Source organism: Microlunatus speluncae, assembly GCF_009299835.1.
GTDB classification, from domain to species: Bacteria; Actinomycetota; Actinomycetes; order Propionibacteriales; family Propionibacteriaceae; genus Microlunatus; species Microlunatus speluncae.
In genome coordinates, this window is the sequence record NZ_VKCZ01000020.1 from 793,426 (window position 1) to 848,137 (window position 54,712).

Consider the following 54,712-nt stretch of genomic DNA (forward strand, 5'->3'; position numbering starts at 1 on the left):
TGGGATGTGGTGCTGCTCGACGGCACCGAACCGGGCGTCGAGCCGCAGCTCGTTGGCCGGCCACTGCCAGCCCTCGGAATCGCCCGGCATCGGCACCCCGGCCTGATGATCGGCCCGGTCGCCGATGGCCTCGTTGAACCGGGCCCGGACCGCGGGATCGGTCAGCTCGAGCTCGCCGCCGAAGAAGGCGGCCGTGGCGCCGATCGGCAGGATCGCCGCGGTCCGGTCCCAGCGGGTCTCGGGATCGGTCCAATGGAACGCCGCCGCCGCGTACAGCAGCTGGACCCGGCCGGCCAGCTCCGGGATCGACAGGTCCTCGAAAGTGCCGACGATCGGGGTCACCGGCAGGCCGGCGGTCTGCTCCTGCAGCACCGCCAGCATCCGCTCGTCCGGCTCGCTGGCCAGCACCGTGATCTTGTGCGCCGCGATCAGCCGGGTCGCCTTGCCCGTGCCGGCGCCGACCTCGAGGGCGGTCCGGATCGGCAGCTCTGCGTAGTCGAGGATCCGTTCGATGATCGCCTCCGGGTAGCCGGGGCGGTGGAGGTCGTACCCCGCCGCGTTGGAACCGAAGGTCAGGGCGCGATTGGACATGATCCTCATCCTTCCCCACCGGTCAACGTGATTTCGAGGGTCGGTAGAATGAGCCGATCCCTGGCGGAGGTGATCATGATGAACGATTCCTGGATCGACGCTCAGATCCGTGAGGCCCAGGAGCGGGGGGACTTCGACAATCTCCCGGGCGCCGGCAAGCCCATTCAGGGCTTGGGCCGGCGACAGGATCCGAACTGGTGGCTGAAGGGCTATCTCAAACGCGAGAAGCTCGACCTGCCGCTGCCGGAGAGTCTGGCCCTGCGCAAGGAACTCGAGCAGTTGGCCGACACAGTGGCCACCGAACGCTCGGAGAAGGTCGTCCGCGAGCTCGTCACCGAACTCAACCGCCGGCTCGTCGACGCCCGCCGCCGCACCGACGGCCTCAAGATCACCATCAAGACCGTGGACGTCGACCAGGTCGTCGACGCTTGGCGCTCCCGGCGCGAGGCCGAAGGCCGCCCCATTCGCCCTTGAGGCTTGTTCGTTCCCTGAGCCTGTCGAAGGGCACGCCAGGTCCGTGCGCCTCTCACTCCCACCGGGGTATCGGCCTAACGGCCGGAAAGACGCGCCAAGGACGGGCGGGGTGACGCGGTTGGTTGGAATCGCGGCCGGCCACCGGTTACGCGCCGGGTTTGGAATTGCACCCTCGAGTGGCGCCCTTCGTCCGCAGATCTCTGCCTGGAAGCTGACCGAACAGTCCGAGCTCAGGGAACGAACCTCGAGTCAGCGAGGTGCGTGGCCGAGCTTGCGTCGAGAGTCGCCTTTTCCACCTGAGACCGTCGAATCCGGGTGGAAAAGGTCACACTCGATGACTGCCGGACCGGTAGCCGGTTGGACCCGGGTCCACCGCTGAGTTCGGCAGCATTCAGGGATCGAATCACGAGATCGCCCGCCGGCGGGCGTCGAGTGGACTGGTTGGCCAGCTTCCAGGCGGACACCTGCGGCCAAAGCGTCCATTCGAGGAGTGCAATTCGAAACCGGCGCCTAACCGTTGGTCGGCCGCGATCCCAACCAACCGCGTCACCCCGCCCGTCCTTGGCGCGTCTTTCTGGCCGTTATGCCGATATCCCGGTGGGGACAAGGTGCACGGAACTGGCTAGCCAAGCGGCCGCCTTCCCCGAGCCTGGACAGAGCCGAGGCTCCAAGATCATCGGGTGGATTCGGGCGCAGGGAACGAACGAGCCCTATTCCGTCTCGGCCGTCGCTGCCGCCTCGACCAGCTCGACCGCCCGGACGGCGCGCAGCCCGTCCTCACCGCTGACCTCGACCGGGGCACCGGTGGTCGCGGACCGGATGAACGACGCGAGCTCGCGTCGCAGGGACCCGCCGGAGACCAGCGGATCGTGGGTCCAGTTTCGGGTGTCGATCCGCACCGACCGATGATCGTCGTCGGTGATCAACTCCAACTCGTCGGTGGACAGATCGATCAGGGCCGATCCCTCGTCGCCGAAGACCTGCACGCCGGCCAGGCAACTGCGGGCCGACGACGGGTGCAGCAGCCAGTGGTTCTCCAGCACGGCGAGGGTGCCCGCGGACAGGTCGAGGGTGGCGACCGTCACGTCGGAGTAGGCGCCGAACACCCGGCGGCCGGCCGCCTTCGCGGACTCGATCTCCTCGCCGGTGAGCCACAGCAGCAGATCGAGATCATGAACGCCGAGGAAAGCGGTCACCGAGGCGCGGGCGGCGACCCGCTCGGCGGTGGCCCGGGTGTTGACCCGATGGATCCGGACGTAGCGGAGCTTTCCGAACACGCCGGCGTCGATCCGCCGCTTGAGCTCGCGCAGCCGTTCGTCGAAGCGCAGCACGTGACCCACCATCAGCCGGCCGGGCAGCGGCTGCGCGGCCAGGATCGCCTCGCAGTCCGCGGCGGTGGTCGCCAGCGGCTTCTCGACCAGGACATACTTGCCGGCGGCCAGGGCGAGCAGGGCGGCCGGCAGATGAAGATCATCGGGCAGCGTGATCGACACCGCGTCGACCTCCGGCAGCACCGACTCGAGATCGGGCCGGACCTCCAGGGCCAGCTCGGCCGAAACCTCCGCGGCCCGATCCGGATCGGTCTCGACCCCGATCACGGCCTCGACGCCGGGCTCGCTGAGGAGCACCCGACTGTGCAGCTGGCCCATCATCCCCAGGCCGACGACCGCAACCCTCATCCATCCTCCTCGATCTGCTTGACCTTGATCATGACCGATCCGTACCCTCGTTGCAATCGATTGCCGTCATGCCGGCAGCGCTCCGCGACCGAAGGAAGATGATCTTGAATCAGGACCAACGGATCGTCGCCGTCGGCATCATCGGCGCGGGCATCATGGGGCGGAGTCACGCGGCCTCGGCGGTCGGTGATCCGCGCGTGCGGCTGCGGGCGGTGGCCGGCGTCCCGGTCGGCACGGCGACCGAGCTGGCGGAGACGTACGGGATCGAGCGGGTGACCGACGACTACACCGAGCTGCTGGCCGATCCGGTGATCGATCTGGTGATCGTCGCGACGCCCGATCACCTGCATGCCGAAATCTGTCTGGCCGCCTTGCGCGCCGGAAAGCACGTCCTGGTGGAGAAACCGCTGACCACGTCGTTGGCCGAGGCGGACAAGATCATCGCCCTGGAACGCGAATCCTCCTCGACCCTGATGGTGTCCTTCAACCACCGCTGGATCCCCGCCTACGCCCAGGCGCACGCGGAGATCGTCGCGGGCCGGATCGGCCGGCCTAGGCTGGCGTACGCCCGCAAGAACGACCGGATCCACGTCCCGACGACGATGCTGTCCTGGTCGGAACGGACGACCTGCGCCTGGTTCCTGTCCAGCCACGACATGGATCTGGTCGGCTGGTTCCTCGGCGAACGGCCGGTCCGGGTCTATGCCAACGCGGTCTCCGGCGTGCTGCGGGAGCGCGGCATCGACACCCCCGACGCGATCCAGGCCCAGGTGACCTACGCCGGCGGCGCGGTCGCGACCTTCGAGTCGTGCTGGATCTATCCCGACACGTTCCCGACGATGACCGATTCGTTCATCGAGGTGATCGGCGAGCGCGGCGTGATCCAGCTGCCGCGGGTCGATGATCAACTTCAGCTGGCCACCACGGAGACGTACGAGTATCCCCGGATGTCGATCGGGGTCGATCTGCACGGCCGGCGGGGCGGTGCGGTGACGGCGGCGCAGCAGCACCTTGTCGACTGTATCCTCGCCGGCCGAGCGCCGTTGGTGGATCCCCAATCATCGAGGGACGTGATCGCGTTGCTCGAGGCCCTGCACCGCTCGCTGGAGACCGGTCAACCCGAATCGGTCGGCTAGCTAGCGCACGTCGCTGGCCGGCGCGCGGAACGTGTTGCACTGATAGATGTCGCGATACCGGTAACCCTGCGCGGTCCAGGCCAGATAGTGATCGGCGGAGCCATGGGTCTCGGAATCCTGACGCCCGTCGGACCACTGCAGCATCTCGGACTGCGACACCTTGCCGGACCGCTTCATCGCCATCCCGGCGAAGCAGTTGGCCTGCAGCTCGATCCGCCGCCTGATCAGCAGCGAGTCCTGGCGATCCTCCACCTGCTCGTGCCAGCCGGCCGCGTTGAGGACGCCGGTCCGGGCCTGAATGTGATGGCCGTACTCGTGGTCCATGGTGTGCAGATAGTCGCCCCAGACGTAGCCGCCGAGGTTGCGCGAGGCGCCGAGCCCCTTCGCCATGTAGATCTGCTGGTTGCCTGAGCAGTAGAAGCCGGCGGTGCCGTATCCGCCCGCCCGGCCGCACGGCGTCTTCAGCTCGCCGCGATAGGTGCGGAACTTGACCTTGGTCGCCTGAAAGCCGGCCTCGGCCATCGGCTTCTTCCACATCGCCGCGGCACAATCGGCCATGATCTGCAGCCCGCTGCGCAGCTTCTTCTCCGACAGCTGGGGATACGGATAGCTGTAGAGGTTGGGCATCTTCGAGCAGGTCGACTTCGACACCTTCTCGCCGTAGAGCGAGTTGTCCATGGCCACCCGCGCCGCCTGCTCCAGCGTCGACCCGTAGCCGGGCAACGGCACGTCGTCGTAGCCGCGCTGGGGCTGGAGGTGCGCCGGCCGGCTCCGCTGCGGCGGCTTCTTGGTCTTGGGCGGCGCCTTGGTCTTCGGCGGTGCCTTGGTCTTGGGTGGTGCCTTGGTCTTGGGCGGAGCGGTCGTGCGCGGGGGTGCGGTCGTCCGCGGCGGAGCGGTGGTCGCCGGTCGCGTGGTGCTCCGCGGCGGCGGCTTCGGCTTCGCACTGGCCGTGGCCGTCGGCCGCTCCGACGCGCTGGCGGGTGTGGCCCGACTGGTCGCCCCCGAGGACGCGGCACCGAACGTCCGGCCGGCCAGCCCGTTGACCAGCACCAGGCCGCCGATCACACCGACGATGATCACCGTACCCACGACGATGATCACGCCGACCCCGCCACCGGACCGTCGTGGCGGACGCGGCGGTGGCCGCATCGGCCGCGGTCCCTGCGACGGCCACGGGGGCTGCATCGGGCGCTGGCCGTGCATAGGGCGCGGCCCGTGCATCGGTCGCGGTGCCTGCCAACTCCACGGCTGCGGAGCCTGCTGCCAGCCAGGCTGCGGGCCGTTACGGGGCGGCGGCCCAGGCTGCTGCGGCCAAGCCATCGATCCCCCTCCCGCTCGCCGGCACGTCGGAGGCGATCGTAGCGGCCCGCGGTCCGACAATCGGTTGGGTCTTCCGTCCCGTCGCTGGGTACAGTACGTACGCGCAGCGGGCCTCTAGCTCAATTGGCAGAGCAGCGGACTTTTAATCCGCGGGTTGTGGGTTCGAGTCCCACGGGGCCCACTCCTCGAACCCATTCTGACTAGGTATCTAGCTCCGGGCGAGCTGTCTTCATCGAGTGCACCGTGTCTCGCTGTCAATGGCTCTGGCAAAGGCGCAAGCGGAAACGATGTTAGTTCCGATGCGTATGCGACCTGGCTGCCGCCAGAGTCTCGATGGATCGGTGTAGACGCTTCCCCGACGGGGTTGGCCCAAGCGGGCGCACGTCCAGTAGTCCAGGCCGACCCTCGGCATTACGCGTTTAGCGACGACACTCTGGGCACAGTGCTGTGCCGCAATATGCTCTACCACCTCGCGCAGTCCATGTCTTCGCAGGGGGCCAGTCTCAAGAGGCGGGTGGTCGGGCAGAGTGCCGGCCGTCGGGAGGATCACTGTCGGTCGAACGGGGCGGCGAAGTGGAACGGGCCCCGAAGACCCGGTTCGTACGCCGCGAGCGGCCGTGCCTGGAAGTGGTCGCCCCACTCCGGGTCTGGGGATTCGATCCCGAGCGAGGAGGCGGGCACGAACCCGAAGCGGCCGTAGAAGGCCGGTGAGCCGAGGAGCGCCACGACCGGCTCGCCCATAGCGTCGGCGGCGCCGAGCAACGCGTGCATCAGCGCCGAGCCGATCCCCTGGCGCTGACGTTCGGGGGAGACGCTCACCGGTCCAAGACCGAGCGCGGGCCGCCCGGCGAGGTCCCCGCGAGTGGCTACGAGATGACCGACGATCTCGCCGTCGATCTCGGCGACCAGCGAGAGCTCCGGGATCCAGCCCTGATCCTCGCGAAGTCGCCCCAGCAGCGTCGCCTCACCGGGCCGGGAGAAGGCTGCGGCGGTGACCGCATGGATGTCTGCCACGTCCTCGCGGCATTCACGTCGGATCAGCACGGTCCGACGCTAAACCGAACGACGACCCCGGCGCTCCTGGTTATCGTCGCGTCCATACCAGTGCGAGAGGCGACGACGGTGCACCTCGACGTTTCTGCACAGACCCTGCGCCCCTGCGCCAATCCCAAACGTCAGCGAAATCCGTTAGAGGGTTCCGACGCGTCGGTCTGCTGCGTTCATAGGGTGCGGCAGTTGCACAGGTCTCTGCGGAGGAGTGCCAGGGGTTGTCCTGCGGGTGCTAATCCGACGTCCCGGGAGGATTCGCCCATTCTTCAGTCCATTCGGGCCGTGGAAGTCATGATGTCTCATGGGCTGGAGCCGGGAGGTGCTTCGGGGGCTGCTGGGATCGGATGACCAGCAGTCGCGGCTCAACGCTGCGGTGCGGCTCGCCTATCTCGGCTGCGCGGACGGCCTCTCCGAGTTGGTGCAGGGACTCGCCCATCCCGAGGCTGCGATCAGGCTGGTCCAGGTTCCGGAGGCGCTAGCGCTGCTTGGTGATCTTGGTCTGGATCGAGTGCGCGCGATCGCCATGGAGCCGGGGCCAGCGCGCCTTGGGGCCGCCCGGACCTTGACGCGTGCCGGAGAGCTGTCCGGCGTCATTGCCGCGATTGTCGGTGCGCTCTCGGATTCCGATCCGGTCACTCGGGATGATGCTGCCTGTCTTGCCGGAGAACTTGGACCGGCTGCTGTCGATGCGTATGACGCCCTTACTCAATCTGATGCGCCTCACGCTCTGACAGCCTTGGTCGCGGTCGGCGGGGCTCGGGCTCTGGGGGCCGCGACACAGGCCCTGCGCTCTGAGGCCAGCCAGGTGACAGCGTTGCGGGCGCTCGCTGGCCTTGGACATCTCGCGCACGACAGCTGGCCGGCGGTTGTCGCGATCCTGCGGGATGCTTCGGCCCTTCTGCGTACGCGACTTGCGGCCGCACACGCCCTGATCCGGATCGTCGAAGACGGTGACGCGGTCGCCGAGCACCTTGCGGCTGAGATGGGCGAGGCCAATCGCTGGCTGCGTATTGGCCTCATCCGTGCGGTCGCCCAGTTGAGCCCGCGGTATCCGCGGCTGCCTGAACGGAGCGTCCTGTGGCCCGAGTGGGAAGATCGGCTGATCTGTTCTGTGCCTGTCGCGTCCGTGACGACCCGCGCGGATGCAATCTTGGCCACTGTCACAGAGCAGCTCGCACACCCCGATTCGGACGTCCGCCGGAACGCCGCGGTTCGCATTTGCCCTGCACTGTCGGGCGGCGCCAGACGACAGGCTCGAACCGGGCCTGAATCATGAGGTGGCGACTCTGGTAACGAGGGCACCACGCGTCGACCCCGACCCGGCCGAATGGCCCTGGGGATTCCACATGAGGCTGCCGGAGGTCGATCTCGACGCGATTGCGGACTTGTGCGACCGGCAGTGGGCTACCGCCAATGGCGGGGACCTCACCTACTCCATTGCCGTACCGAAGTGGCAGTTCTTGCACTATCTGGTGGAGCGGCGCGGCCTGCTGCTACACGGGTCCCAGACCCCCGGCATCGATCTGCTAGAGCCCCGAAGCCGAAGCTGGGGCGGCGGGCGGGTAGCCGGCCAGCCCGGCGTCTTCGCGGTAGATCACGCACTGTTCGCGATCTACTTCGGCATCATTGACAAATCGCGCGTCCCGAACATGTCGAACGAGATCTCCTGGCAGCGGCGACCCGACGGCCAGCGCGAACGTTGCTTCATTCTCTCGATCAACGGCATAGCCCTTGCAGACCGGCCGTTCTGCAACTCCACCATCTATGTCCTGCCACCGGACACCTTCAAGAAGAGCGGCGAGCTGACGAGTGTCGTGCCCGTACGGCCACTGGCGCGGCTCGCCATCAGCCCGTCGGACTTTCCGCTTCTTGATCGCCTGTGGGGCAGTGATCTAGGGCCCTTGAGCTTCCAGTTTGGTGACCGATTCCCCTTCCTTCGCGATGTCGGCTCCTGGCCGACCAAAACACTCGACGGCCGGGACGGCTGAGACTCAGACCTGCGGACAGTCCAGACAGCACACCCGGCCAACGACGGCCGGCATGATTGCAGCGCTCCACCGCACCACGTCACAGCGAAGTGGGGCAGCCGGAGGGGTGAATTCGCCGTCGTTGTCGGTGCTGGTGCGTATCTTCGGCCGGACACTGTTCTCGATGTGGATGGGTGACGACGTGGATCAGGCGGCTTCAGCGGCACCAGATGTAGTCAGTGACGCGGATCGCTGGTCACCGCCCGACCTCAGTGGTTTCGTGGCCGTGGTGACTGGGGCGAATCGAGGTGCTGGCCGAGGTGTCGCTCGAGTGCTCGGCAGGTGCGGCGCGACGGTGTACGTGACAGGCCGCAGCAGGGCGGGCCGCAGCTCAACGACTGCCGGCGAGGACGTGACTCTGTCTGAGACGGCCCGGATGGTGTCCGATCTCGGCGGGATCGGTATCGCGGTGGAGGTTGACCACGCTGTCGACGCCGAGGTCGAGGTGCTGTTCACGAAGGTGCAGCACGAACAGGGCAAACTCGACATCTTGGTCAACAACGCCTGGGGCGGATACAGCGTTACGGACGGCACGTTGGACGAGCCGTTCTGGTTGCAACCGATGCTCCGGTTCGATCGGATGTGGACGGTGGGCGTCCGGTCCAACCTGGTGGCGACTCGCTTGGGCCTTCCGCTACTACTTGCGGCAGGGCGCGGGCTGGTGGTCAATACGACACTGATGTTCGCCGACCTGGCACACGACATCGGTGCACTCGTCGGTGAAGCTCCCGCCGATTTGGAGAAGCCGGCTTCCGAAGGGCATGCGGGATGCGCGCTCTTCTACCGAACGGCGAAATTGGCCATCAACCAAATGACGTTATACATGGCCAAGGACCTCGCCTGGAATGGGCACCGAGTGGCCATGGTCGCGCTCTCGCCGGGCTTCATGCGCACTGAGGCGATCATGGACGAGGTTGGCAGCGACGCGGGGCACTGGTACACCGAGCCGATCCTTGACGGAACTGAATCAACCGAGCTGACCGGCCGAGGGGTTGTTGCGCTCGCGACAGACAACGAGATCCTCGCCAAGTCTGGCCAGACCCTCAGCACTCGCCAACTGGCGCGGGACTACGGGTATTCCGACGTCGATGGACGATCACCGGTCTAACAGTCCAGGCTCAAGGAACAGCAAGAAAGATGCACGAGTCTTCGAAGTCGATGTTTATCACGTCCAGCCCTGGGTGGGTACTGAGAGTCTGTCGCGCGCGGCACGCGGAGGCGGATCCGGGTTCGAGCGCCGTGATCTTGAGACCCTTTTGCGCGATCGGCAAGGTGGCGTTTCCGGGTCCTGCGCCGATCTCCAACAGGGTGGCATTGTCGCCTAGTCCGCATAGTTCGATGAGGTCGTCGAACAGTTGGGTCGGAAAGCTCGGTCGCGCGGAGAGGTAGAAGTCTGCGGACTGGTCGAAGGTCTCGCGCAGGGTGGAATCTGGTGCTGTCACTGTGGGCCTCCTCGACAGGTCGTCTGAGTGGTCAAAGTTGATCAAGCCGTGTAGTCGACGGCGATCGTCGACCAAACCGTTTCGAACCATTGCTGCGCTTGGTGCGCGAACGACGGTGAGCCGTCGTCGCCCTTGTCCGCCTGCCGGTCGAAGGTGGCACTGTCCCAACCTGACGGGTGGTGCAGGGTGAGGTCCCGGCCGTGCAGCGTCACGGAGTGCTCGGTGATCGGGTAGAAGCCGATCAAGGTCCGTTCGCGGTTCAGCGTGTACATCTTCATGACCGGCGCCATCCGATGAACCCGGACCGCGACCGTTGCGGCGTGGATCAGACCAGTGCTGGTCAGTTCCTCGACCGAGGACTTGATCCTGGCAACGGCACGCTCGGTCAGCGGCGCGAGGCTCTCCTGTAACCCCGTCGCATCTTGGGATGGGTCTACAGGTTGCGGCAGCGCGACGTCGACGGCGGGATCGGTGAGGAGCAGACGGATCCGAAGAGCCCGCACAGCGGCCTGCCCGGACCGGACCACGTCGAGCGCGCCGGGCAGCATGTGACTCAGGGTTTCACCGCGCCACCCGGCGTAATCGATCGACACATCCGTACGGTCCAAGGCCGTGCGCAAGTAGCTGCGGATGTCGGTCGGCACCGACTGACGGGTCCGGACGAATGATCCGCTGCCTTGGCGGCTGACGATCAGACCCTCGCGATCCAGGATCCGCAGTGCCGCCTTGACCGTTTCTCGCGCCACGCCGTACCGCTCGGCCAGCTGCAACTGGGTCGGCAGTCGCTCACCCGACGTCAACCGACCGGACAAGATCGCAGCCCGCAGCGCGTTCGCAATCTGCTGCGACGGCGTGCGCGGGTCGTCGGGGTCGAATTCAATGAGGCGATCAAGTACCGAAGACACGGAGCTCCTTGATTTGACTAGCCAAACTGGCCAAAGTGTATCTTGCTTGTTCGCGCAATCAACCCGGTGCTGCACAGATGTCTTCGGCGTTGTCTCGCTTGGACTGCAAGATCCCTTACTGAATCTATGATTGACTAGGTAAATCATATGCACGTTAGGATTCTCATGACGGACTACCGGGACACCCTCAGCTATCGGCTCGTCCGACTCGGGCGGGAGACGGGCGCCAAATACGCCGCACGGCTCCGGCAGATGGGACTGCGCCCGCTGCACGTTCGACTCCTGACCGCGATCAGGGCTGCGGATCGCACGCCGCAGAACGAACACGCGGCGAATCTGGGCATCACCGGCGGATTCGTCGTGAGGCTGGCCGACGACCTCGAACGAATGGGCGCAGTGGCGCGAGAAAGGGATACCCAGGACCGACGCCGACAGTTCCTAGTGATCACCGCCACCGGAGAGTCCCTGCTACGCGAGGCGACACTTGCCGCAACCGGCCTCGACGAAGACCTGGCACGCGGGTTGTCTCCAGATGCGCTCACTCAGCTTGCGGAGTCGCTCGACAAGATCCGGGCCTCACTCGCATCCGGAGAGGACTGCACCAGTAGCGCCTGACAGGAGACTCCGGCCCAAGCTTGGCAGCGTTCAAAGGATGAACACGGCTCCACAACTGATCGGCCTGTGCCATCTCGTCCCTATGTCGAGCGGTGGAAATGAGGTTGGCTGACCCCATGGGCAACGCCGCCGTAGTAGTCGATCTGCTTGGCCAGGACCGTCCCATCGAGCTTGTCCGCAGGTTCGACCATGGGGCCGGCGGCACGTCGCTCGCCCGCCTCGACGGTCATCCAGTGGTGGTCAAGGCCTGGCCGACATCGCCAGCCTGAGAGCAGACCCTCACCATCGGCCTCAACAACGCGAGAACGATGGTCGCTCGGTCCGTAACTGGGGCGACAACCGTACCAACTGCCGGAGCCGTCCTTCACTCTCACCAGGTCCGATCCGGGTGTGCCCAATACATTCCCGTACCTGCCGGACGGCTAGATGACGACCACAGTCACGAAGAACTCATGGTCCTGCTTGCGTCGCAAGCCACTCAGGTCCCGCGAAAACAATTCTGGGTCATCAATACGATGCTCAGGGTCATAAACCACAGCGAATAGTCTTCGGCACTCGGCATAGTCGTGATAAGACTCGAAATCTACCTTCAACTCGTCCGCAATGTATTTCGCGTTAGCCTGATGAGCGTACTTGCATTCGACAACCACACCAACGCTCGGCACAACTAGGTCGATTCGCTTTGCATTTCCGGCACGTTTTGGCGTCCATTCTTCTCGAACGACGTCGACGTATATAGATCTCAACACTGTCTCAACAAGGTCTTGAACATCGTATTCATTCTCGACAACGAAGGCCGTCCGACCATGGGATCGCGATCGAAGCCGCCGGGCAGAAACCGCAACCGATTTAAGTGCGTTCAGGACGAGCTCGTCTTGATTTGACTGAGGACCAAGCCCGGGCATCGGGACGTATCGATCTCGTCGGAGGCCGCAGACAAGAGCCTCCAGATCCTCTCCTAGAAAGCTAGCCGTACATCCTCGAATATCCCATTCGTCGCCATGGCGCGTCCGCGACTTGCCGTAGTTCCCGTACTCGGTTATCCGTTTTCTATATTTATCACTACGAATCGCTAAAACGGAAGCGGTGAAATCTCCTGTCTTTCCTAAGGCAGCGATGAACTCCTGCTCAGCTAGGGACGCTTCAACGTACTCGAAAATTTCGGCCGGAGTGAAGACGACTCGATAACGGGTAAACGTGGCTCGGCCGCCGCGATCGGACTCGGGATCTGCAAACTCGGCATAGATGGCGCCTTCTGCCTCGAGTGTGCGAAGTTGCTCGGCCATCTCGGGTATCAAGTCGTGGAACGTGTGGCCAAAGGCGTTGATGGTGACAGTCTCGATCAAAGACCCGAATCGACTCACGGTTCCGACCAATCTTAGGTTCGCACTGCTGGCCAGGTTGCGTCATCGGCCGACAGAGTCACAGACTAGACCGTCTGCGGCGCGGCCCGCAGCAGGGCGAGGATACGCGCCGACTGGCTGAGCGCAGCCCGGCCTTGATTTCCACAGTGTCAGACTCGGCCGTGCCTGCCTTCAAAGCTGACCGCTTCCGTTCCGTCCTGGCCGGCTCGGTCAAGGGCGACGCCCTAATCGTGGACAGCGTCCCGTGGGCGTGCCGGCCTTGGCTGCGTCACTCGGATCGCCTCCTGTCATGTCAGGCACATTATGTGTGTGGACCGACCGTAGGCGACGGCTCGGCCAGCAGAACCGGCCCGCATGGATGAGGCGGCGACGGCGTCAGTCGGACAGGATGGCTCGATGAGGATGATCAAGACCGCCAATGAGGCGGAGATGATCGCGCTTTTCCTGCTCACTGAATGGGAGTCGAGCAGGTTCGGATCGGCTCTCCGTGAGGTCATCCATGAGATGGACCAACCTTCAGAGTTGGTGACTCGGCCCGACCTGGCCTCTGGCGCAGACAACGCGGCCAGACGCGACGTCCTGGCTCGCTTTCGCGGCTTTGGTCGGGATGAGGATCTCTTCGCGGGGTTCCCGCAGTCCGATGAAGTTCAGTGGGAGTGGGCTGAACTCGATCCCGGGGAGGTGCTCGCGATCCGCTATATCCGGTATAGCTACTGGGATGAGATCAGCGGCGGGACACGGCTGCCGCCGGCCGCTGCACAGTTCGTGCGCCGCGGCGACAAGGTCTTTGGCCACATGACGACCGCTCATTTCCTCGACGCGGCAGATCAGGTCAAGGTCAGCTGGCCTGACTGGCCACCAATCATCGCCGTGCGTGCAACTCCGGCCGATCGGCCCGTCGTCCTGGAAGGCCATGCACGGCTAACGATCATGGCGATCGCAGCTGAGGCGATCCCAGACGTCAGCAGCGTTCTCATCGGCACATCGCCAGCGATGCCCACCTGGTCCGGCTACTGAGCAGGACGTCGGCAAGATCGGCCTCCTCCCGTCGCGCGCACGCCTTCGGTCGAGGGTTGGGTTCGCTAGTAGAGGTATCGACCATGATCAACTCGAGTTCGCTGACCCGCTCGCCGAGCAGCGCTCCGCTGTCGGCCTTGACTCCGTAGTTGGGTCCAGGGTTGACGATTGGAGTATGCGAACCAGTGAGTTGGCCGGCCGGGTGGGTGTGAACTCGGAGACGTTGCGCTATTACGAGCGGCGCGGGCTGCTGGAGGAGCCGCCGCGGACGCCGGGCGGCTATCGGGACTATCCGCTCGGGACGGTCGGGTTGCTGCGGTTCATCAAACGGGCCCAGGAACTCGGCTTCACCCTCGATGAGGTCGAGGAGCTACTGCACCTCGACGCCGGCGGACCGGATAGCTGCGAGGTGGCCCGGGCGTTGGCCGAGCACCGCCGCAGTGATCTCGCGGCCCGGATCCGCGATCTGCAACGGATGCACGATTCATTGGCCGAGTTGGCTGCGACGTGTGACCTACCGCGAGCTGACCGGCGGTGCGCTCTGCTGGCGGCGATCGATCAGGAGGTGGGGCGATGAGGCTGGAGGTGCTGCATGTCGACGAGTGCCCGAATCTGCCGCCGCTGCTGGCCCGCCTCGCCGAGGTCACCGACCTGCCCGTGGTGACTCGACAGGTCGAGACTGATGCCGAAGCGGCCGCGCTGGGGATGGCCGGTTCGCCGACGTTGTTGATCAACGGCACCGATCCGTTCGCCGGTCCGGAAGCGTGTCAATGTGGTGTGTCGTGCCGGCTATACCGAGACGAGGCCGGCCGGCTGGTGCCGGTCCCGACTGTTGATCAACTTGGGGCTGCGATCACCGCGGCCGGCCTCAACCGGACTCGAAAGGCTGACCCATGACCACTCTCAGCACCGCTCAAACGGCGACACGTTCGAGTTCGCCGCCATCCTCGGCCGGCCCGGCGTCGTCGAGTCCGTCTGTGCTGGCACCGGCCAACCCATCCGCATCGAACTCAACCCCGATCGGGTGATCTCGGTCGACCCACCTGGGCTGGACCAATGGCGACGAATGAACGAGACCCGCCGGTCGCGGAGTCCGGTCATGATCAACATTGTCGACCCGGGAGAGTTCTCGAGCTGCACGGCTGGATCCGCGGTTGCATTCCGGACCTAGGTACGGGTCTACGCTCACCGAATGACGTCCGGTTCGAACGGCGAAGACGGAAGCGGCGGCGGTGCCGGGATGCGGGCTGGGCAGGTCGCGGCCGCGGCCGGCGTGAATCTGGAGACGTTGCGCTACTACGAACGGCGCGGTCTGCTGGACGAACCGGCTCGAAGCTCCGGAGGTCACCGGTGCTACCCGGAGTCGGCGGTCGACCGGGTGCGGCTGATCAAGGCGGTCCAACGACTCGGGTTCACCCTGGCCGAGATCGCGGACCTGATCCGGTCCCTGACCCGCCGCCCCGACCAGGCTGATGCCGAGCTGCTGTCCCGGGCAGGCACCAAGATCACCGAGATCGATCAGAAGATCACCGACCTGACCGCTATCCGGACCACACTGCAAGCGGCGGTTGCCGGCGGCTGCGCAAGCCCGCTGGCCTACCTCCAAAGTCCCGCCTTCGTCCTGGCCGGCCCTCAAGCCCGGTCAGCGCGGACCGAACAGCCGGAAGGACTCCACATGTCGACGATCAGCACCGACGACCCGCTCGCGGTCGCCGTCGTCAAGGCGATCCACACCGGCGATCAAGCCACACTGCAACAGCTCCTGGCCGACAACCCGGACCTGGCGACGGTTCGCCTCGGCGACGACAGTCCAGGCGGGATGTCACGCACACTGCTGCACATCGTCACCGACTGGCCCGGACACTTCCCCAACGGCGCCGCCACGGTGGCGCTCCTGGCCGCAGCTGGCGCCGACGTGAACGCCCGGTTCCACGGCGGCCACGAGGAAACACCACTGCACTGGGCCGCGAGCAGCGACGACGTCGCGGTCCTGGACGCACTGCTCGACGCCGGCGCGGACATCGACGCACCAGGATCGGTCCTTGGCGGCGGCCCTCCACTCAAAGACGCAACCGGATTCAGACAATGGAAAGCCGCACGCCGACTGGTCGAACGGGGCGCGGAGACGGACCTGTTCTCCGCAGCCGCCCTCGGCCTGATCGACCGGCTGAGAGACCGCCTCGCCACCGAGGAACCAACCACCGAGCAGATCAGCCACGCATTCTGGGCCGCCTGCCACGGTGGCCAGCTCGACACCGCCCGCTACCTCCTCGACCACGGCGCCAATCTGAACTGGCTGCCCGCCTGGGATTCCCTCACCCCACTGGACACCGCGGCCACCAGCAACGCCCCCGATCTCATCAGCTGGCTGCACAGCCGCGGCGCCCGAACCGCCGCCGAACTCCATGACGACTGAGTGGGGTGCTGTACCTCGTGTTGGTGGGAGTTGAAACCACCTGACGGGCGCGCAAGCGGAGCTCGTAGTGCAGGCCAAGTGGCGGGAGCACCCCAATCGGGACATGGCCGATGATCCGGGTTCGTGGCGAACGGTCACCGATCACCTCAAGCTACGCTTCTAATCAAACTTGACTAACTCGAGCCAATCCGTTCGCAACACCGAGAGAAGGAATCGAACCCATGGGAAAGCTCGCGATCGAGACGAGAGGGTTGAGCGGAGGTGGGCGCGTGTCGGCGACGAAGCTCCTGGTGCTCGGTATCGTGCACCTCGCCGGCGGCGCGCATGGCTACCAGGTGCGGTCCGAACTGCAGAGCTGGGGTGCGGAGAGTTGGGCCAAGATCAAGCCCGGCTCGATTTATCACGCGCTGAAGAAGGCGGCGGCTGATGGCCTCCTCACCGAACATGCCGAGCCGGGCAACTCTGGGCCGGAGCGCGTTCTGTACCGCGCGACAACTCGAGGACGTGACGAGATGGTCGAACTGGTCCGCGACGGTCTGCGGCGCACCCACGACCCGGACATGCTCAACGCGTCCATCGCCATGTTGCCCATGCTGACCAGGTCAGATGCCGTCGCGCACATTGACGAGCGGGTCGCGCGCCTGGAAGCGGAGCTCGAAGTGCAGGCCAAGTGGCGGGAGCACCCCAATCGGGACACCCCCGAGCACGTCCGCGATCAGGCCGAACTGTGGGCCGGACACGCACGCACCGAACTGGAGTGGGCGAAGAGCCTGAGCAAACGACTGTCTGAGGGCGCCTACACCATGGCCGATGATCCGGGTTCGTGGCGAACGGTCCCCGACCACCTCAAAACACACTCCTAATCAAACTTGACTAGATGTTTCCTCCTCGTTTACTCTGGCCAAGTAATCAAACTTGACTAGCCTCAACCAATCCGTTGGCAACACCGAGAGAAGGAATCGAACCCATGGGAAAGCTCGCGATCGAGACGAGAGGGTTGAAGAAGAGCTTCGGCAAGACCCGCGCGGTCGCCGGTGTGGATCTGGCCGTGAGCGCCGGGGGCGTGTACGGCGTGCTCGGTCCGAATGGGGCGGGCAAGACCACGGCGATCCGCATGCTCGCCACGCTGCTACGCCCCGACGCCGGAGAGGCGCAAGTGCTCGGGTACGACGTCGTGCGCGACGCCCGCGCGGTGCGGAGCAGGGTGGGCCTCACCGGGCAGTTCGCGTCGGTCGACGAGGACCTCACCGGGGTGGAGAACCTGGTGCTGCTCGCCAGGCTGCTCGGCTACTCGCGCCCGCGGGCCAAGCGGCGAGCGGCCGACCTGCTCGACGCGTTCGGCCTCGCCGATGCCGCCGACCGGCAGGTGAAGAAGTACTCCGGCGGGATGCGCCGGCGCATCGACATCGCGGCGAGCCTGGTCGTCACCCCCGAACTGATCTTCCTCGACGAGCCGACCACCGGCCTCGACCCGCGCAGCAGGAACCAGGTCTGGGAGATCGTCCGCGGCCTGGTCGCCGAAGGCACCACCGTGCTGCTGACCACGCAATACCTCGACGAAGCCGACCAGCTGGCCGACCGGATAGCGGTGATCGACCACGGCAAGGTCATCGCCGAGGGCTCGAGCGGCCAGCTCAAGGCATCGGTCGGCGCCGGCTCGCTGCACGTACGGCTACGTGCGCCCGAGCAGCGGGCCGAGGCCGAACGGGTCCTCGCCGCCGCTCTCGACGAGCCGATCGAGCTCTCCGCTGACCCGGTCGCACTGTCCGCGCGGATCTCCGACCCCGAACGGGTCGCCCGCGCCCTGGCCGAGCTGTCCCGCGGTGGCATCGACGTCACCGAGTTCGCGCTCGGTCAGCCGAGCCTGGACGAGGTGTTCCTCGCCCTGACCGGGCACGCCGCCGAGGAGACACCCGAGGAGGATGCCGCATGAATGCCACGACCGCGGAGCAGGCGTCGGCGCCGGTCACCGAGGACGCGCTGCGCAGTGTGCTGTTGGCCGGCGAGCGCCCGTCACGGCCCGGTCCTGTCCGTACCTCGTTGACGTTCGGCTGGCGCGCTTTGCTGAAGATCAAACACGTCCCGGAGCAGCTCGTCGACGTGACCATGTTCCCGATCATGTTCACGTTGATGTTCACCTTCCTGTTCGGTGGCGCGCTCGCCGGGTCGACTCAGGAGTACCTACAGTTCCTGCTGCCGGGCATCCTGGTGCAGTCGAACGTCATGATCACCATGAACACCGGCATAACGCTGAACACCGACATCCAGAAGGGTGTGTTCGACAGGTTCAGGTCGCTCCCGGTGTGGCGACCGTCGCCGCTGGTCGGCGCCCTGCTCGGCGATGTGATGCGCTACTCGATCGGGTCGGCGATCGTGATCACGCTCGGCCTGGTCCTCGGGTTCCGGCCGGAGGGTGGCGCCGGCGGGGTGGTGCTGTCGGTGGCGCTACTGCTGGTGTTCTCGTTCTGCCTGTCGTGGCTGTGGACGATGCTCAGCCTGATCCTGCGTACGCCGAACTCGGTGGCGGGGGTCAGCATGATGGTGATGTTCCCGCTGACGTTCGTGAGCAACATCTTCGTGGACCCGAAGTCGATGCCCGGGTGGTTGCAGGCGGTCGTCGAGGCCAACCCGATCACCCACCTCACGACCGTGGTACGCGGCCTGATGCACGGCTCGGTGCCGGCCGGGGAAATCGGCTGGGTGCTCGTCTCGTCCGTGCTTCTCGTCGCGGTCTTCGGTCCCATCACCATGGTCCTCTACCGCAACAAGAAGTAGAGGCGCTAAGACAACCTCTCGAACGGAGATGTGAGATGAACGAGATGCCCTTTCGCGTGACATCAAACGATGGCACCACCATCGCCTACGACAGGGAAGGAAGCGGTCCGGCCGTCATTCTGGTGGGCGGAGCACTCGACGAGGGGGTGGAGAACGCTCCCTTGGCGCCAGCTCTCGCCGAGCACTTCACGGTCTACAACTATGCCCGTCGGGGACGCGGCGCGAGCGGCTTCACCGAGCCGTACGCCGTGGAAAGGGAGATCGAGGACCTGGATGCGTTGATCGCGGAGGCGGGCGGCTCGGCACACCTGTTCGGGGCGTCCTCAGGCGGCGCGCTGGCGCTGGAAGCCGCCGCGGCCGGGGCAGCCATCGACACGATCGCCGTCTGGGAGGTGCCCTACGCGGTTGGGGACGACATACGCCCTCGATTCGAGGAGTACGTCGCGGACACCCGACGCGCCTTCGACGCCGGGCGAGACGAGGAGGTTCTCGAACTGTTCATGCGCCTGTCGGGCGCCTCCGACGACAACATCGCGGCCAGGAAAGCGGCAGGCAAGCAGACGTCGCATTGGGCGGATTCGGTCGCCCTCGCGCCCACGCTGGTCCACGACAGCGTCTTCCTCAATCGCTACCAATTGACGGCCGATCGACTGGCAACGATCACCCAACCGGTCCTGGTCACCACCGGAGGGCCGATCACGGTCCCTTATATGGCAGGCCTGCCCTCGGACTTCTTCGACCGCGCAGCCGACGAGCTGGCAGACCAATTGCCCCACGCTCAACGGGAGACCCTCGAGGGGCCGGATCACGTCGTCGACCCACAGATCGTCGGCCCGCTGTTGCTACGGTTCTTCAGCACCGAACACTGAGGGGCCCGCGAGGTGTTGCTGTGGCCGCTCAAGACAGCGGTGCGCGCTGACCAGTAGTCGGCGGGTCGAGGGCCAGCAGGGCCGCGATCCAGTCGAGATTGATCACCGCCAGTTTTCGGAGGACCCGGCCCAGCCATTCCGGGCCGTCGGAGAAGTGCATCGCCCGGTGGACTGTGGGGCCGGCGAGCCGGGTCACGGTCTCGACCTCTCCTTGGAACACGGTGGCGGGATCGGGGCCGCCCTCCAGCCGCACGGTCGGCAGGAACATGATCAAGTCCTGCCAGCGATGTCCGGCGCCGGACATCGACCAGTCGACCAACCTGGCGCGACCGTCCGGCAGAATGCAGAGATTGTCGCTGCGGACATCTCCGTGGACGACACAGTCGGTACGAGATTGCGCGCGTTCATCGGTTTCGACGAGCAGTCCCCCGTGCCGTTCCAGCCACTCCGGTGTGCACAGCCCAGCGTCGATCAGGGCGGGGTCGTCGACCAGTTGATGCCAGGTCGGGTCGGGCCACCATGCCAGCGGCATATCGGCCGGAGGCGTGACCGTCCGCAGCTCGGTCAGGGCGGAGTGCACCGCGCCAACGTCGCCGGCCCGCCACCTCGTTGTTTGGTCAGCGTCGGCCGGCCAGTAGTCGGGCAGGTGCTCGGTGATCAGAATGGGCCGCTCGCCCGGCAGCCAGCTCACGATCGCCGGGCCGAATGTGCCGCCGACCGTCTTCAGCGTCGCGTGCTCGACGCGGAGGTATTCCGCAGTTTGATCATCGGCTGCGCCCTTGACGAACACGGCGCTGCCGTCGGCGAACCGGATCGCATAACGGTGTGCGGCGGTGAGCCCGCATTGCGGTCGTTCCCACGTGACCGCGGGCTTGCCGACGACGCGCTCTGCCACCTGGACGACCTCTGGCAGTTGGGTGCTCGCTGTCCGCCGAAGAGGATCCTGGTCGGATGCTGACTGGGCCATCTGGGCTACTCCTGACTGGGCATGGTCCACGTTGCGAGGTGGGCATTGCCCCTTCGGCGAGTGCCGTCGCGCCCTCATCAGCAGCAACCGCATCGTGCCGCTCGAACTGCTCACTGTCAACCGTTGAAGCTCGGGCTGAGCGGCGGTGGCGGAAGCTCTAAAGCGTTGGAGTCCGCAGGCGCTTCACCAGTAGGTTGGCGCGATGACCAGCGACGACGTTGCCGGCCAGGATCTGACGGACGACGGCGATTGGCGGGAGAACAAGTTCTTCCGGCGCCGACCATCCACCGAAACCTTGGCCTGGGCGGCCGCTTCCCTGGGTGCAGGCAGTCGCATCGTCGGCCACCGTCGGTTGACCGGCGGCGTCAACTCTGCCGTCCATCGCCTGACAGTTGAGCGAGGGGACACCCGAACGCTCGTCGTGCTGCGGCAGTACCCGGCGGGAAGCATCGCGCTTCGGACCGCGATGGACGAGGAGATTGCCAACCTCAAGGTGGTGGCTAGCAGCGGACTTCCGGTTCCGACGATTCTGGCCACCGATGTTGCTGGCGCTGCTACTTGCGGAGCGCCGTCGCTGCTGATGACGCGGCTACCTGGCCACGTTCACCTCAATCCGGCGGAGCGCCTGCCGTGGATCGAGAGGATCGCCGAGTTCGCTGCCCGGCTCCATGCCGTTGACCTCCCGGCCCCGACCTTCAGAGCTTGGGAAGACTCATGGATCACACCTCTTGGCCAGTTCAAGGTTCCGGTCGGCGCGCGGAACCCTTCGGTCTGGAAAGCCGCCTTCGAGGCCATGGAGTCACCGCCGCCTGAGGATGATGCCGTCTTCCTGCACTGTGACTACCTGCCGGTCAATCTGCTGTGGTCGCGGGGGATGATCACCGGACTCACCGACTGGAACGGCATCCACCGAGGGTCTCGCGCCATCGATGTCGGGCAGTGTCGGCGGTATCTGGCCTCGCTCTACGAACCCGATTGGGCGGAGGATCTGCGCTTGCTCTATGAATCGATCGTGGGTGCACCGCTTCACCCGTGGTGGGACTTGCACAGCCTCCTTCACCACAACGACAGCGGACCGCAATCCATATCTCGCCAGGTTGCTGGGCGCCGTCCGGTCGACGTGTCGGGCCTGACAGCTCGTGTCGAGATCGTCGTAGAACAAGCACTACGACGCCTCGGCTGAACACGGGCGTCGCTCTTCGGCGACGTCGGGTCACCGTCAATGACCGTCAGCGGGCGGCTCCACTTCTGGTCGATGAGTTCTCGATCATCCGATGGTCTAACCGACCGAGGACAACACCGATCAGGAAGGGCCCACCATGGCCAAGATCATCGCTCAGGCATCCGTCTCCCTCGATGGCTTCATCGCCGGCCCCGACAACACTGGTTTCGACCGACTGTTCGCCTGGTGCACCGCCGGCGACGTCGAGACTCCATCGGCCGAGCCCGACCGGCTCACCTACCGTACGTCAGCAGCCACGGCGACCTATCTTCAAGATCAAATCGAACGGACCGGTGCCTTCGTGGTCGGACGACGACAGTTCGACGAGACCAACGGCTGGGACGGCTCGCACCCGGCCGGCCAACTGCCCGTGTTCGTCGTCACTCACCAGCCGCCGGCGGGCTGGGTCAACACCGGGACGCCGTTCACCTTCGTCACCGACGGTGTCGAATCAGCAATCCAGCAAGCGATCCGCGCCGCGAACGGCAAGGATGTCGGCATCGGACCGGGCAGCACGGTCGATCAGGCGCTCGATCTCGGCCTGGTCGACGAGCTCCTGCTCGACCTCGTTCCCCACCTCCTCGGCGGCGGCACCCGAATGCTCACCAACATCACCAGCGCCCCACTCGGCTTCGCCGACCCCGAAATCATCTCCGGTGTCGGAGTCACGCACCTGATCTACCGCCGGTGACGCGGGCATGCTCAGCCGGGACCTAGACCCAGTGGTCCGTACATAGTACGGTACGTTGTACGGAAACTGGATGCTGCCCTTCCAGCGCCGTCCTGGTGATCTTGAGATCGGCACCATTTGCCACGGCCGTTTGGTCGGCATGCCCGAATGGCAGCTCGGTCGGATCCCAAACCTAGAAAGGAAGCATCATGCGCAGGATCATCGTTTCTATCCACAGCACAGCCAACAACATCGTCACCGGCCCGCCGTCCGGTGACGACACCGACTTCATGCAGTGGGCGCACCCCGGCATCGAGGATTCGCTGGACGCTCTGCTGGCCTCGTTCGACGGGGTCGACACCATCTTGTTCGGCCGTGGCACGTACCAGGACCTGGAGCGGAAGTGGCCGAATGTCAAAGAGTGGCCGGACGTCAGCGAGGTCGCGCTTCGCATCGGTCACCTGGTCAACACCCTGCCCAAGCTCGTCGCAACGGGGGCGACGGCACCGGAGAGCCTGCGCTGGGGTGCCCACGAGCCGGCAACGCCCTTCCCGGGGCCTGGCGTCGAAGGACGGCTCAAGGCGCTGAAGGAGGGCGAAGGTGGCGACATCATCACCTTCGGCAGCCCGAAGCTGGTGCAGAGTCTGGCGAATGCTGGGCTGGTCGACGAGTACCGCATCCTGATCCACCCCGTGATCATGAACGAGGGTGGACTCCTGTTCGAGAATCTGAACGGGCGCACGGATCTCCGCCTGGTGAACGTCGAGACCTTCCAGGGAGGCGCCATGATGATCACCTACGCGACGGCACTCTGAGCCGGCGACCGAGGCCCAAGATTTCGGACCTGTCCGACCTGCTCAAGGACATGCCGACCGATTTCGGTTGTCGTCGCCAGCGGCAGGTCCGATGGTGTCGGTGACAGCTGCTGCAGACCCCGAACCGAAGGATGCAACCGTGAGACCACTGATCATTTCCTGCAACGTGACGGTCGGGAGTTCGATGTTCGCCGACGTTGCCGATCGCCGAACCCTGAAGCTCAACAGTCTCAAAGGATTCCCGTCCGGCATGGTCGACGTCACCTACGCCGCGCAGTAGGACACCCGACCAATCAGTTTCCGGAGGGGAGACATGGTGAGAGCGGAAGATGGCCCCGGAGTTGATCACATCAGTTCGTCGGGTCGGGACCAGGTGACGATCGATGCGGCGATCCAGCGTTACTACAGCGCGGACTTCGACGAAGGATCACGGCTGACCACCCGCACCACCGCAGGGAAGATCGAGTTTCTCCGCACCCGGGAGTTGATCGAGCGTCAGCTCGAACCGGGCAGGAAGCTGCACATCGCCGACATCGGCGGCGGCACCGGCGTGCATGCGACGTGGCTCGCCGAAGCGGGCCACCTGGTGCGGCTACTCGATCCGGTCCCGGACCAGGTCGAGCGGGCAACCAGAGTCGGCACCTTCCAGGCTGTCGTCGGTGATGCCCGCCACCTCCCGTGGCCCGATGATCATTTCGACTTGACGCTGATCCTCGGCCCGCTCTATCACCTTGCCTCGGCGCAGGACCGACACCTGGCGCTGGCTGAGGCCGTCCGGGTCACTCGACCGGGCGGCGTGCTGTTCGCGGCGGCGATTCCTCGATTCGTCGCCTTCGGCGCGGCCTGGCTCGGCGAAGAGCCACCTTCGCCGCTTCCCGCCGCACTGGCCAAGCTGCTGGAAGCCGGCAGCTTCCAGTTCGACCACGTCGCCTTTCCCGGAGCTCATTTCCATACTGCCGAGGAGTTGATCACCGAACTTGCGACCGCGGGTCTTACCGACATCACCTGCGAAGGTGTTGAGGGCCCGGCCGGCCCGGCCCTCGAAGTCCGCGGAACCCACGACGACGATCTTCTGGATCCAGCCTTGACGATCGCCCGGCGCGTCGGCCCGATCCCCGGCGTCCGCGACCTGAGCAATCACTTACTGGCCTGGGGCCGGGTGCCACCGTTGGACCGCCCAATCTGATCTTGGACGCCGCCCGGTTCCGTTCAGCCGAGCGGGTGTTATCAGCGGGAGTAATAGAATCCGCCGTCGTAGCAGTAGTACTGGGTGCAGTACGGTTTGTGGTATCCCCACACGTCCACCCCGTTTCTCGCGAACCGGTAGAAGATACTCCTGCATTCGCTGGCAGACATTTTGGCCACCGGGCACGTGTACTTCGCCGTTCCGGCCATCGCATCGGGCGCTGCGGTAAAGGACAACACCACGGCGCCGAGTGCGGTGGCCAGCGCCAGGAATATCCAATTGCGAACTCTGCGAATCATTGTCAAGCCTTCCCTGAATCTCGGGTGAACCACGGAACTGGGTCCATCATTCGAGGCTAGGGAGGGCTACTGACGCGGCACTGACAGCGCTGGTCGGCGCGCGAAACCCGGGCGAACCTAGCGCGGACACCAGCCTCCGTCAGGGTCGCATGCCCTGGTGATCTTGATGATCTTGCCGGACTGGTTCACCCAGACGACCGGGTCGGTTGGTCCGTCCTCGCTGACGCGAAAAGACAGGTGCGGGTCGCTGTCAGCGGTCGGGCGGGAGAACTGCCAATCCGTGGCCTTGCCGGCAAGGTCGGCCTGGCGGGCGATCGTCGGCAGCAGTTCGATGGCGAGGGTCGGGTCGATGCCGACGGGGTCAAACAGCCATGACTCGGGGTGACGAGGTATGACGTCGATCTGGTAGGGGCTCTCCCGTGGGTGTCGGACCACCCTGACCCCATGTTGTCGTCCATCCAGGTTCAGGTCGGCGTGGACGTAGTACTTGTCGGCGGATACCAGGTAGATCCTGCTGCCGTAGGCCTCGACGATCTCTTCGATCGCGCCGGCGACGTCGGTAGGGTCGGACAGATCGACGGTCGGCACCCGACCGGTGCCGTCGACCTTGATGCCGGCGCGATCGAAGTCGCCGACTCCGTCGTCGGCCCAGATCCGCAGCCGTCCGGTGTCGTCCAGCTCGAAGACGAGAGCCTCTGCCTCGGGCCCCGCATGCGCGACGAACTCGGACAGCAGCTGCAGCGGCAACTGATTCAGCCGCGTCGACGTCGTCGGCTGATGATCACCGGCGGGCTTGGCGCCGTTGTCCCAAGGACCAGCTTCGGACCGGGTGAACCTCAGAGTCTCACCGTCGGCCATCAGCAGTGTCACTGCGACCTTGTTCCTCCTCAGTTCAAGAGACTGGATGGCGTCGCGGCCGGTCTGATCGACGAGCTGGCGCAGCGCGTCGATGACCTGTTGGGTGGCCGGGAACGGGTCCGGAGTCGGGTCTGGCTCTGGTCCTCGGCGGGGCAGCAGGCAGCCGCCGGACAGCACGCCGACGCCGAGGAGCGTCGCTCCGAACAGCAGCCGACGCCGCGGCAGGTCCGCCGAAGTCATGGCACGATCTTGGATCGCTTGGTGCAACATCAATCCTCTCAGGGGTACGGATCGGCGGGGGTGACCGTCCGTCGGTGAATGATCACGTCGGCCCAGTCGGCCAGGATGCCGCCGGTCGCGTCGGAGGCGTGGCCGGCCTCGGGATAGCCGCGGGCCCGGAACGGGGCGGCCAGCCAGTCCCGCACGGCGCCGGGGGTGCGCTCGGTCAGGTCGAGGGCCGACTGCTCATGATCAAGATCGCGGAACCGGTGCTCGTACCAGGTGGGCAGGGGTCGGGGCAGCTCGACCGTCGCCCCTTGCAGGGTCCGGTAGGTGCCGTGGTCGAAGGCCAGGCAGATCACGCGGTAACGGCTGCCGTAGCGGCGGGCGAGGTGCGAGCCGGCCGGCACGTAGGACGTTGACCCGGCGGGGGTGTTGATGCTGATCTTGGGTGCTCGGGAAGTGTGGGGGGTCGCGGCCCAGTAGACGGCGCGGGTACGAGAGTGACCGAGCCACCATTCGATCGTCCGGGCCGATCCGGCGTCGCGGTAGGAGGGGATGTCGGCCCAGAGCAGGCTGTAGTGGATGTAGAAGGCCTCGATCTGCCGGGCCATCTGCCGGGCGAGGGAATGGTGCCGATCCCCGGCCGGGCGGCCGATGCCGTCGACGATGGCACGGAGCCGTGCGGCCCGGCGGAGGTACAGCTGCTTCGTCTCGGCGGAGTAGTTTTCGTGGTAGTCGCGGGCGTACTGTCCGATCGTCTGCTTCGGGTCGGGCAGCAACGCGGTGATCAACTCCTCGGCCTCGGGATGCTGACCCGGTGCGACCTCCGCGACGTAGCTCGACAGCCGGCGGTAGACGTGACTGCGGGTCGCGTAGTGCTCGGCGCCGACGAAGTGAACTTGATCATGAGGATGGCGGGCGTTGTAGGCCCGGACCCAGGTCAGCAGGTCGATGACCTCCTGGTTGCGCCAGGCCGGGCTGAAGTCCTTGATCAACACCTCGAGATCACCGGCTCCGGTGCGGACGTATTCGTCGACCAGGAGACCGGTGGACCAATCCTCCTCCCAGATCAGGCTGCGGAAGCCGCGCTGCTCGACCAGGAAGCGGACCAATCGGTGCTTCAGGGTGGAGACTTCCGCGATGTTGTGGCCGGGCTCGCCCAGCCCGACCAACGTGCTTCCCGCCAGCGGTCGGTGCAGCGCCCGCAGATCATCCAGTGACGCGGCCGGATCCACGGTCGCCAGGCCGCGTGCGTTGGCGGTGATCCACTGCTCGACCGGGTGGCCCGCGGCCCGGGCCGCCGTCGGTACGCCCAGGGCCGCGGCTCCCGCGGCCGCGATCAACAGTCCCCTCCGAGTGATCATGGTCGGTGTTCTCCTTCTGCTCCCTGCGCCGTTGACGAACAACAGCCAGACTCCCCGGAGCAGCCGAGCGACGGTAGTGACAACAGTCACCGGTGCGGTCCTCGCAAAGTCACCTCCGTTCTTGATCATGATCAAGAACGGAGCTCCCGCTAGAAGCGGTCGAGGCGGCAGCCGTCCAGGCTGGGCTCGGCAGTGCCGTCGACCAGTTCTCGGGCGGCCAGCCGACCAACCGCTGGGGCCAGGGTGACGGCGGCATGCAGCACCGTCAGATAGAGCCCGGGCGCGTCAGGGGCCGGGCCGATGATCGGTTCGCCGTCGGCCGGCATGGGACGGTCGCCGACCCGGGCGCTGAGCAGCTCCACGCTGTCGGCGGCGCGGAAGGTGGACCGGATGGCGGCCAGGGTCGGCTCGGGTGAGTCGGCCGCGGCGATCAGCTGGTCCGCGGCGACCTGTCGCAGATCGAAGTCAGAGGTGTTGATCACCGTACGGACCAGGCCGGCCGGGGCACGGAACCGGAACAGGGTCGCCGGCGACGGCTCGACCGGCACCGTCACGCCGGCCGTCGCGGCGAGGGCGGCCGTGGACACCCCGGCCGCGAGGACAACGGTCGCGGCGGGAAGAAACTCGGCGGCGGTCTCGACACCGACCACCCGGCCCGAAGCGTCGCGGCGAACCGCGGTGGCCGGGGTGTCGCGAAGGACCCGGGCACCGTGATCCCGGGCGCCGGTGATCAGGCGATCGACGATCCCGACCGCGTCGACCGCGCCCTCGTCGGGTGCCCAGACGGCCCATTCCGGCGGCTGCCGCAGGGCCGGCTCGATCCTCGCCGCGGTGTCCGCGTCGACGAGTTGCCGGCCGGGCCCGAGCTCAGGGGCGCTCTCCCCGATGCGCCAGGACAGCGAGCCGGACCAGGTCACAGGTAGCCCCGGGAGTTCGGCTTCGAGTCGGCGGTATTCATCGGTCGCGGTGGTCCGCAGCACCGCGGCCGGGCCGGAGTCGAGCCGCGACGCCGCGATCCAGGCGAACGAGTCGGCCGTCACCCCACCGCCGGGCCGCCGGGCCTCGATGAGGGTCACGGGCGCGCCGGCCCGCGCGGCGTGATAGGCCACGGAAGCGCCGACGATGCCGGCGCCGACGACGATGATCGGCCCGGCGCCGGTCCGGGAGGGCCGCGATTCCGGTGTCAGGGTCATCAGGAGGCCTCTCGGTGTTGGTGCAGCAGGTCGGCCGCAACGGTCGTTCCATCGGTACGGATGGTCCCCGCGACAGCGGTCGCTCGGGCCCGGACCTCGCCGGTCAGGGCCGTGGTGAGGGCGGCGGTCAGCGACTCGACGGTGGGGGTCGTGCCGGCGTGGGCGACCCCGATGCCGAGCTCGGCCACTCTCCGCGCCCAATACGGTTGGTCGCCGATCTGGGCCACGACCACCTGCGGCGCTCCGGCCCGGGCGGTTGTGGTGGTGGTGCCGGCACCGCCGTGATGGACGACGGCCGCGACCCGGCGGAACAGTTCCTGCTGGTTGACCTCGCCCACGACGAAGCAGTCGTCCCGGTCGTCGATCAGGGCCAGGTCGGCCCAACCGCTGGCCAGGACAACCCGCCGGCCGACGCCCCGTACCGCCTCGATCGCGACCCGGGCGACATCGGTCGCGGTGTGCAGGCCCATGCTGCCGAACCCAACGTAGACGGGTGGATCACCGGCATCGAGGAACGTCACCAGGTCGTCCGGCAGCGGCCGGCGGTCGGGCCGGATCCAGGCGCCGGTCCGGACGACCGCGTTCCCGTTCTGCGGCCACGGCGCGAGGACCGGGTCGGCGGCCAGCCAGGGCCGATCGGTGAAGATGTGATCGCGGACGTGGTCCACCGGCGGCAGGTCGAGCAGGGCCCGTTGCTGGTTCAACGGGCCGCGGTAGAGGGCGTCGGCCCGTTGCACGGCGTCCCGGTCCCACTGCTCGCGGTCATCGATCTCGGCCTGGGTAGCCGATTCACCCGGCACCGGGCCGGTCGGCGCGGGCAGGCCTTGGGGTTGCAGGCAGGCGAACACGTAGCGGATGCCCAGCTTCTCGGCCGCCTCACGCGCGCCGGCCGGCATCAGCCCGGTGGCGACCAGCACGTCGCAGTCCCGGGCCGCCGCGCTGAGGACCTCGTACCGCTCGGCGACCAGGTCGGCCGCGATCTTGAACGCGTCCTGCGCCGACGGCGGTTTCGCGCCGGCGACCAGCGACCGGACCGGCCGGCCGAGCGGCCGGAACTCCACTCCGGAACCGTCCAACAGCTCCGCGAAGTCCGGCGACGCACACATCCGTACGTCCACGCCGAGCTCACGTAGCCGCAGCGCCAGCGCGATCACCGGCTCGACGTCTCCGCGCGACCCGACCGTCGTCAACACCACCCGCATTTCCGCGACCCTCCTCATCCTCTGTTGATCATGATTTCGGTACGGCCGGATCGTCACCGGTCGCATACGTGCTGAGGCCCGCGGCCAGGAAGTCGAACGCCTCCGCGGCAGCCCGGAGCATCCGTCGGCTGAGCGCTGCCGCGGATTCGGCACCGGGCAGGCCGGCGCGGTATTCGGCCAGGACGGCCTGGTGCACCGCGATGACGGCGTTGGCGACCACGGTCGGCCGAAGATCTCCTGGCCGGGCGCCGACCTCGGCGGCGAGTTGTGCGCCGATCCGGTCGGCGAACCGGGCCAGGATCTCCCGCTCCCGCGCGCGCAGGGCCGGGCTGCCGGCGACCAACTCGGCGATCCTGGCCGCGCGGCGTCGAATCTCCACCTCGGCCGGGAACCGCTGGGCATAGCCGTCGAGGAAGAACGTACGCAGAGTCGCGAGCGCGGAGGTGCCGGCCGGCCGCCTGCGCAACGCCTCCAGCACCTCGGCTTCGAGGTCCTGGCCCTGCGGGTGGGCCAGGTCTTCTTTCGAGGCGAAGTGATTGAACACGGTCTTCTCGGTGACCCCGGCCGACGCGGCGATCTCGGCCACCGACACGTGCTCGAACCCGCGGTCGAGGAACAGCTCCATCGCGGTCGCGGCGATCCGGGCCCGGGTGGCCGCCTTGCGCTGCTGGCGCAGCTTCGGCCGGCCCGGGTCCTGATCCGCCTGCGAGTTCGTTACAGTCACTGTAATCTCATCATAACGACTTCCGGGCGGGCCGCGAGCACCGTCACCCACGTCACGTACCGCGTGCAGACCTGAGCAAGGATTGAAGCCGATGCAGCCGATCTCATCCACGACCACCGAACTCGAACTCGACGCGTACCTGCTCTGCGCGACGCCTCGCTCCGGCAGCACGCTGCTGTGCGGACTGCTCGAATCCTCCGGAGTCGCCGGTCACCCGGCCTCCTACTTCGACCCGCGAATCCTGGATCGCAACGCCGCGGAATGGCAGATCGCCAGATCGCCTGATGGACGAATTGACGACGCGTACCTGCGGCACGCCCGGATCGCCGGCAGCACCACGAACGGCGTGTTCGGCAGCAGGATCATGGGAGCGACGTTGCCGGTACTGACCGGCGATCTGGTCGCGGCCGCGCCGGACCGGGCCGGGACCGATCTGGATCGATTGACCGAGCACCTCGGGCGGATCCGGCTCGTCCATCTGCGGCGGCGCGACGTCGTGGCGCAGGCAGTCTCCTGGGCCAGGTCGGAGCAGACCCATTTCTGGCATCCGGGCGAGGAGATCGCGCCGGGAGCCCAGGAGGCTCACTACGACGAGGAACTGATCGATCAGCTCGTGCGGAAGATCGAGAGTTTCGAGGCCCGCTGGTCCGACTGGTTCACCGCTCAGCGGGTCACTCCGTGCGAGGTGGCGTACGAAGATCTCGCGGCGGATCCAGTCGGGGTCGCCGGCGCGGTCCTGGACTATCTCGGTCTGCAGGTGCCGCCGGATCGGACTATGGAGGTGCGAGCCCGGCGCCAGGCCGATCAGCTCAACGAGGACTGGATCGAGAGATTCAAGGCCGGCCGAACGGGATGATCACCGCACCCACCTGGCCGATCAGCGCCGGGTCGTGACCGCCTTCCGAAACCCTGGCGATGATCATGGTGTCACCAGGTGACATCATCGAGCGCCGGCCAGGGCGGGCCGTCCCGGAGAGCGTTGAGGAAGGCCACTCCCGATGCCCGGCCACTCGGGTGCTGGTCGTCGCGACGCCACCGGTAGGTCGCGACCATCGCCAGCACGAGGCCACGACACTCATCAACCAGATCTTGGTCGGCATCGGCGTACCGGTCGCTCACTTCTTGCGGCACCCAGCCGAGGTCGTACTCGATGGGGCCGTGCGCGGTGTTCTCGAAATCGATGAAGAGCGGTCCGTTCCTCGTGATGATCAAGTTCGCCGGGTGCGGCTCGCCGTGCAGCACCTGCTCCGGAGCGCGACGATGGGTGATCGCCCGGCTCAGCTCGCGCAGCGCATCGGCCAGGAACGTCCGGTCCGGGTCCGTGAGATCCGGCGTGAGGTCGCGGCGGTCGACGTCTTGTTGCACGGCGGCGACGCGATCCAGAGCGTGTGGCGTCCTGAGCTCAACCTGCCGCAAACCGGCATGGAGATGCTCAAGGGCCCGGGTGTAGTCGGCCGGCGGAACTGGCGCGGCCGGCAGCGGTTCGTGGTAGGTCCAGAAGGCGATCTCGAAGCCGTCGCGGACGAGGACCCGGGGCTCGACGCGAGGATCGAGCGCGGCCACCGGGCTGTCCGTCCGGGCAAGCTGTTTCACCACTTCGACTTCTCGCTCGGGGCTCATCTCGTGGCCCTCGTGATGCGTCACGGGTGTGACTCGCGCGACGGTGTCGCAGGGGAGCAGGCGGACGACAACACGATTGGAGTCATTGAGGACGACGGCGTCATCGACTCCTAGCCCGAGTGCTGAGGCGGTCGCGATCGCTGTTGCCACGGCCCGCCGTGCCTCCGCTGATTCCATTTCCGAGTTCCTCCTCGTGTGCATCCTCACCCTGGGCGTGGACTGCCTCAGGACGGTTGGACTTCGTGACGGCTATTCGAGGTCAGCTTGGATGAGGTCCTGGCCAAGTCTGGCGACCGCATGCTCGGGTGCCTCGATTCCGGCGGTGTCGATCATGGTCGTCAACCAGGGCAGGGATTCGAAGGTGCGCACGATGCGGAGTGTCAGCATCCTGCTCCAGCCGAGGCGCCGGTCGGTTGTCTCGCCGGTTCGCTGGTCGAGCTTCTCCAGGTAGAGGTTGAACAGTTCCTGTTCGGCCCGTCCGGTCTGGGCGGCGATGGAGGGGAGCATGCCGGCAAGGTCGGTGTATTGGGGTCGCAGCGACATTGTTTCAAGATCGAATACGACCAACCGCGGATGGTCGTCGTCGGGTGCGGCGGTCCATCCGACCTGCTGGTAGCTCAACTCGTTGTGGTTCAGCGCGAGCGGCATTTGTCGGGCGCCTTCGGCGGCTTGTCGGTAGGCGCGCAGCCAGCGGCTCGCCTCGGCGGGAGTCGGCAGGAGGGCGATCAGCGACTGATGGATCCGGTCTTCGTAGCCGGAGGTTCCCGGCGGTGGCCTGAAGATGTTGGCGGGCGGGTTGCTGATGCCGTTGATGGTGGCGATGAGTTCGAGGAGATCATCGGCCTGGTCGGGGGTGGTGCCGATGGTGGGCAGGAACTGCAGCATGAGGATCTCGCCGGCCGCGGTCGTTGCCGCTCCGAGAGGCGGCGCGACCGGGGCGTGGCGTGACATGAGGTAGCGATACTTCGGGATCTCCGGCCGAGCCGGGTTGGTGAGCTTCAGGAAGATGGTCCGGTTCTGCAGCCGTCCTTCCTGCTCCGCATAGCGGATCGTCAGAATCTGTGATCGCCCAGTTTGGTGCAGCCCCTGGATCTTGTGGGTCCTGAACGCGCCGATCGGTCGGTGCAGGGTCGGGATGCGGCCGCGCAGGTCGTCCCAGGTCAGGTCCCACGGCAGCTCGACCGGTACGGGGTCCTGCCTCGCGGGCGAGCGTCCGTCCCGTTCTTCGGAGTAGTGCCGAGGGGCGAGGGCCACGCATCCACCCTGCCAGCGCGCGCTGTTGATCGCGAACGGTTTGATCTGGTGCCCGCTAGGGCTTCCGGCCGATCACGGCACCGTTCGCTCCCGCTGCCTCGAACCAGATCGTCTGGATGTCGTGGAAGCCTAGGTCGGCGAGCCAGGCGCTGTACTCCGCCGGTGTGTAGTTGCGGCCCTCGGTCTCGACCAGCATGTTGAGGCTCATCAGGGCCGCGGGCCGCGGGCCGGTCCGTTCGTCGTTGACCAGCAGCTCGGAGATGATCACCCGTCCGCCGGTCGGCAGGGCCGCCCAGCACTTCTGCAGGATCGCGCGGGCACGATCTTCCGCCCAGTCGTGCATGATCATGGAGAGCAGGATCGTGTCGTGGCCATCGGGCAACGAGGCGTCGGCGAGGAAGTCGCCGGCCACGGTGTCGATCCGCTCCGAGAGGCCCGCTTCCTTGATCTTTCCCGCAGCGATGTCGACGACCTTCGGCAGGTCATAGACCGTGGCGGTCAGGTCGGGATACAGCCGGCACAGCTCGATGTCGAACGCTGCGGAACCTCCGCCGACGTCGAGCAACCGGCGCGAGCGACTCAGGTCAACGGCCGCTCCCAGCGCATGGGCGGTGAAGATCGAGAGGGAGTGCATCGCCTCCCAGAACACGGCCAGCAGTTCGGGATCCTCACCGTCGAAGATCGATCTCTGCCGGTCCGGATCCCAGGTCGTCGGGCGGTTCGTGAGGATCGCCTCCGTCAGCCGACCCCACCCGGCGTACAGCCGTCGATCGAGCATCTGCACCCAGCCGCCGAAGAAGTACGGCTTGCCCCGGACCAGGAACTCCTCGGCCAGGGGACTGTTGCGGTAGCGCCCGTTGATCTTCTCGAGCAGCCCGAGGGCAGCGCACCCGGTGAGCAGCATCTCCGCCGGCCGCTCCTCGATCGTGAGTGCCTCGGCGAGCTCGCCGGTCGTCGTCCCCGCGGTCCCGGACAGGCGCGAGAACAGGCCGAGCTCGTGGGCAGCAGCCAGTGTCTTGAAGGCCCAGAAGCCGGTGGTCAGCTGCATCAGGGGGAGGGGAGAGAGGGCTTGATCGGCGTCCGTGGTCATGAAGTCTCCTCCGGCGACTCGGCGGGCATCGTGATCGGTGCGAATCGGTGGCCCGATTCGTTGAGCCTGGGACTGGGTGCAGTTCCGGACCGTCGAGCGGCGCTCATCCGTCCTCCTTCTCGGGTACGTGACCACAACTCTTCGCTGTGGCACGCCCGGAGGACAGGTCGTCGACCGGACAACTGGCGGACATTTCGAGAGTCGGGCGGAGGCGGGGCGTGGCCGAATTCGGCCGGCTGCCAACGGCATGATCACGATTCGGTAGACCGTCTGACAGCGCCGCAGGCTGCGATTAACCTTTGTGGTGTAGGGGTGTGGAGTTGATCCGGCGTGACCCGCAGCGCGCCGAGATCCTCCACACCCCGGCTACGTTTCGGGACCGTTCAACGGTCCTCGCTTGCGGGCGGGCCAGGATCGCGACTATCGGGCACCCCGCTCGCTCACGAAGTCGGCCATCCGGGGGACGTCCGCCTCGTCGGCCACGTCGACCTGAACTGGGGTGCCGTCCCGATCGCCGAATTCACGTCAGGCCGCGGTGGCCCGGTCAAGATCACGATCGGCCACGATCACCCGGTTGAGCCTCGCCCCGTCTGCTCGGCTGACAGGTGGTCAGGCGGCTCGCTCGAACCAATCGAGGGTGAGGTCGGCGACGGCGGCGGGGTCGTCGTCGGTGATGAAATGCGCGGCGTTGTCGACGTACGCGAACTCGTGGCGATCGGCGTACCGCTCCGGCCGGCGGCAGACCTCACGCACCAAATCCTCGGTCCACGGGCGGTCGCGGCGGCCGAAGACGACGAGGGTCGGCACGGTGAGTCGCCGGCGGCGATAGACGCCGCGGCTCAGCCGGATGGATTCGGGCAAGATCATGCCGCGGGTGAGCGGGCGCACGGCGGCGTCGATGTCGGGTCGATGCAGCGGGGCGAGGTGGGCCTCGATGGTCGCCTCCGACATCGGGTGGGCGACGTAGGCCTCGGAGAAGATGCCGCGCAATGAGGCGCCCGGACGATGCCAGATGAAGCGCGGGAGGTGCCGGAAGCCGGGGATGGCTTTCGGGCTGAACTGCATGAAGAACGGCGGCACGGAGAGCTGGACGGCGGTGCGGACCCGCTCGGGGTGGTCGTAGCTCAGCTGCAGGGCGGTGATGGTGCCCATGTCGTGGGAGAGGACGTGCGCCCGCTCGATGTCGAGGGCGTCGAGGAGGGCGATCAGGTCGCGGAGCCGGGTCTCGCGCTCGATCCGCGGGTCGTCGGCCACGGTCCAGCCGGCCCGCGCAGATCGGGGCAGATGGCACGGTAGCCAGCGGCGGCGATCACTGGGGCGACGGCGTGCCACTGCCACCAGTGCTCGGGAAATCCGTGCAACAGCACGACCGGCTCGCCTGCACCGATGGCAGCGACGTGGGTACGGAGGCCGGGGGTCTCGATCACGTCATGATCAAATCCGGACGCCTCCGGGAGCGGCGGCGACCAGGAGGAGGTTGGGGTGGACATCGCGACTCCTTTGTCCGATGGATATACTACGTTCATAGTAGACCTCGCGGAAGGGGGTGTCGATGCCGGCGGCAACCCGGGATCGCGGGCTCGAGGCGGCCGTGGAACTGCTCGGTGCGGAGGGGATGCGGGCGCTGACCCACGCGCGGGTTGATGATCGGGCCGGTCTCCCGCCCGGGTCGACTTCGAACTGGTTCCGCACCCGCCGGGCGCTGATCGGCGGCGTCGTCGACTGGATCGCCGAGCACGAGCGGGCCGACTTCGATCCGGCCGCGCTGGCGTCGATCAAGGGCGTTGACGATTTGATCGAGGGCTTGGCTGCGATGACCGAGGTGCAGGCCGGGCCGTTCGCCGCTCGCACCCGTGCCCGCTACGCCCTCTTCCTCGAGCTCACCGGTGATCCGGAGCTGGCCGAGCCGTTGCTGCGGCAGCGCCGCGAGTTCGAGCGGTGGACCGAGCGGATCGTGATCACCGTCGGCATCGCGGATCCCGGGCCGGCGACGCGGGCGATCATGGCCCTCTGCGACGGGCTGCTCCTGCACCGGCTCACCGTCGACCCGTTGCTCGACCTGCGGCCGGCGATCGATCGCGCCGTCCGCGCTCTTGCCCAGTCCTGACGCGAGGGGCGGTCCGGCTTGTTGATCACTGCCGCAGGAACGCGCTCACCATCGGCAGGACGAGGTCGGGCCGGATCACCTGCAGGTGCTTCGTGCCCGGCAAGATCGCCAACTGCGCGTTCGGCAGCAACTGCTTCATCTCGACGGCATGCTCGAGTCTGACGAAGTCGGTGTCGCCGATGATGATCAAGACCGGCATGGTGAGCCCAGCCAGCTCCTCGTCGGTCCATGCCTCGAAATCGTGCACCGCCGCCTGGGCCTTCGCCACGAACGGGTAGAAGTTCTCGGGGTGCGGCGCCGCCTCTTCGTAGGCGCGCTGCATGGCTGCGCCCTCCTCCGCGGTCGGCATCCGAGGCGACTCCAGGTCCAGCTCGGTGATCTCGGGGTAGTAGGCCACGGTGCGGGTCGGCTTGAAGTGCGCGGCGGCCAGCACCAGCCGGCCGACCCGACCTGGTGCCAGGACGGCGACCTCGGTGGAGACCAGCCCGCCCAGGCTGTAGCCGAAGAAGTCCGCCTGGTCGATGCCGAGTTGATCAAGGAGCGCGATCACGTCCTCGGCGCACTGGCGGATGGAGAACGGCCGGTCGCCGTCGGCGGTGTGCCCGTGGCCCTGCAACTCGACGCCGATCACCTTCCGCTCGGCGGTCAACGCCGGCAGCACCGAGTCGAAGCTCAGATGGAACGTGTAGACGCCGCCATGCAGCATGATCAACGGCGGGCCGGGCCGGTCGGCGCCGAGGATCTCGTAGTAGAGGTCGATGCCGTTCACCGAGGCGTAGGCGCCCTGAGTCATCTCGATCCCTTCCGTCACTGGCCGGTCAGCGGCTCAGGGCGTACGACAGCACCACCGTGCCGTTGCCGAGGTCGGTCACACCGGTCAGCTCCATGGCGGTGGTCGCCAGGCCCTCCAGCAGCGCCTCTCCGGATCCGGCGACGAAGGGGGAGACGCTCAGATGCAACTCATCGAGCAGTCCGGCCTCGACCAGGGCCCGGCTGAACGCGCCGTTGCCGTACTTCACCAAGGTGCCGTCGCCGGCCTCCTTGAGCCGGGCGACCGCCTCGACCGGATCGCCGGTCAGCACTTCGGCGTTCCAGGCGGTCTCGGTCAGCGTTGTGGAGGCGACGTACTTGGGCAACGAGTTGATCTTGTCCGCAACGTCGCCGGTCATGGTCGGCCAGGTCTGGGCGAAGCCCTCGTAGGTCACCCTGCCGAGGACGATGCCGACGGCCGAGGACAGCAGCTGGCGTTGAAAGGCGAAGTGGTTGTCGTTCGGGACGACAGCCTGCTGCCCGGCCCACCAGGCGTCGCCGGACATCCGTCCGTCGATCGAGAGGTGGTCGTATTCGATCAGTTTGCGCACGACCGGGAGTCAATCACCCGGCCGATCGGTCCGTCTTGTATCGAACCGAAGCCGATTCACAACGCCAGAAACGAGATGCCGGACCGCAATTCACTGGGCGTGTGACCGGTCGCCCACCGCATCGCGCGGGCGAGCTGGGCCTGGTCGTAGTAGCCGCCGGCGGTGACCACGTCGTTGATCGAACTCCCCGCCGTGAGGAGCCGGGCGGCGTGCCGGGCCTGCTCGATGCTGACGACCTTGCGGTGCGAGAGCCCGACGGCCCGGCGGAACCGGATCTGCGCCATCCGTTCCGACAGGCCGCGCGGACGTTCGCCGTGGCGAATCTCGTCGACCAGCGGGTCGAAGATCAACAAGCCCGCGCGGACCAGCCGGTGGACGAACACTTCGACGTTCTGCGCGGTCGGCATCTCCCACCCCCGGTTGTCCAACAGGATCCGGCCGTCCGACAGGGTCGGCAACAGCGCATCCTTCTGGTTGGACAGACCGGAGGGCGGGAAGAGCCGCAGGGAGGCTCCGAGCCGCAGATCGACGCCGAAGTATTCCGTGCCCTCCTCGCAGATCATCGCCGTGCTGACCGTCTCCGGTCCACGCAGATGCACCGACCAGGAGCCTGCACCGCTTCGCGCGAACGCGATCATGGACGAGGTCTTGACCGCCGAGGCGAAATCGGTCGTGGCATCGCAGCTCGACGTCCACACCCGCTGCACCAGCGGGAGGTCGCCGGCGACCTCATCGAAGATCAGTCCCACGGCGCGAGCATAGTTCTCGCGGGGCGATCGAGTCAGCCGAAGTACGTGAAGCGGTTGAGCTTGTTCCAGTCGACGATCTTCTGCTTGGACCGCCAGACCCCGTTGCGATCGGGGTCGTAGGGATCGGCGATCTGGTAGCGCTCGGCCCCGTAGCCGACGATGGCGATGTAGTGGCCGTCGAAGTGATCATCGTCGACCTGGTTCATGTTGATCACGACCGGATAGCCCGCGTCGATGCTGGCCCGGACCTTGGCCTGCAGGTCGGCGTACAGCGTGCCGCTGGGTGAGATGCGGAACCGGAAGCGCTTGGCCTTCCCGTTGAGGTTGAGCCGGTTGTTCAGCACCGTGGCGATCAAGGTGGGGACCTTGAGCCCCATGTTCTCCAGACCGGGGCCGTCGTACGGATGCAGGTTCAGCCCCTTGGCCAGGCTGTTCTGGCTCGGAATCTGCCGGTTCTCCGAACTGTCGCGCCGCAGGATCGGTGCACTGATGGCGATGCGGGTGGAAGCGGCCGAGCAGTAGTAGCCGTTGGGCTGCTTCTGATAGCGGTACTTGACGCCCGCGGCACTGGCTTGCGTGGTGCCGAGGGTCAATCCGATCCCGGCTCCGGCGCCGGCGATGAGCAGTGATCGACGAGTCAACTGGTGTGTCATCAGATCCTCCGTTGGTTGGTGACGTCTGCATCTAAACACGGTGCAGGTCCAGCGCTGTCGTAGCGCTTCATGATCATCTTTCCGTCGTCGCCGCCCGGGAGGTGATCGCGTACCGGCAAGGGCTGGGGCTTCGGCGGGTGACCCGGGCCGGCCGCTACTGTGACCGGCGTGCCGGAGCCCTTGGTGTACGTGATCGGGACGCTGTTCGTGGTGGCTCTGGGCGTTGCCATCGTTGCGCTGAGGTTGTTCAAGCTCTCCCGGATGCCGAAGCTGGAGCTGTCCGACGGCCCGGCCGAGGATTCCGGGCGGCGCGCCGGGACGATGCCGCGCTGGCTGTCGACGATGATCTTCGCCGGACTCGTGGTCGGGGTGCTCATCGCCTTCGACCTGTCCGGTCGGATCGGCAATCAGCAGGCCTGTGATCAGGGGCGCGAGATCTTCGCCGCTGCGCAGGACGGCGGCCGAAACCTCGACCGGGCCCGGGCTGCGGCGGCCGAACGCGGGTTCGAGCTGGACGTGATCGAGGAGAGCGACGGGGTCACCAAGGTCGACGTCGTCAAGAACGGCCGTCGGATCGGCTTCTGGCGGATCAACTACGGCACACCCCGCTACGACTGTGTGCGGTACCGCCGCAGTTAACTCCGGTCACTCACGCTGGGATCAACCGCCGCCTCGCGTGTCAGTGCGGAGTCAGTGGGGCGGGCTAGCGTCTGGGCCTGCCGCCACCCGGCGGTCACCACTCGAGAGGCAGTCGTCATGCCGAAGCTGATCAAGACCAGCAAGGTCGCCGAACGGCGCCGGGCCCGGCGCTTGTCGATCCGCGTCCTCGCCGCCTTCGTGATTCTCGCTGCCTTCGCGGCCACGCTGGTCACGCCGGCCGCGGCCGTACCGGATCCGGGTTCGGGCACGTGGCCGGCCGGCGAGGTCAAGGCACGGCACGATGCCGAGCCGATGCCGCTGGTCGAGCTGGTCGGTGCCGCCGGGACGGGCCGGCTCTACACCACGGACCTCGACGAAGCGCGCGCCGCGGCGGCCGGCGGGATGCGGCGGGAGCCGCAGGTGGTCGGGTATCTGCCGATCGGCGGCTCGATCGGCACGGCGCACGCGCTGTACCGGCTCAAGCCGTCGGCGACGGCGACCCGGTGGCTGCTGACGGCGTCGGCCGACGAGCGTGACGCGTTGGTCGCGCAGGGCTGGCGCTACGAGGGCGTCGTCGGTCACAGCTACCTCCGTCGCGGCGCGGGCATGGCCCAGCTGCAGCGCTTCAGCAACGGCCGCGAGTGGCGGGTGGCGCTGGAGTCGCGGCGGGCCGAGCTGATCGCAGCCGGGTACCGGTTCGACGGTGGCCTGGGCTACGTCTACCCGACGTGGGTGCGGGCCGGAGCGGTGATGTTCCCGATGTGGCATCCGGGCGGACATGCCAAGGAGAACGGCTGCGAGCGGATCTACGATCGGCGCGACGTGTGGTGCGGGGTGCGCGACTTCTACGACGGTCACCCGCTGGGCACCGACACCTGGCCCGACGCCGACTTCAGCTGGCTGCGGCCCTCGGCCGGCTACTACGACGACGCCGACCCGAAGACCTGGCAGCGGCACATCGACACCGCCACCTCGGCGGGCCTGAGCTTCTTCAACTTCTACTGGTACTGGGATTCCAAGCAACAGGTCGAGTATTCCAGCGACGTCGGCCTGGCCGCCTTCCTCCGCGCCCCGAACCAGACCGACCTCGATTTCATGGTGACGGTGTGCGCGCATGACTATGCCCCGTTGGAGATTCCGGTGGCGCAGTATCAGCGGACCGCGTCGATCATCGTCGAGAAGTACGTTTCGCAGCCGAACGCGTTGCGGACGAACGACGGCCGGAAGATCATCGGCATCTGTGATCCGCGAGGTCTGGGCGCGGGCTCCAAGGCGGACATCGCGGCCTTCGTCTCGCAGTTGCGGGCCGAGGCCCGCGATCAACTGGGCGAGGACGTGTACGTCTCGATGAGCCATCCGGCGTTTCGCGGCGCCGACGTGCCCGCGGTGGGAGCCGACGGCGCTCACTGCACCACCGACTCCGCGGGCATCGAGAGCCAGTCCTTCAGTCGCTACCTGTCCGGGCAGCGTGCCTTCTACGGGCAGGTGCCGGCCGGCACCGACCTGATGCGCTGCGTGCTCTCCGGCTTCGACGAGCGCACCCGCTATCCGGTGCAGAAGGCCGACGTGAACAGCATTCGCTACTTCCGCGACTACCAGAAGGAGGACTTCGTCCCGGCGGTCCGGAACCTGCGCGACGACCAGCGCGCGGCGCCGCGCTTCCCGAACGTCGACAACTTCGCGATGATCTTCGCCTGGAACGAGTGGGACGAGGGCGCTTCGATCGAGCCGAACGAGCGCGACGGCTGCTACTTCCTCAACACGCTGAGGTCGGGTCTCGGCCTGGTCCGTGGGGGCGGTTGCTCGGTCAGGTGATCTTGCCGATGATCATGATCATGGGCCGATCCCGGAGTCACCGGCGCAGCGCGGATCGCAATTCGATGGCCAACTGCACCGCGGCCTCGATCTCGGACCGGCGGCTGGACACGCTTTCGACGTTGAGCCCGACCGGAATGTCGAGCCGGCGACAGTAGGCCAGCATGTCGTGGGCGACGGCGCGGGCATGATCGTACGACGACTCCAGCGTGTCCTTCGAGCGGGTGAGGTCACGCTGGATCCACGGCGGGACCTGGACCCCGAGCCAGGTCAGGAACTCCAACGTCTTCGCCGAACCGCAGACGGACAAGGTGAACGCGATCGGTCGCGGCCGGATGCTGCGCGCGTCGCACTCGTCGCGGTAGTCGGAGACGAGGTTCTTGGCCGCGTTGACGTCGTAGAGGATCTGGCTGACGAAGAACGAGCACCCGGCCGCCTGCTTGTCGATCATGCGCCGGTGCTCGTCACCGCGGGCCGCGTGTCGCTCCGGGATCACCACGGCGCCGATCTTCAGGTCCGGTTGCACCGTCTCGCGCAGCGCGTACGCCTGACGCAGCGAGGTCAGGCCGGTGCTGCGACTCGACGAGGAGCCGACCAGCACCGAGAGCACCCGGTCCGGCGGCTGGGTCTGCAACCACTCCTCGAGGCTGGCCTCCGAATACTTCCCCACCGATCGATACACCACCACCGGGTGCGGCCAGCCGCCGAAGTGCTCGGCCAGATAGGTGGCCGGATCGACGGTCGGCAGGAACGGGAACGGCCGCTGGTCCGGATTGCGATCACCCTCCTCGGCGACGTCGTACAGCAGCACCCCGTCGGGATCGACGGAACGCAAACGGTCGAGGGTCTTCTCGGCGATCGCCCGCATCCGCTCCGGCCCGGTCGAAGCGCGGGGAGGGGTGATCGCGAACAGGAGGAACTCGCCCTCGCCGGCACCGACTCGCTGCAACAGATCCACGAAGCGACCGTAGCCGTCCGCCCCGATATTGCGTCGACATGGGGCCGGCGTTCCTGATCTGATCATGGGATGTCGATCAAGGGACCAGGGGATGCAGAGCGAGGATGAGACGCCGCTGACCGGCGGCTTCGTCAACGAGGTGACCAAGGTCGGCAACACCGTCCGCCGCACCTCGGGCCCGTGGACCCCGGCGGTCCAGGCCCTGCTGCACCACCTCGAAGCCGGCGGATTCACCGAGGCGCCGCGGGCGCTCGGCATCGACGACCGCGGTCGGGAAGTGCTCAGCTACCTCCCCGGAGAGACCATTCCGTGGACCGACTGGCCGGCCGAACTCTGCGCCGCGGACGGGGTGGGTCAGCTCGGCCGGCTGCTGCGTCGCTACCACGACGCCGTCCGCACGTTCACTCCGCCGGCCGATGCCGTCTGGCGTAATCCGCTGGCGCGATCCGGCGAGCTCATCCGGCATGGCGACTTCAGCCCGTTCAACACCACCTGGGTCCGCGGGCAGGTGGTCGGAGTGATCGACTGGGATTTCGCCCAGCCGGGCAGCGCGCTCGATGATCTTGCCTACCTGGCCTGGCAATTGGTGCCGCTGCAACCGCGGGAACGGGCCCGGCAGTACGGCATCCCGGCCGAGGTCGATCTGCGGACGCGACTGCGGGTGCTGTGTGACGCCTACGGTGGTGATCATGCTCCGGCGGCCGTGATCATGGCCGCGGTGAAGGTGATCGAAAGGGAACGGGAGCACACCGCCCAGCTTGCCGCCGAGGGACTCCACCCCTGGACCGGGTTCGCCCGCGACGGCAGCCTCGAAGCGTTCGCCCGAGAGGCTGACTGGCTCCGCCGGACGATGGACTGGTGGATCGGCCAGGAGTAGTTCTCCCTCCCGTACCGGACACAAGATGTCTTGTACGGGCGCCAGACTGGAGTCATGCTGAGAATCGGATCGATCGTCTGGCACACCACGGACAACAGCCGGGCCGCTCAATTCTGGAGCAAGGCGCTCGGTTATGAGCAGGACGAGAATCCTGACTTCCTCTACGACAAGCTCGGCAACGGCGTCCGGCTGCACCTGGACTCGACCGACCGCACTCACCTCGATCTCTGGACCGAGAACGAGGGTGAGCGGGAAGCCGAGGTGGAGCGGCTCATCGCGTTGGGCGCCACCCGCGTGGACTGGGAGTATCCCGAGGGCGCCGACTTCGTGGTGCTCGCCGATACGGAGGGAAAACTGTTCTGCGTGATCGGGTGATCCATGCTGTGATCAACCGTGACCAGATGGAGCACGAGCCTGACGGCGACGGCGGTCGCCGAGTTGCTGGCGGTCGTCCGCCGGCGCAAACCGGAGATCGTCGAGGCGCCGGCCGAGTTGATCGGCGAGGGCATCAGCACCCTGACCTACGGGTTGTCCTCGTCCAGCGGCGAGTGGGTGTTGCGGGTGTCGCGGCAGCATCCCGAACCCTGGACCTGGCGCGGCGGGCGTGGGCACGAGGTCGAGTTGCTGGCCGAGTTGCGCCGCCGCGGGCTGCCGGTGCCGGCGGAGGCGGAGGTGATCGAGCAGGTCGACGGCCGGCCGGCCGCGATCCTCGAGCGTCGGGTGATCGGAGCGCCGCTCAGCGCCGACCAGGTCCGCGATGATCACGAGCTGACGATGACGATCGCCGCGATCCTCGACCGGCTGCACGGCTTCGAGGTCGACGACGCGATCCGGCGCGGGGTGCCCCAGGACGATCCGGTGGCCGAGTTCCGCCAGGCCCTGGACGTGGTGGACCTAGCCGACGACGGCCTGCGGCGCCGGGTGGAGTCGGCGATCATCGTGCTGGAGCGTCGGGCGCGGCTCCGGGTGTTGTGTCATCGGGACTTCCGAGTCGATCACCTGATCATCGGTGCGGACGGCGGACTGGCCGGACTTCTCGATCTCGGCGAAGTCGGGATCGACGATCCGGCGGTCGACCTGGCCTTCCTGCACGGCGAACTCGGCGCCGAGAAGGTGGCCGAGATCTGTGCGGCGATGAAGACCGCGGACGCCGGGCTGGCCGAAGCGGCGCGGGTCGTCTACAGCCTCTGGCCGTTGCTCGAGTTGGCACCCGGCGGCGAGACCTGGGGCGATCCGGCCACGGCGCGGGGTCGGCTCGAGGCCCTCGTCTGACTTCGCCAGGCTGAGCGTGAGGGGTTGAGACGCCCCGGGCCGCTCACTCCGGTAAATAGATCGTCGGCCGGTGATCGCTTGATCGATTTGTGGGTACAAGGGTCGGGACAGCCGAATTTGGAGCAGTGAGATGGGGACCCTCGACCCGTACGACGCCGCGGCCGGTCTGGCCCGGGTCGACAGCTTTCTGTCCGACCTGGCGCCCGGCGCCGGGGACGCCTCGGCGGCGGAGGTGTCCTGGGCCGGATCGGTGATCGTGGCCGAACTCCGGGTCGCGCCCGCGGTGGCCCAGCGAAACGGGGCCGAGCAGGCGGCGCTGCACCAGGCCTGGTCGTCGGAGATGATCACGGTGCTGACCGACCCGCGGATCCGCCGGATCGAGACGATGGGGGACCGGCTGTGGGCGATCTACGCGACCAGGACCGATGCTGACGTCGCCGCGGTGTTCGATCTGGCCGGCCGGGCCAACGCGTTGCGGTGGGTGATCAACACCGCGCTGCATCGGCACGGGCAGGAGCCGATCGATGCCGGTCTCGGGGTGGAGTACGGGCAGCTGACCCGGGCGGCCGCGGTCGGCGAGGCGGGCGGCAACCTGACCTTCATCGGTGAGCCGATCGCCCGGGCCGAGCAGCTGGCCGAGCGAGCCGGCCATGGCAGCCCGGCCCCGATCTGGTACGGCTCCGACTTCGCCGGCCATCTCGACGATCACCGCCGGCAACTGCTGACCGAGCCCGTCGACTGGGGCGACGGAGGCCGGGTCTACACCGGCAACGTCGTTGATCAGCAGACGTTCGCCTGGATCGAGGAGCAGGCCGGCGCCCGGTCGGCGGATGATCCGACTGAGTCTTGATCAACGTGTCCGGCCGACCCGGTGATCATCCGGCTCAGGGTTGTGGTCGCGGGTAGACGCGGGAACCGCCGCCGGCCGCGGGTAGCCCGGGCAGCGTGCGGGTCACGATCAACTCCAGGGCGATGGTGCGGAGTTTGGTGTTGGACTGCTGGGAATAGCGGCGCAGGACGCCGAACGCCTTGACGTCGTCGATGCCGTACCGCTCCATCAGGATGCCCATCGCCTGCCCGACCAGCTTGCGGGCGTCGACCGCCTCGGCCAGGCTCTCCTGCTGCCGGGCGACCGCGACCGCGATCGAGGCGTGCCTGGTGACGATGTGGGCGATCGCTTCCTCGTCGACATCGAAGGCGGCCGGCTCGGGGTGCCCGGCGACCAGCACCCCGGCCGGGTGATCGGCGACCTTGAAGCGCAGCACCAGCAGACTCCGCAGCCCGTGACCGGGGTCGGCCACCGGTGGCCAGTCCGGCCAACGGGTCTCCGCCGGCAGATTGTCGATGATCACCGCGGTGTCGGAGCCGAACGCGTCCCGGTAGGGGCCCCGGCTCGGATCGGCGGCGACGATCTTGCCGAAGGTGTCATCGGTCGAGGCGGCCAGCTCGAGCTGCGCGGCCTTCTTGCCGAGCAGGATCGCCGCGGCGGTGCAGCCCAACGAACCGACCGCGAAACCGGCGACCGCCTCGACGGTCTCCTCGATCGTGGTGGCTTCGTGGACGGAAGTGCTGAGGCGGCCGAACTCCTGCAACGGAATGATGATCGGATTGACGGCTGTCACGCCATCACGTCCTTCGAGCGGGTACGTCACCCGGCGGTCTGCTCCACCAGGAGGTGACCACCACACGCGGAAGGATTTGCTAGGGCCTCCAGCAAGCAGTAGAACCATCCATCATCCTCTATCCGGCCTTGATAAACCAGCGTCGCTCGGAGAAGGACGGATCGGCCCTACTCCCGGCGGGTTTCGCGGAGCTGATCAGGACCGCGATCGCGTGGATCTCGGGATCGGCGTTGATCACGCAACGGGGCCGGCACCCGTCGGTCTACTCAGCCGAGCCACGAGTTCGCCGGGTCGGGAGGCGGTCCCGTCGGTTAGCCCCCACAATGGCAGGCATGGTTCCAGCTGATGCCAGCGCGAAGCGCGACACCGACGCCGCCGAGGGTGAGGCGGCGCAACAGGTCCGGGATCGGACCGAAGAGGTCGATGCGGCTGAAGATCATCGTGATCAACGTGCGGCGATCGTGTACAACCCGATCAAGGTCGATCTCGAGGTGCTGCGCGCCGCGGTGGCGGCGGCGGCCGAGGAAGCCGGTTGGCAGGAGTCGCTCTGGCTGGAGACCAGTGTGGACGACCCCGGCATCGGCATGACCAAGGAGGCGGTCGCCGAGGGCGTGGATGTCGTGCTCGCGGCCGGCGGCGACGGCACCGTGCGAGCGGTCGCCGAGGGTCTGCAGGGAAGCGACAGCGCGCTGGCGCTGCTGCCGGCCGGCACCGGGAATCTGCTGGCCCGCAACCTCGACCTGACCCTCGACAACCTGACCGAGGCGGTCTCGACCGCCTTCGCGGGCAGGGATCGCAATGTTGATCTTGGCCGGATGCGGCTGCACCGCGCCGACGGCAAGATCGAAGAACACGCGTTCGTCGTGATGGCCGGGATCGGCCTCGACGCCCAGTTGATGGCGAACACCGACGACGACCTGAAGAAGAAGATCGGCTGGCTGGCGTACGCGAAATCGATCGGCCAGGCCTTGAAGGGTGGCCGCCGGATCCGGCTGACGTCTGCGTACGACGGCGGAAAGGCGCACCGGCGACGACTGCACACCTTGCTGATCGGCAACTGTGGATCGTTGCCGGGCAACATCCTGCTGCTGCCGGAGGCGGCGGTCGACGACGGCGTGCTCGACATCGTGGCGCTGCGGCCCGACGGCCTGTTCGGCTGGCTGCAGATCTCGTGGAAGGTGTTGGTGGAGAACGCGCTGCTGCACCGGACCGGCGCCGGTCAGCGATTGAAGGGGGCCGCGCGGGACATTCGCGCGCTGAACTATCAACATGCCGCGTCGATCGACGTGACACTGCGGGCACCCGAAGAGCTCGAACTCGATGGCGACGGGTTCGGTGAGGTCGTCAAGTTCGAGGCCTGGGTCGACCAGCACGGCCTGCGCGTCAGGGTGCCCGACCCGGACGGTCGGTAACCTTCCGACCCATGACCACGGTGCCGGAGATCCAAGCCAAGCTCGAGTCCGCAAGCTCGGCGGTACGGGAGCGGGACCTGATCAAGGGCCAGATCGACTCGTTGCAGCAGCAGCATCAGGCCGCGCAGGAGCAGCTCGCCCAGCGGCGCGGCGAGCTGCGGGACGAAGCGCGGGATGTCGACAAGCTGGAGAAGTTTTCGCTGACCAAGATCATCGCCGGCGTGCGCGGCTCCCGCGCAACCGATCTCGAGCGGGAGCAGGCCGAAGCTCGGGCCGCCGAGCTCCGGGTCGCCGAGGCGCAGGCTCGCTGCGACGCCCTGCACGCGGAGTGGGATCAACTGGCGGAGCGGGGCCGCGCGCTCGGCGATGTCGATGCCCGATTCCGGGAGTCGCAGGCGGTGAAGGAGCAGTGGCTGGCGACCCAGGGCGGGCCAGGGGCGCAGCGGTTGGCCGGCCTGGCGGAGGAGCGGGGGCGGTTGCAGGCCGAGCACCGCGAGCTGGCCGAAGCCGACCGGGCCGCGGGCGATGCGAGCCAGGCGCTCGGAGAGCTGAACGACATCCTCGACAACGCGGCCGGCTGGTCGACGTACGACACGTTCTTCGGCGGCGGGATGGTGTCGAGCCTGGTCAAGCAGGACAAGCTCGACCAGGCCTCGGCCGCCGCGGCCCAGGCCAACCAACAACTCGCCCGGCTGTCCCGCGAGCTCGCCGACGTCGGTGGCGGCACGGTCGAGGCGCTGGACGTCGGCGACATGACCCGGTTCCTCGACGTCTGGTTCGACAACATCTTCACCGACCTGTCGGTCAGCAACCGGATTGAGGAGGCCAAGGCCCGGACCGCGCACAGCCTCAGCGCCATCGCCGGCCAGCAGCGGCAGATCGCCGAGCGGCGCGCGGACGTCGAGCGTCGGCTGGAGCACGTCGACCGCCTGCGGACGGACCTGCTGGCCGAGCCGCAAACCTTGCGCTGAGCCCGAAGCTCAGCCTTCCGGCGCGGCGCCGAGGGTGGGGGCCGCGGCCGTCAAGATCGCCGCCGTCACGGCCGCGGGCCAGAGCCGGCTGAGCTGGGCCACAGTCCGATCGACCAGGGCCGCGACATCGGCACCGGCTCGGTCGTGGACGGCTTCGGCGACGATCAGCACCCGCCTGGTCCGGTCGGTGATCGCCGACCGGGCGCTCTGCCGATGGGTCCAGCGCCGGGCGTGCGCCCGGCCGGCGGAGTCGACGAAGATCACCTCGCCGGGGCGCGGCCGCTCCTCGTCCCCGGAGAAGGCCTGATAGGTCTCGGTCCCGTCGGCGTACCGGACCTCGAGTTGATCATCGACCCGGTCAAGATCGAAGACGGCGATCGGGATGGCGTAGGCGATCGAGATCGCGTTCAGCAGGTCGACCAACGGGTGGATGCGCGGCAGCGAGCCGTCCTTGCCGAACCGGCGCAGCAGTGACTCGGCCGCACAACGATACTGCGTGGGCTTCAACCCCATCCGGGCGAAGATCCGGCGCCACGCCTGGATCTCCGGCAGCGCTCTGATCTGGTTTTCGGCCAGCCTGGCTTCGGCTTCCGCGCTCAGTTCCGCCACGACGTCGGTGATCACCGCCGAGGAATCGATGCCCTCGACGATCATCGCGCCGGCGACGAGCTCGGGATAGTCCTGCCAGATCTGTCCGGAGTGTCGAAACTGCACCGGTCGGCTCCTTTTCATGAGAGTTCCGGGCCACGATAGGCATCCGGCCGGCTCGCCGACAGGGCCAGATCCGCTCGATGTTCCTGGGCCAACTCCAGGATCGTTGTCACTACCGGAGTCGGAGCCGGGCTGCCAGACTTCGGTGCATGTCCGACGTCTCGAGGTTGTACGACGACGAGGTGAAGATCGACTCGGCGCTGGTGGCGCGACTGCTCGTCGAGCAGTTTCCGGAATGGGCCGAGGCCCCGATCAGGGGCGTCGCGGCGTCGGGCACGGACAACGTGACGTTCCGGGTGGGCGCCGATCTGGCGGTCCGGCTGCCGCGCACGGAGGGATCGCAGGATCAGGTGCGGAAGGACGCGACCTGGCTGCCGCGGCTGGCACCGCACCTGCCGCTCGCCGTACCGGAGCCGCTGGGTCTCGGGACGCCGGGCCAGGGCTATCCCTTCAATTGGGGGGTGTATCGGTGGTTGGCGGGCGAACCCTTCCAGCATGATCAACTGGCCGACCCGGTGGCGGCCGCGCGCGGACTGGCCGAGTTCGTTCGCTGTCTGCAGACGGTCGACCCGACCGGGGCACCACTGCCGCCGGACAGTCCGTTCAGCCGCGGCACACCGTTGGCGCCGCGGGACGGGCTCTTCCGGGAGGCGTTGGACGAGTTGCGGGACGAGTTCGACACCGGACTCGTTCTCGCGGCCTGGGAGGCGGCGCTGGCCGCCGATGTCTGGGACGGCACGCGCCGGTGGATCCATGGCGACCTGATGGCGGGCAATGTCCTGGTGTCCGGCGGCAAGCCTTCCGCGGTGATCGACTTCGGCACGGCCTGGGCCGCCGACCCGGCCGGTGACCTGCTGGCCGCGTGGTATCTGTTCGAGGGCGACTCGCGGCACGCCTTCCGGGACGCGATGGCGGTCGACGACGCGGCCTGGGTCCGGGCCCGCGGCTGGGTGTTGTCGATGGAGCTGATCGTGATCCCGTACCTCCGGGCCCGCGACCCGGACGCGGAACCGGACACGGATCATTCCTTCATCGAAGGGATCCTGGCCGAGTTCGCCGCCGAGCTGTGATCATCCGTGATCAGGCTGTGCTCACCATGAGGTAGACCCAGCCCAGGCTGGAAAGCGCGGACAGGCCCACCGCGATCCAACCGAACACGTAACCGACCTGAAGCGTCCCGCGATCGGGATATCCGGCCGGCTGGAAGTAAGCCGCGTAGTAATCGATCAACCGGAGCTGGTAGCGGTGCATGATCACCACGCCCAGGCCGAACAGCAGCCCGATCAGCGGCAGCCAGAAGATGACGGCGGCGATGATCCCCATGGCCATGGTGCCCGAGGCACTGATCATCCGAACGACGTGGCCGCGAAGGTACTCCCGCATCCACGGATCGGCCGGCGGCACGGGTGGTGGAGCATGCGGCCCGCGAGCCAGCGGTGGAGGCAGCGTGATCACGCCCGGCTGTGTCATGGCCCGCATTCTCACATGATCAGGGACCGGCCATCAGTGTCGAATGTCATCGGTGGTCGCTGCCGGGCTCGCATCCGCCACCGCTCAGCCGTTGGCCACTTGGGACACCCGACCCGGGGTCTCGACGGCCTGCTGGACGGCCGGGTCATCGATGCGATACTCGAAATCGGTGTGGACCTCGGCGTCGTCGGGCAGGTCGTCGGCGAGGATGATCACCTCGCGGACGTACTCGCGGAGCCGGCGCAGGGTGGAGGCGAAGGTTGAGGCTCCCTAGAGTTCGGGCACGTCGGCGAGCCAGTCGTCACCCTCGCGGGTGACGATCACTCGGTAGGTCTTGATCACAGCAGCCATCCTCTCCCGAACGCGGCTTCCATCTGGCGCTGGATCGAGCGGAGGGTCCCGGTCGGGATGTCCTTGCCAGCGTGGACCTGCACTGAAGTGAAGCAGATCGAGGTCCTCGGCTTACCGTCGTCGTCGAGTTCGGGCCGTCCATTCTCGTCGGTCACGGTGAAGCTGGCCTTATAGCGTGCGTGCGATCCTGTCTGTCGGACGAAATCGCCGCCGAGGCTCTACACCCCGACCCGCCGCTGTCGAGCCGTCACAGCTGCTTCGACACGCCGACAGATCGGCCGCGGAGGTGACGGGTCGGCGGTAGCAGGGTGAGCAGGTTGTGGTCGGCGAGGATCTGGGAGCGGCGGACCGGTTGGCCGTCGTGGGCCAGGCTGCGCTCCATGGCCTCGAGTAGGGCGAGGGTCTCGATGGCTTCTGCCGGGCCGGGTCGGGGGTCGAGGCCCGAGTCGAGGCAGGTGGCGAAGTAGTCGAGGTAGTTCTGGTATTCGCCGGCGTGATGGCTGGTGCCTTCGAAGCGGAAGTAGTGCCCGGACAGGGCGGTGAAGTCGTGGCTGCGGGGACCCTCGCCGGCGAAACGCGTGTGGTACGTCAGGCCGGGATAGTCGGCCCGGCTGCTGCCCTCGGTGCCGCGGATCAGGCAGCCGATGGACGGTTCGAGTCGTTGATCGATCCCGGGCAGGGTGTAGTTGCCGGACACGGTGGCGAGTTGGCCGGAGGGCGTACGCAGTACGAAGCGCAGCGAGTCGGGGCGGTCCAGGCCGGCTCGGAGGGTGTTCGGGCTGACGGTGCCGAAGCCGGTCACCTCGTCGACGTCGGGCAGATACCAGCGGACCAGGTCGACGGCGTGGATCAGGAAGTTCCACAGCCAGGAGAAGGTCGTGCCGGTGCTCCAGTCCCTGGACAGGAACCAGCGGGCGTCGGTGCTGTAGTGCGCGTCGACGGCGACGAGCTCGCCGTGCCGGCCGGCCTCGACATCGCGACGCTGGTTGATCATCGGCTCGAAGAACCGGGTGCTCTGACCGACCATCAGCCGCCCCGATGATCTTCGGGCCGCGTCGAGCAACCGGTCCGCGCCGATCAGCGAGTCGAGCAGCGGCTTGGTGCAGATCACGTGCTTGTCGGCCGCGAGGGCGCGCAGGCAGTGATCAAGATGGAGGTGATCGGGGGTGTAGATCGCGATCGTGTCGATCTTCGGGTCGGCCAGCAGGTCGTCGTAGGCGGTGGTCCAGCGGTCCAGGCCGAACTCCTCGATCCGTTGCCGGCACAGGGTTTCGTCAAGATCGCAGACCGCGGCCACCTGCCACCGGGGGGACGACCGGGCCGCCGACAGGATGCTGCGCCCCTCGCCCAACCCGACCACGCCGAGCCGACGCTTCGGCGGCATCACTGCGGCCGGTTGTCGTAGGCCCGCTGGTAGAGCTCGAGGTACGCGCCGACGCCGATCGCGTCGAACGAGGCGACGTAGTCGTCCCAGGCCCGGTCGTCGTTGATGTCGGTCTCGCCGATCGCGAACGCTGCCATCGCACTGCGCACCCGGTTGTAGATCGTGGCCGCCGTGTCGGCCTTCGTCACGGCGTCGCTGTCGCCGAAGATCAACGGCGGGACCTGCATCGTCTCCGGCTCCGCGAACTGTTCGTAGGACTGCGCGGAGCGATACAGCTCGGCTTCGAAGTTCGGGTTGGAGGCGTTGATCTGGATCCCGAGCCGGGCGTCGTTGGAGTTGTACATCGCCCCGTACTGACTCCAGGACGTGCCGACCGGCGGCGGGAACGCCTTCAACTGATACAGCGCCTGCTTGTCGTTGATCCCCTTGGTGCCCTTCGCCGACCAGTCCCAGTTCTCACCCTGGTTGCCGGCGACGTGATGTTGGAACGCCTCCAGCTCCATCTGCGCGTCGGCCCACTGGATCATGATCTCCGGCTGCTTGCAGGCCGAGGTGATCAAGAACGGCGACGTCTTGTAGCCGAAGTGATCCCAGCGCGCATACTGGACGCCGGCCGGGCCGCGCAGCGGCGGCACCGCCACATAGTCCTTCCACAACGCGTCCGGCTGATAGGCGATGTCGGCGAAGGAGCCCCAGTAGTAGGCGCGGACGAAGCCCAGCCGGCCCTGGTTGCCGGCCTGGAGCAAGGCGGCCTCGGTCATCGTGAACGCATCCCGGCCGAGTGTCCCGTCGTCGTGCAGGGTCCGCAGGAACCGCAGCGCCTCCCGCCATTCCGGCTTGGTCGCGACCAGCTCGACCCGGCCGTCGGCCAGCGCCAGCCAGCCGCCGTTGACGTCGCCGCCCGGGTTGTAGAGGAAGGCATTCATGATGAAGTTGTCGATCGGACTGTCCACCCCCGCGGCGAACGGGATCACGTTGCCCCGCGGCGTCGGATCCTTCTCCTTCAACAGCAGCAGGACTTCGCGCAGTTCCTCGGTCGTGGTCGGCATCGTGGCGCCGATCTGATCAAGGTAGCGGGAGTTGATCCAGGCCCGACCGGGACTGGACCTGCAGTGGTAACAGTCGTTGATGCCGGCGAACTGATAGATCTTTCCGTCGGCCGCCCGGGTCAGCGCCTGGTGCCCGGGATAGTCCGCCCGCAGCTGTCGCTGATGCGGTGCGTACACGTCGATGTAGTCGTCCAGCGCGACGAACAGCCCCTGCTGACCGTAGACCGACACTTGATCATTCGAGAACGGCAGGCCGAGGAAGGCGTCGGGAAGATCACCGGCTGACAGCATCGCGTTGACCTTGGTCAGGTCGGGCGATCCGTCGGTCGCGGTGGAGAGCACGGATTCGAACCGAACCTTGACCCCGGTGCGCTCCTCGAACCAGGTCGTCATGTCGTTCTTGTTCCAGTCGCCGACCACCTGCGCGTCCTGCGGCACGACCACCCGGAACTCGGTGCTGCCGTCGCCGAACGGTTCGATCTTGGAGGCCCGGGCTCCGACGTAGCCGTCGGGATAGTTGACCCCCGGCGTCGCCGGCCCGAATTCCTTGATCGGCACGTTCTCCAGAGACTTCGGCGCGTCGCCGCCGCCGCCACCGTCCGCACCGGTGCAGCCGGCCAGCCACCCGGTCGCGGCCAGCGCCGCCGTCGCGGTCCCGGCACCGAGCAGTGATCGTCGTCTGATCGGGGTCATGGCGTGACGATAGGCGCGTTCGGCGGAAGGTTCCTCCGGTCTTGCCCGGCAGACTTCCGGTATCCTCAGGTCGAACGACGGAGGTGCCAGGTGACGATCACCGAACCCGCCACGTACGGCCTGGCCTGTCAGAATCTCCGGTCGCCGGCGATGGCGCAGGCCCACCAGCACAACGACATCGAGCTGAACTACGCCGGCGAACCGCTGCAGTACCTGATCGGGGGGCGCCCACTGACGTTGCGGGCGGGCCTG

62 protein-coding genes, 1 tRNA gene and 1 pseudogene (2 of these 64 running past the window's edge) are annotated in these 54,712 nt (G+C 67.2%); 32 read left to right on the forward strand and 32 right to left on the reverse strand.

Annotated elements, in window-relative coordinates; translation table 11 throughout:
* Positions 1 to 591: the 5' portion of a class I SAM-dependent methyltransferase gene (locus FNH24_RS29170; protein WP_161606371.1), read on the reverse strand. Its footprint begins 183 nt before the window's first position; the window shows 591 of its 774 coding nt (coding positions 1-591); its start codon is at positions 589 to 591; its stop codon lies off the left edge, out of view.
* A 48-nt stretch (positions 592 to 639) separates the two neighbouring features.
* Between FNH24_RS29170 and FNH24_RS29175 the strand changes: the two genes are divergently transcribed.
* A complete protein-coding gene (locus FNH24_RS29175) occupies positions 640 to 1,065 on the forward strand; it encodes a DnaJ family domain-containing protein (RefSeq protein WP_246187116.1) in 426 nt (141 codons plus the stop codon).
* A 710-nt stretch (positions 1,066 to 1,775) separates the two neighbouring features.
* Here the strand turns inward: FNH24_RS29175 and FNH24_RS29180 are convergent.
* On the reverse strand, positions 1,776 to 2,744 hold the full coding sequence (locus FNH24_RS29180; protein ID WP_152365716.1) for a Gfo/Idh/MocA family protein: 969 nt from the start codon (positions 2,742 to 2,744) through the stop codon (positions 1,776 to 1,778).
* A gap of 98 nt (positions 2,745 to 2,842) precedes the next feature.
* Here FNH24_RS29180 and FNH24_RS29185 point away from each other — a divergent pair, with 98 nt between their 5' ends.
* Positions 2,843 to 3,880 carry a Gfo/Idh/MocA family protein gene (locus FNH24_RS29185; RefSeq protein ID WP_152365717.1) on the forward strand — a complete coding sequence of 346 codons (1,038 nt, stop codon included), beginning with the start codon at positions 2,843 to 2,845 and terminating at the stop codon, positions 3,878 to 3,880.
* On the opposite strand, the gene FNH24_RS29190 is transcribed toward FNH24_RS29185, so the two are convergent.
* Positions 3,881 to 5,029 (reverse strand): neutral zinc metallopeptidase, encoded by a 1,149-nt coding sequence (locus tag FNH24_RS29190; protein ID WP_161606372.1) that lies wholly within the window; start codon positions 5,027 to 5,029, stop codon positions 3,881 to 3,883.
* Between the two features lie 279 nt (positions 5,030 to 5,308).
* Here FNH24_RS29190 and FNH24_RS29195 point away from each other — a divergent pair.
* A tRNA-Lys gene (locus FNH24_RS29195) sits at positions 5,309 to 5,381 on the forward strand.
* 365 nt (positions 5,382 to 5,746) lie between these two features.
* Here FNH24_RS29195 and FNH24_RS29200 read toward each other — a convergent pair.
* The gene (locus FNH24_RS29200) at positions 5,747 to 6,244 is read right to left on the reverse strand and encodes a GNAT family N-acetyltransferase (RefSeq protein ID WP_152365719.1); all 498 of its coding nucleotides are present in this window, start codon (positions 6,242 to 6,244) and stop codon (positions 5,747 to 5,749) included.
* 307 nt (positions 6,245 to 6,551) lie between these two features.
* Between FNH24_RS29200 and FNH24_RS29205 the strand changes: the two genes are divergently transcribed.
* From FNH24_RS29205 to FNH24_RS29215, 3 genes are all read left to right on the forward strand, one after another.
* A complete protein-coding gene (locus FNH24_RS29205; protein ID WP_152365720.1) occupies positions 6,552 to 7,526 on the forward strand; it encodes a HEAT repeat domain-containing protein in 975 nt (324 codons plus the stop codon).
* 70 nt (positions 7,527 to 7,596) lie between these two features.
* The gene (locus tag FNH24_RS29210) at positions 7,597 to 8,238 is read left to right on the forward strand and encodes a hypothetical protein (protein WP_152365721.1); all 642 of its coding nucleotides are present in this window, start codon (positions 7,597 to 7,599) and stop codon (positions 8,236 to 8,238) included.
* 106 nt (positions 8,239 to 8,344) lie between these two features.
* Complete coding sequence (locus FNH24_RS29215; RefSeq protein WP_217428594.1) at positions 8,345 to 9,385, forward strand: SDR family NAD(P)-dependent oxidoreductase; 1,041 nt, start codon at positions 8,345 to 8,347, stop codon at positions 9,383 to 9,385.
* Positions 9,386 to 9,395: 10 nt separating this feature from the next.
* Here FNH24_RS29215 and FNH24_RS29220 read toward each other — a convergent pair whose 3' ends face one another.
* Together FNH24_RS29220 and FNH24_RS29225 are read right to left on the reverse strand one after the other, a co-directional pair.
* The gene (locus tag FNH24_RS29220; protein ID WP_152365722.1) at positions 9,396 to 9,719 is read right to left on the reverse strand and encodes a hypothetical protein; all 324 of its coding nucleotides are present in this window, start codon (positions 9,717 to 9,719) and stop codon (positions 9,396 to 9,398) included.
* Positions 9,720 to 9,760: 41 nt separating this feature from the next.
* A complete protein-coding gene (locus FNH24_RS29225) occupies positions 9,761 to 10,624 on the reverse strand; it encodes a GntR family transcriptional regulator (protein ID WP_161606373.1) in 864 nt (287 codons plus the stop codon).
* 165 nt (positions 10,625 to 10,789) lie between these two features.
* On the opposite strand from FNH24_RS29225, the gene FNH24_RS29230 reads away from it, so the two are divergent.
* Complete coding sequence (locus FNH24_RS29230) at positions 10,790 to 11,239, forward strand: MarR family winged helix-turn-helix transcriptional regulator (RefSeq protein WP_161606374.1); 450 nt, start codon at positions 10,790 to 10,792, stop codon at positions 11,237 to 11,239.
* Between the two features lie 80 nt (positions 11,240 to 11,319).
* Here the strand turns inward: FNH24_RS29230 and FNH24_RS31645 are convergent, their stop codons facing one another.
* A complete protein-coding gene (locus FNH24_RS31645) occupies positions 11,320 to 11,469 on the reverse strand; it encodes a hypothetical protein (RefSeq protein WP_161606375.1) in 150 nt (49 codons plus the stop codon).
* 192 nt (positions 11,470 to 11,661) lie between these two features.
* Entirely contained in the window at positions 11,662 to 12,585 is a 924-nt protein-coding gene (locus FNH24_RS29235; RefSeq protein WP_152365725.1) for a PD-(D/E)XK nuclease domain-containing protein, read from the reverse strand.
* Between the two features lie 414 nt (positions 12,586 to 12,999).
* Here FNH24_RS29235 and FNH24_RS29240 point away from each other — a divergent pair, with 414 nt between their 5' ends.
* From FNH24_RS29240 to FNH24_RS29285, 8 genes are all read left to right on the forward strand, one after another.
* Positions 13,000 to 13,620: a hypothetical protein gene (locus FNH24_RS29240; protein ID WP_152365726.1), complete on the forward strand. Its 621-nt coding sequence runs from the start codon at positions 13,000 to 13,002 to the stop codon at positions 13,618 to 13,620.
* Positions 13,621 to 13,795: 175 nt separating this feature from the next.
* Positions 13,796 to 14,197: a MerR family transcriptional regulator gene (locus FNH24_RS29245; protein ID WP_152365727.1), complete on the forward strand. Its 402-nt coding sequence runs from the start codon at positions 13,796 to 13,798 to the stop codon at positions 14,195 to 14,197.
* On the forward strand, positions 14,194 to 14,517 hold the full coding sequence (locus FNH24_RS29250) for a thioredoxin family protein (protein WP_246187117.1): 324 nt from the start codon (positions 14,194 to 14,196) through the stop codon (positions 14,515 to 14,517). The genes FNH24_RS29245 and FNH24_RS29250 overlap by 4 nt, the downstream gene beginning before the upstream one ends.
* A 343-nt stretch (positions 14,518 to 14,860) precedes the next feature.
* Positions 14,861 to 16,036: a MerR family transcriptional regulator gene (locus tag FNH24_RS32060; protein ID WP_246187139.1), complete on the forward strand. Its 1,176-nt coding sequence runs from the start codon at positions 14,861 to 14,863 to the stop codon at positions 16,034 to 16,036.
* Between the two features lie 221 nt (positions 16,037 to 16,257).
* Complete coding sequence (locus tag FNH24_RS29270) at positions 16,258 to 16,899, forward strand: PadR family transcriptional regulator (protein ID WP_152365729.1); 642 nt, start codon at positions 16,258 to 16,260, stop codon at positions 16,897 to 16,899.
* A 104-nt stretch (positions 16,900 to 17,003) separates the two neighbouring features.
* Entirely contained in the window at positions 17,004 to 17,969 is a 966-nt protein-coding gene (locus tag FNH24_RS29275; RefSeq protein WP_152365730.1) for an ATP-binding cassette domain-containing protein, read from the forward strand.
* On the forward strand, positions 17,966 to 18,811 hold the full coding sequence (locus FNH24_RS29280; protein WP_152365731.1) for an ABC transporter permease: 846 nt from the start codon (positions 17,966 to 17,968) through the stop codon (positions 18,809 to 18,811). The genes FNH24_RS29275 and FNH24_RS29280 overlap by 4 nt, the downstream gene beginning before the upstream one ends.
* Positions 18,812 to 18,846: 35 nt before the next feature.
* Complete coding sequence (locus tag FNH24_RS29285) at positions 18,847 to 19,680, forward strand: alpha/beta fold hydrolase (protein ID WP_152365732.1); 834 nt, start codon at positions 18,847 to 18,849, stop codon at positions 19,678 to 19,680.
* A gap of 28 nt (positions 19,681 to 19,708) precedes the next feature.
* Here FNH24_RS29285 and FNH24_RS29290 read toward each other — a convergent pair whose 3' ends face one another.
* Complete coding sequence (locus FNH24_RS29290; protein WP_161606376.1) at positions 19,709 to 20,740, reverse strand: aminoglycoside phosphotransferase family protein; 1,032 nt, start codon at positions 20,738 to 20,740, stop codon at positions 19,709 to 19,711.
* 109 nt (positions 20,741 to 20,849) lie between these two features.
* Between FNH24_RS29290 and FNH24_RS29295 the strand changes: the two genes are divergently transcribed.
* The 5 genes from FNH24_RS29295 (at position 20,850) to FNH24_RS29310 (ending at position 24,540) form a co-directional block, all read left to right on the forward strand.
* Positions 20,850 to 21,830, forward strand: a complete 981-nt coding sequence (locus FNH24_RS29295; RefSeq protein ID WP_152365734.1) for a phosphotransferase family protein — start codon at positions 20,850 to 20,852, stop codon at positions 21,828 to 21,830.
* Positions 21,831 to 21,966: 136 nt separating this feature from the next.
* A complete protein-coding gene (locus FNH24_RS29300) occupies positions 21,967 to 22,560 on the forward strand; it encodes a dihydrofolate reductase family protein (RefSeq protein WP_152365735.1) in 594 nt (197 codons plus the stop codon).
* Positions 22,561 to 22,748: 188 nt separating this feature from the next.
* Complete coding sequence (locus FNH24_RS29305) at positions 22,749 to 23,354, forward strand: dihydrofolate reductase family protein (RefSeq protein WP_152365736.1); 606 nt, start codon at positions 22,749 to 22,751, stop codon at positions 23,352 to 23,354.
* A 139-nt stretch (positions 23,355 to 23,493) separates the two neighbouring features.
* Positions 23,494 to 23,634 (forward strand): hypothetical protein, encoded by a 141-nt coding sequence (locus tag FNH24_RS31650; RefSeq protein WP_161606377.1) that lies wholly within the window; start codon positions 23,494 to 23,496, stop codon positions 23,632 to 23,634.
* 93 nt (positions 23,635 to 23,727) lie between these two features.
* Complete coding sequence (locus FNH24_RS29310) at positions 23,728 to 24,540, forward strand: class I SAM-dependent methyltransferase (RefSeq protein ID WP_161606378.1); 813 nt, start codon at positions 23,728 to 23,730, stop codon at positions 24,538 to 24,540.
* A 41-nt stretch (positions 24,541 to 24,581) separates the two neighbouring features.
* On the opposite strand, the gene FNH24_RS29315 is transcribed toward FNH24_RS29310, so the two are convergent.
* The 6 genes from FNH24_RS29315 to FNH24_RS29340 all read right to left on the reverse strand — a co-directional run bounded on the left by FNH24_RS29315 (position 24,582) and on the right by FNH24_RS29340 (position 30,402).
* Positions 24,582 to 24,839: a hypothetical protein gene (locus FNH24_RS29315; RefSeq protein WP_152365738.1), complete on the reverse strand. Its 258-nt coding sequence runs from the start codon at positions 24,837 to 24,839 to the stop codon at positions 24,582 to 24,584.
* 117 nt (positions 24,840 to 24,956) lie between these two features.
* The gene (locus tag FNH24_RS29320) at positions 24,957 to 25,874 is read right to left on the reverse strand and encodes a hypothetical protein (RefSeq protein ID WP_152365739.1); all 918 of its coding nucleotides are present in this window, start codon (positions 25,872 to 25,874) and stop codon (positions 24,957 to 24,959) included.
* A gap of 101 nt (positions 25,875 to 25,975) precedes the next feature.
* Positions 25,976 to 27,283, reverse strand: coding sequence for an erythromycin esterase family protein (locus tag FNH24_RS29325; protein WP_161606379.1), 1,308 nt, complete (start codon positions 27,281 to 27,283; stop codon positions 25,976 to 25,978).
* A gap of 149 nt (positions 27,284 to 27,432) precedes the next feature.
* Entirely contained in the window at positions 27,433 to 28,476 is a 1,044-nt protein-coding gene (locus FNH24_RS29330; protein ID WP_152365741.1) for an NAD(P)/FAD-dependent oxidoreductase, read from the reverse strand.
* Positions 28,476 to 29,678 (reverse strand): glycosyltransferase, encoded by a 1,203-nt coding sequence (locus tag FNH24_RS29335; RefSeq protein ID WP_152365742.1) that lies wholly within the window; start codon positions 29,676 to 29,678, stop codon positions 28,476 to 28,478. The genes FNH24_RS29330 and FNH24_RS29335 overlap by 1 nt, the downstream gene beginning before the upstream one ends.
* Positions 29,679 to 29,706: 28 nt before the next feature.
* Positions 29,707 to 30,402, reverse strand: coding sequence for a TetR/AcrR family transcriptional regulator (locus tag FNH24_RS29340; protein WP_152365743.1), 696 nt, complete (start codon positions 30,400 to 30,402; stop codon positions 29,707 to 29,709).
* A 91-nt stretch (positions 30,403 to 30,493) separates the two neighbouring features.
* Here FNH24_RS29340 and FNH24_RS29345 point away from each other — a divergent pair, with 91 nt between their 5' ends.
* Positions 30,494 to 31,258, forward strand: a complete 765-nt coding sequence (locus tag FNH24_RS29345) for a Stf0 family sulfotransferase (RefSeq protein ID WP_152365744.1) — start codon at positions 30,494 to 30,496, stop codon at positions 31,256 to 31,258.
* Positions 31,259 to 31,329: 71 nt separating this feature from the next.
* Here FNH24_RS29345 and FNH24_RS29350 read toward each other — a convergent pair whose 3' ends face one another.
* From FNH24_RS29350 to FNH24_RS32540, 5 genes are all read right to left on the reverse strand, one after another.
* Entirely contained in the window at positions 31,330 to 32,199 is an 870-nt protein-coding gene (locus FNH24_RS29350) for a phosphotransferase family protein (RefSeq protein WP_152365745.1), read from the reverse strand.
* Between the two features lie 72 nt (positions 32,200 to 32,271).
* Positions 32,272 to 33,276, reverse strand: a complete 1,005-nt coding sequence (locus FNH24_RS29355) for a hypothetical protein (protein WP_152365746.1) — start codon at positions 33,274 to 33,276, stop codon at positions 32,272 to 32,274.
* A 55-nt stretch (positions 33,277 to 33,331) separates the two neighbouring features.
* A complete protein-coding gene (locus tag FNH24_RS29360; RefSeq protein WP_217428596.1) occupies positions 33,332 to 34,366 on the reverse strand; it encodes a methyltransferase in 1,035 nt (344 codons plus the stop codon).
* Positions 34,367 to 34,975: 609 nt separating this feature from the next.
* Complete coding sequence (locus FNH24_RS29365) at positions 34,976 to 35,620, reverse strand: alpha/beta fold hydrolase (RefSeq protein WP_217428597.1); 645 nt, start codon at positions 35,618 to 35,620, stop codon at positions 34,976 to 34,978.
* A complete protein-coding gene (locus FNH24_RS32540) occupies positions 35,572 to 35,856 on the reverse strand; it encodes an alpha/beta fold hydrolase (RefSeq protein ID WP_217428598.1) in 285 nt (94 codons plus the stop codon). Before FNH24_RS32540 ends, FNH24_RS29365 begins: the two co-directional genes overlap by 49 nt.
* Positions 35,857 to 35,918: 62 nt before the next feature.
* Here FNH24_RS32540 and FNH24_RS29370 point away from each other — a divergent pair, with 62 nt between their 5' ends.
* Positions 35,919 to 36,473, forward strand: a complete 555-nt coding sequence (locus tag FNH24_RS29370) for a TetR/AcrR family transcriptional regulator (protein WP_152365747.1) — start codon at positions 35,919 to 35,921, stop codon at positions 36,471 to 36,473.
* A 25-nt stretch (positions 36,474 to 36,498) separates the two neighbouring features.
* On the opposite strand, the gene FNH24_RS29375 is transcribed toward FNH24_RS29370, so the two are convergent.
* The 4 genes from FNH24_RS29375 to FNH24_RS29390 are packed head-to-tail and all read right to left on the reverse strand — an operon-like array spanning position 36,499 to position 39,236.
* Positions 36,499 to 37,266, reverse strand: a complete 768-nt coding sequence (locus FNH24_RS29375) for an alpha/beta fold hydrolase (protein WP_152365748.1) — start codon at positions 37,264 to 37,266, stop codon at positions 36,499 to 36,501.
* Between the two features lie 25 nt (positions 37,267 to 37,291).
* Complete coding sequence (locus FNH24_RS29380) at positions 37,292 to 37,834, reverse strand: dihydrofolate reductase family protein (protein WP_152365749.1); 543 nt, start codon at positions 37,832 to 37,834, stop codon at positions 37,292 to 37,294.
* A gap of 56 nt (positions 37,835 to 37,890) precedes the next feature.
* Positions 37,891 to 38,583, reverse strand: a complete 693-nt coding sequence (locus FNH24_RS29385; RefSeq protein ID WP_152365750.1) for a helix-turn-helix domain-containing protein — start codon at positions 38,581 to 38,583, stop codon at positions 37,891 to 37,893.
* A gap of 32 nt (positions 38,584 to 38,615) precedes the next feature.
* The gene (locus FNH24_RS29390) at positions 38,616 to 39,236 is read right to left on the reverse strand and encodes a C39 family peptidase (RefSeq protein WP_152365751.1); all 621 of its coding nucleotides are present in this window, start codon (positions 39,234 to 39,236) and stop codon (positions 38,616 to 38,618) included.
* Positions 39,237 to 39,404: 168 nt separating this feature from the next.
* On the opposite strand from FNH24_RS29390, the gene FNH24_RS29395 reads away from it, so the two are divergent.
* Together FNH24_RS29395 and FNH24_RS29400 are read left to right on the forward strand one after the other, a co-directional pair.
* Positions 39,405 to 39,875: a hypothetical protein gene (locus tag FNH24_RS29395; protein ID WP_152365752.1), complete on the forward strand. Its 471-nt coding sequence runs from the start codon at positions 39,405 to 39,407 to the stop codon at positions 39,873 to 39,875.
* A gap of 117 nt (positions 39,876 to 39,992) precedes the next feature.
* The gene (locus FNH24_RS29400; protein ID WP_152365753.1) at positions 39,993 to 41,690 is read left to right on the forward strand and encodes a glycoside hydrolase family 99-like domain-containing protein; all 1,698 of its coding nucleotides are present in this window, start codon (positions 39,993 to 39,995) and stop codon (positions 41,688 to 41,690) included.
* Positions 41,691 to 41,727: 37 nt separating this feature from the next.
* Here FNH24_RS29400 and FNH24_RS29405 read toward each other — a convergent pair whose 3' ends face one another.
* Positions 41,728 to 42,648: a methylenetetrahydrofolate reductase gene (locus FNH24_RS29405; RefSeq protein WP_152365754.1), complete on the reverse strand. Its 921-nt coding sequence runs from the start codon at positions 42,646 to 42,648 to the stop codon at positions 41,728 to 41,730.
* Between the two features lie 91 nt (positions 42,649 to 42,739).
* Between FNH24_RS29405 and FNH24_RS29410 the strand changes: the two genes are divergently transcribed.
* The 4 genes from FNH24_RS29410 to FNH24_RS29425 all read left to right on the forward strand — a co-directional run bounded on the left by FNH24_RS29410 (position 42,740) and on the right by FNH24_RS29425 (position 45,647).
* Positions 42,740 to 43,525, forward strand: coding sequence for an aminoglycoside phosphotransferase family protein (locus FNH24_RS29410; protein WP_161606380.1), 786 nt, complete (start codon positions 42,740 to 42,742; stop codon positions 43,523 to 43,525).
* A gap of 54 nt (positions 43,526 to 43,579) precedes the next feature.
* Positions 43,580 to 43,900 (forward strand): VOC family protein, encoded by a 321-nt coding sequence (locus tag FNH24_RS29415; protein WP_152365756.1) that lies wholly within the window; start codon positions 43,580 to 43,582, stop codon positions 43,898 to 43,900.
* An 18-nt stretch (positions 43,901 to 43,918) separates the two neighbouring features.
* Complete coding sequence (locus tag FNH24_RS29420) at positions 43,919 to 44,797, forward strand: phosphotransferase (protein ID WP_152365757.1); 879 nt, start codon at positions 43,919 to 43,921, stop codon at positions 44,795 to 44,797.
* A 130-nt stretch (positions 44,798 to 44,927) separates the two neighbouring features.
* The gene (locus FNH24_RS29425) at positions 44,928 to 45,647 is read left to right on the forward strand and encodes a hypothetical protein (RefSeq protein WP_152365758.1); all 720 of its coding nucleotides are present in this window, start codon (positions 44,928 to 44,930) and stop codon (positions 45,645 to 45,647) included.
* A 34-nt stretch (positions 45,648 to 45,681) separates the two neighbouring features.
* Here the strand turns inward: FNH24_RS29425 and FNH24_RS29430 are convergent, their stop codons facing one another.
* Positions 45,682 to 46,419, reverse strand: coding sequence for a GAF and ANTAR domain-containing protein (locus FNH24_RS29430; RefSeq protein ID WP_246187118.1), 738 nt, complete (start codon positions 46,417 to 46,419; stop codon positions 45,682 to 45,684).
* A 332-nt stretch (positions 46,420 to 46,751) separates the two neighbouring features.
* Here FNH24_RS29430 and FNH24_RS29435 point away from each other — a divergent pair, with 332 nt between their 5' ends.
* Complete coding sequence (locus tag FNH24_RS29435) at positions 46,752 to 47,831, forward strand: diacylglycerol/lipid kinase family protein (protein WP_152365760.1); 1,080 nt, start codon at positions 46,752 to 46,754, stop codon at positions 47,829 to 47,831.
* A gap of 11 nt (positions 47,832 to 47,842) precedes the next feature.
* Entirely contained in the window at positions 47,843 to 48,802 is a 960-nt protein-coding gene (locus FNH24_RS29440; RefSeq protein WP_152365761.1) for a hypothetical protein, read from the forward strand.
* Positions 48,803 to 48,811: 9 nt separating this feature from the next.
* On the opposite strand, the gene FNH24_RS29445 is transcribed toward FNH24_RS29440, so the two are convergent.
* The gene (locus FNH24_RS29445) at positions 48,812 to 49,516 is read right to left on the reverse strand and encodes a B3/B4 domain-containing protein (RefSeq protein WP_170304538.1); all 705 of its coding nucleotides are present in this window, start codon (positions 49,514 to 49,516) and stop codon (positions 48,812 to 48,814) included.
* Between the two features lie 146 nt (positions 49,517 to 49,662).
* Here FNH24_RS29445 and FNH24_RS29450 point away from each other — a divergent pair, with 146 nt between their 5' ends.
* Entirely contained in the window at positions 49,663 to 50,583 is a 921-nt protein-coding gene (locus FNH24_RS29450) for an aminoglycoside phosphotransferase family protein (protein ID WP_152365763.1), read from the forward strand.
* Positions 50,584 to 50,593: 10 nt separating this feature from the next.
* Here the strand turns inward: FNH24_RS29450 and FNH24_RS29455 are convergent, their stop codons facing one another.
* From FNH24_RS29455 to FNH24_RS29470, 5 genes and pseudogenes are all read right to left on the reverse strand, one after another.
* A complete protein-coding gene (locus FNH24_RS29455) occupies positions 50,594 to 50,983 on the reverse strand; it encodes a hypothetical protein (protein WP_152365764.1) in 390 nt (129 codons plus the stop codon).
* An 84-nt stretch (positions 50,984 to 51,067) separates the two neighbouring features.
* Positions 51,068 to 51,199: a hypothetical protein gene (locus FNH24_RS32545; RefSeq protein ID WP_281351111.1), complete on the reverse strand. Its 132-nt coding sequence runs from the start codon at positions 51,197 to 51,199 to the stop codon at positions 51,068 to 51,070.
* Positions 51,200 to 51,321: 122 nt separating this feature from the next.
* Positions 51,322 to 51,537, reverse strand: a pseudogene (locus FNH24_RS29460) (type II toxin-antitoxin system HicA family toxin); the annotation flags it as partial.
* 44 nt (positions 51,538 to 51,581) lie between these two features.
* Positions 51,582 to 52,718 (reverse strand): Gfo/Idh/MocA family protein, encoded by a 1,137-nt coding sequence (locus tag FNH24_RS29465; protein ID WP_152365765.1) that lies wholly within the window; start codon positions 52,716 to 52,718, stop codon positions 51,582 to 51,584.
* Positions 52,718 to 54,460: a type 2 periplasmic-binding domain-containing protein gene (locus FNH24_RS29470; RefSeq protein ID WP_161606381.1), complete on the reverse strand. Its 1,743-nt coding sequence runs from the start codon at positions 54,458 to 54,460 to the stop codon at positions 52,718 to 52,720. Before FNH24_RS29470 ends, FNH24_RS29465 begins: the two co-directional genes overlap by 1 nt.
* Before the next feature lie 90 nt (positions 54,461 to 54,550).
* Here FNH24_RS29470 and FNH24_RS29475 point away from each other — a divergent pair, with 90 nt between their 5' ends.
* Positions 54,551 to 54,712, forward strand: the 5' portion of a protein-coding gene (locus FNH24_RS29475) for a helix-turn-helix domain-containing protein (RefSeq protein WP_161606382.1). The gene runs 684 nt beyond the window's last position; 162 of the gene's 846 nt are visible here — the first part of the coding sequence; it begins with the start codon at positions 54,551 to 54,553; its stop codon lies beyond the right edge, outside the window.

Coding starts and splice junctions, on each gene's coding strand:
- FNH24_RS29175 (WP_246187116.1), top strand. CDS start 640: ATGAGCCGATCCCTGGCGGAGGTGATCATGATGAACGATTCCTGGATC.
- FNH24_RS29180 (WP_152365716.1), bottom strand. CDS start 2,744: ATGAGGGTTGCGGTCGTCGGCCTGGGGATGATGGGCCAGCTGCACAGT.
- FNH24_RS29185 (WP_152365717.1), top strand. CDS start 2,843: ATGATCTTGAATCAGGACCAACGGATCGTCGCCGTCGGCATCATCGGC.
- FNH24_RS29190 (WP_161606372.1), bottom strand. CDS start 5,029: ATGCGGCCACCGCCGCGTCCGCCACGACGGTCCGGTGGCGGGGTCGGC.
- FNH24_RS29205 (WP_152365720.1), top strand. CDS start 6,552: ATGGGCTGGAGCCGGGAGGTGCTTCGGGGGCTGCTGGGATCGGATGAC.
- FNH24_RS29210 (WP_152365721.1), top strand. CDS start 7,597: ATGAGGCTGCCGGAGGTCGATCTCGACGCGATTGCGGACTTGTGCGAC.
- FNH24_RS29230 (WP_161606374.1), top strand. CDS start 10,790: ATGACGGACTACCGGGACACCCTCAGCTATCGGCTCGTCCGACTCGGG.
- FNH24_RS31645 (WP_161606375.1), bottom strand. CDS start 11,469: ATGACCGTCGAGGCGGGCGAGCGACGTGCCGCCGGCCCCATGGTCGAA.
- FNH24_RS29240 (WP_152365726.1), top strand. CDS start 13,000: ATGAGGATGATCAAGACCGCCAATGAGGCGGAGATGATCGCGCTTTTC.
- FNH24_RS29245 (WP_152365727.1), top strand. CDS start 13,796: ATGCGAACCAGTGAGTTGGCCGGCCGGGTGGGTGTGAACTCGGAGACG.
- FNH24_RS29250 (WP_246187117.1), top strand. CDS start 14,194: ATGAGGCTGGAGGTGCTGCATGTCGACGAGTGCCCGAATCTGCCGCCG.
- FNH24_RS32060 (WP_246187139.1), top strand. CDS start 14,861: ATGCGGGCTGGGCAGGTCGCGGCCGCGGCCGGCGTGAATCTGGAGACG.
- FNH24_RS29270 (WP_152365729.1), top strand. CDS start 16,258: ATGGGAAAGCTCGCGATCGAGACGAGAGGGTTGAGCGGAGGTGGGCGC.
- FNH24_RS29275 (WP_152365730.1), top strand. CDS start 17,004: ATGGGAAAGCTCGCGATCGAGACGAGAGGGTTGAAGAAGAGCTTCGGC.
- FNH24_RS29280 (WP_152365731.1), top strand. CDS start 17,966: ATGAATGCCACGACCGCGGAGCAGGCGTCGGCGCCGGTCACCGAGGAC.
- FNH24_RS29285 (WP_152365732.1), top strand. CDS start 18,847: ATGAACGAGATGCCCTTTCGCGTGACATCAAACGATGGCACCACCATC.
- FNH24_RS29290 (WP_161606376.1), bottom strand. CDS start 20,740: ATGCGGTTGCTGCTGATGAGGGCGCGACGGCACTCGCCGAAGGGGCAA.
- FNH24_RS29295 (WP_152365734.1), top strand. CDS start 20,850: ATGACCAGCGACGACGTTGCCGGCCAGGATCTGACGGACGACGGCGAT.
- FNH24_RS29300 (WP_152365735.1), top strand. CDS start 21,967: ATGGCCAAGATCATCGCTCAGGCATCCGTCTCCCTCGATGGCTTCATC.
- FNH24_RS29305 (WP_152365736.1), top strand. CDS start 22,749: ATGCGCAGGATCATCGTTTCTATCCACAGCACAGCCAACAACATCGTC.
- FNH24_RS29315 (WP_152365738.1), bottom strand. CDS start 24,839: ATGATTCGCAGAGTTCGCAATTGGATATTCCTGGCGCTGGCCACCGCA.
- FNH24_RS29325 (WP_161606379.1), bottom strand. CDS start 27,283: ATGATCACTCGGAGGGGACTGTTGATCGCGGCCGCGGGAGCCGCGGCC.
- FNH24_RS29330 (WP_152365741.1), bottom strand. CDS start 28,476: ATGACCCTGACACCGGAATCGCGGCCCTCCCGGACCGGCGCCGGGCCG.
- FNH24_RS29335 (WP_152365742.1), bottom strand. CDS start 29,678: ATGCGGGTGGTGTTGACGACGGTCGGGTCGCGCGGAGACGTCGAGCCG.
- FNH24_RS29345 (WP_152365744.1), top strand. CDS start 30,494: ATGCAGCCGATCTCATCCACGACCACCGAACTCGAACTCGACGCGTAC.
- FNH24_RS29350 (WP_152365745.1), bottom strand. CDS start 32,199: ATGGAATCAGCGGAGGCACGGCGGGCCGTGGCAACAGCGATCGCGACC.
- FNH24_RS29360 (WP_217428596.1), bottom strand. CDS start 34,366: ATGACCACGGACGCCGATCAAGCCCTCTCTCCCCTCCCCCTGATGCAG.
- FNH24_RS32540 (WP_217428598.1), bottom strand. CDS start 35,856: ATGTCCACCCCAACCTCCTCCTGGTCGCCGCCGCTCCCGGAGGCGTCC.
- FNH24_RS29370 (WP_152365747.1), top strand. CDS start 35,919: ATGCCGGCGGCAACCCGGGATCGCGGGCTCGAGGCGGCCGTGGAACTG.
- FNH24_RS29375 (WP_152365748.1), bottom strand. CDS start 37,266: ATGACTCAGGGCGCCTACGCCTCGGTGAACGGCATCGACCTCTACTAC.
- FNH24_RS29390 (WP_152365751.1), bottom strand. CDS start 39,236: ATGACACACCAGTTGACTCGTCGATCACTGCTCATCGCCGGCGCCGGA.
- FNH24_RS29400 (WP_152365753.1), top strand. CDS start 39,993: ATGCCGAAGCTGATCAAGACCAGCAAGGTCGCCGAACGGCGCCGGGCC.
- FNH24_RS29410 (WP_161606380.1), top strand. CDS start 42,740: ATGCAGAGCGAGGATGAGACGCCGCTGACCGGCGGCTTCGTCAACGAG.
- FNH24_RS29415 (WP_152365756.1), top strand. CDS start 43,580: ATGCTGAGAATCGGATCGATCGTCTGGCACACCACGGACAACAGCCGG.
- FNH24_RS29425 (WP_152365758.1), top strand. CDS start 44,928: ATGGGGACCCTCGACCCGTACGACGCCGCGGCCGGTCTGGCCCGGGTC.
- FNH24_RS29435 (WP_152365760.1), top strand. CDS start 46,752: ATGGTTCCAGCTGATGCCAGCGCGAAGCGCGACACCGACGCCGCCGAG.
- FNH24_RS29440 (WP_152365761.1), top strand. CDS start 47,843: ATGACCACGGTGCCGGAGATCCAAGCCAAGCTCGAGTCCGCAAGCTCG.
- FNH24_RS29450 (WP_152365763.1), top strand. CDS start 49,663: ATGTCCGACGTCTCGAGGTTGTACGACGACGAGGTGAAGATCGACTCG.
- FNH24_RS29455 (WP_152365764.1), bottom strand. CDS start 50,983: ATGACACAGCCGGGCGTGATCACGCTGCCTCCACCGCTGGCTCGCGGG.
- FNH24_RS29465 (WP_152365765.1), bottom strand. CDS start 52,718: ATGCCGCCGAAGCGTCGGCTCGGCGTGGTCGGGTTGGGCGAGGGGCGC.
- FNH24_RS29470 (WP_161606381.1), bottom strand. CDS start 54,460: ATGACCCCGATCAGACGACGATCACTGCTCGGTGCCGGGACCGCGACG.